Source organism: Rothia sp. HMSC061E04 (assembly GCF_001813685.1).
In the GTDB taxonomy this organism is placed as follows: Bacteria; Actinomycetota; Actinomycetes; order Actinomycetales; family Micrococcaceae; genus Rothia; species Rothia mucilaginosa.
The window spans coordinates 1-57,671 of the sequence record NZ_KV813683.1; the positions used below are offsets into that span (position 1 = coordinate 1).

43 protein-coding genes and 1 tRNA gene (1 of these 44 running past the window's edge) are annotated in these 57,671 nt (G+C 58.5%); 14 read left to right on the top strand and 30 right to left on the bottom strand.

The genetic code is table 11. From position 1 onward, the window contains the following. Positions 1–206: 206 nt before the first annotated feature. From HMPREF2927_RS00030 to HMPREF2927_RS09155, 3 genes are all read left to right on the top strand, one after another. Positions 207–755 carry a GTPase gene (locus HMPREF2927_RS00030; RefSeq protein ID WP_070684527.1) on the top strand — a complete coding sequence of 183 codons (549 nt, stop codon included), beginning with the start codon at positions 207–209 and terminating at the stop codon, positions 753–755. A gap of 178 nt (positions 756–933) precedes the next feature. Continuing rightward, positions 934–1,959 (top strand): D-mannonate dehydratase, encoded by a 1,026-nt coding sequence (locus HMPREF2927_RS00035; protein ID WP_233992147.1) that lies wholly within the window; start codon positions 934–936, stop codon positions 1,957–1,959. Beyond that, positions 1,960–2,250 (top strand): hypothetical protein, encoded by a 291-nt coding sequence (locus HMPREF2927_RS09155; RefSeq protein WP_246827307.1) that lies wholly within the window; start codon positions 1,960–1,962, stop codon positions 2,248–2,250. A gap of 23 nt (positions 2,251–2,273) precedes the next feature. On the opposite strand, the gene HMPREF2927_RS00040 is transcribed toward HMPREF2927_RS09155, so the two are convergent. Beyond that, entirely contained in the window at positions 2,274–2,906 is a 633-nt protein-coding gene (locus HMPREF2927_RS00040) for a LysE/ArgO family amino acid transporter (RefSeq protein ID WP_070684529.1), read from the bottom strand. Between the two features lie 208 nt (positions 2,907–3,114). Here HMPREF2927_RS00040 and HMPREF2927_RS00045 point away from each other — a divergent pair, with 208 nt between their 5' ends. Both HMPREF2927_RS00045 and HMPREF2927_RS08960 read left to right on the top strand, forming a co-directional pair. Then, the gene (locus tag HMPREF2927_RS00045; RefSeq protein WP_070684531.1) at positions 3,115–4,032 is read left to right on the top strand and encodes a LysR family transcriptional regulator ArgP; all 918 of its coding nucleotides are present in this window, start codon (positions 3,115–3,117) and stop codon (positions 4,030–4,032) included. Positions 4,033–4,654: 622 nt separating this feature from the next. Next, positions 4,655–5,062, top strand: coding sequence for a hypothetical protein (locus tag HMPREF2927_RS08960; RefSeq protein ID WP_141754857.1), 408 nt, complete (start codon positions 4,655–4,657; stop codon positions 5,060–5,062). A 77-nt stretch (positions 5,063–5,139) separates the two neighbouring features. Here HMPREF2927_RS08960 and HMPREF2927_RS00055 read toward each other — a convergent pair whose 3' ends face one another. Then, positions 5,140–5,454, bottom strand: a complete 315-nt coding sequence (locus tag HMPREF2927_RS00055) for a cell division protein CrgA (protein WP_070684535.1) — start codon at positions 5,452–5,454, stop codon at positions 5,140–5,142. A gap of 159 nt (positions 5,455–5,613) precedes the next feature. Between HMPREF2927_RS00055 and HMPREF2927_RS00060 the strand changes: the two genes are divergently transcribed. The 3 genes from HMPREF2927_RS00060 to HMPREF2927_RS00065 are packed head-to-tail and all read left to right on the top strand — an operon-like array spanning position 5,614 to position 7,193. Further along, positions 5,614–6,363, top strand: a complete 750-nt coding sequence (locus HMPREF2927_RS00060; RefSeq protein ID WP_005507387.1) for a class E sortase — start codon at positions 5,614–5,616, stop codon at positions 6,361–6,363. 20 nt (positions 6,364–6,383) lie between these two features. After that, a complete protein-coding gene (locus HMPREF2927_RS09080) occupies positions 6,384–6,545 on the top strand; it encodes a hypothetical protein (RefSeq protein WP_005508086.1) in 162 nt (53 codons plus the stop codon). 15 nt (positions 6,546–6,560) lie between these two features. Next, complete coding sequence (locus HMPREF2927_RS00065) at positions 6,561–7,193, top strand: aminodeoxychorismate/anthranilate synthase component II (protein ID WP_070684537.1); 633 nt, start codon at positions 6,561–6,563, stop codon at positions 7,191–7,193. 196 nt (positions 7,194–7,389) lie between these two features. Here HMPREF2927_RS00065 and pknB read toward each other — a convergent pair whose 3' ends face one another. From pknB to HMPREF2927_RS00135, 14 genes are all read right to left on the bottom strand, one after another. Then, positions 7,390–9,519: a Stk1 family PASTA domain-containing Ser/Thr kinase gene (gene pknB, locus HMPREF2927_RS00070; protein ID WP_070684539.1), complete on the bottom strand. Its 2,130-nt coding sequence runs from the start codon at positions 9,517–9,519 to the stop codon at positions 7,390–7,392. A 41-nt stretch (positions 9,520–9,560) separates the two neighbouring features. Continuing rightward, a complete protein-coding gene (locus tag HMPREF2927_RS00075) occupies positions 9,561–11,318 on the bottom strand; it encodes a protein kinase domain-containing protein (protein WP_070684542.1) in 1,758 nt (585 codons plus the stop codon). After that, positions 11,315–12,754 (bottom strand): peptidoglycan D,D-transpeptidase FtsI family protein, encoded by a 1,440-nt coding sequence (locus HMPREF2927_RS00080; RefSeq protein WP_070684545.1) that lies wholly within the window; start codon positions 12,752–12,754, stop codon positions 11,315–11,317. The genes HMPREF2927_RS00075 and HMPREF2927_RS00080 overlap by 4 nt, the downstream gene beginning before the upstream one ends. Then, positions 12,747–14,210 (bottom strand): FtsW/RodA/SpoVE family cell cycle protein, encoded by a 1,464-nt coding sequence (locus tag HMPREF2927_RS00085; protein ID WP_070684547.1) that lies wholly within the window; start codon positions 14,208–14,210, stop codon positions 12,747–12,749. The genes HMPREF2927_RS00080 and HMPREF2927_RS00085 overlap by 8 nt, the downstream gene beginning before the upstream one ends. Next, positions 14,203–15,975: a PP2C family protein-serine/threonine phosphatase gene (locus HMPREF2927_RS00090; protein WP_070684549.1), complete on the bottom strand. Its 1,773-nt coding sequence runs from the start codon at positions 15,973–15,975 to the stop codon at positions 14,203–14,205. Before HMPREF2927_RS00090 ends, HMPREF2927_RS00085 begins: the two co-directional genes overlap by 8 nt. A gap of 3 nt (positions 15,976–15,978) precedes the next feature. After that, positions 15,979–16,443 (bottom strand): FHA domain-containing protein FhaB/FipA, encoded by a 465-nt coding sequence (locus HMPREF2927_RS00095; RefSeq protein WP_005507379.1) that lies wholly within the window; start codon positions 16,441–16,443, stop codon positions 15,979–15,981. Continuing rightward, positions 16,443–17,309 carry an FhaA domain-containing protein gene (locus HMPREF2927_RS00100; RefSeq protein ID WP_070684551.1) on the bottom strand — a complete coding sequence of 289 codons (867 nt, stop codon included), beginning with the start codon at positions 17,307–17,309 and terminating at the stop codon, positions 16,443–16,445. Before HMPREF2927_RS00100 ends, HMPREF2927_RS00095 begins: the two co-directional genes overlap by 1 nt. 229 nt (positions 17,310–17,538) lie before the next feature. Continuing rightward, positions 17,539–17,625, bottom strand: a tRNA-Leu gene (locus HMPREF2927_RS00105). A gap of 88 nt (positions 17,626–17,713) precedes the next feature. Beyond that, positions 17,714–18,067 carry a PLDc N-terminal domain-containing protein gene (locus HMPREF2927_RS00110; RefSeq protein WP_070684554.1) on the bottom strand — a complete coding sequence of 118 codons (354 nt, stop codon included), beginning with the start codon at positions 18,065–18,067 and terminating at the stop codon, positions 17,714–17,716. A 217-nt stretch (positions 18,068–18,284) separates the two neighbouring features. Then, positions 18,285–19,838 carry an alanine/glycine:cation symporter family protein gene (locus tag HMPREF2927_RS00115; RefSeq protein ID WP_070684556.1) on the bottom strand — a complete coding sequence of 518 codons (1,554 nt, stop codon included), beginning with the start codon at positions 19,836–19,838 and terminating at the stop codon, positions 18,285–18,287. A 337-nt stretch (positions 19,839–20,175) separates the two neighbouring features. Continuing rightward, positions 20,176–23,457: a bifunctional lysylphosphatidylglycerol synthetase/lysine--tRNA ligase LysX gene (gene lysX, locus HMPREF2927_RS00120; RefSeq protein ID WP_083311130.1), complete on the bottom strand. Its 3,282-nt coding sequence runs from the start codon at positions 23,455–23,457 to the stop codon at positions 20,176–20,178. A 120-nt stretch (positions 23,458–23,577) separates the two neighbouring features. After that, the gene (gene nhaA / locus HMPREF2927_RS00125) at positions 23,578–24,930 is read right to left on the bottom strand and encodes a Na+/H+ antiporter NhaA (protein WP_070684560.1); all 1,353 of its coding nucleotides are present in this window, start codon (positions 24,928–24,930) and stop codon (positions 23,578–23,580) included. A 243-nt stretch (positions 24,931–25,173) separates the two neighbouring features. Then, a complete protein-coding gene (locus HMPREF2927_RS00130; RefSeq protein WP_070684562.1) occupies positions 25,174–25,698 on the bottom strand; it encodes a ferritin in 525 nt (174 codons plus the stop codon). Positions 25,699–26,230: 532 nt separating this feature from the next. After that, positions 26,231–26,782 (bottom strand): MarR family winged helix-turn-helix transcriptional regulator, encoded by a 552-nt coding sequence (locus tag HMPREF2927_RS00135; protein ID WP_105360507.1) that lies wholly within the window; start codon positions 26,780–26,782, stop codon positions 26,231–26,233. Between the two features lie 1,467 nt (positions 26,783–28,249). On the opposite strand from HMPREF2927_RS00135, the gene HMPREF2927_RS00140 reads away from it, so the two are divergent. After that, positions 28,250–28,873 carry a superoxide dismutase gene (locus HMPREF2927_RS00140; protein WP_070684564.1) on the top strand — a complete coding sequence of 208 codons (624 nt, stop codon included), beginning with the start codon at positions 28,250–28,252 and terminating at the stop codon, positions 28,871–28,873. 147 nt (positions 28,874–29,020) lie between these two features. Here the strand turns inward: HMPREF2927_RS00140 and HMPREF2927_RS00145 are convergent, their stop codons facing one another. From HMPREF2927_RS00145 to HMPREF2927_RS00160, 4 genes are all read right to left on the bottom strand, one after another. Beyond that, the gene (locus tag HMPREF2927_RS00145) at positions 29,021–30,763 is read right to left on the bottom strand and encodes an ATP-binding cassette domain-containing protein (RefSeq protein ID WP_070684566.1); all 1,743 of its coding nucleotides are present in this window, start codon (positions 30,761–30,763) and stop codon (positions 29,021–29,023) included. 493 nt (positions 30,764–31,256) lie between these two features. Next, complete coding sequence (locus HMPREF2927_RS00150; protein ID WP_070629352.1) at positions 31,257–32,069, bottom strand: NUDIX hydrolase; 813 nt, start codon at positions 32,067–32,069, stop codon at positions 31,257–31,259. Positions 32,070–32,330: 261 nt separating this feature from the next. Continuing rightward, positions 32,331–32,651, bottom strand: coding sequence for a putative quinol monooxygenase (locus tag HMPREF2927_RS00155; RefSeq protein ID WP_049360721.1), 321 nt, complete (start codon positions 32,649–32,651; stop codon positions 32,331–32,333). 136 nt (positions 32,652–32,787) lie between these two features. Next, entirely contained in the window at positions 32,788–33,366 is a 579-nt protein-coding gene (locus HMPREF2927_RS00160) for a TetR/AcrR family transcriptional regulator (protein ID WP_070684567.1), read from the bottom strand. A 197-nt stretch (positions 33,367–33,563) separates the two neighbouring features. Between HMPREF2927_RS00160 and HMPREF2927_RS00165 the strand changes: the two genes are divergently transcribed. Together HMPREF2927_RS00165 and HMPREF2927_RS00170 are read left to right on the top strand one after the other, a co-directional pair. Continuing rightward, on the top strand, positions 33,564–35,129 hold the full coding sequence (locus tag HMPREF2927_RS00165) for an MFS transporter (RefSeq protein WP_070684570.1): 1,566 nt from the start codon (positions 33,564–33,566) through the stop codon (positions 35,127–35,129). Positions 35,130–35,364: 235 nt separating this feature from the next. After that, the gene (locus tag HMPREF2927_RS00170) at positions 35,365–36,705 is read left to right on the top strand and encodes an NADH dehydrogenase (RefSeq protein ID WP_070684572.1); all 1,341 of its coding nucleotides are present in this window, start codon (positions 35,365–35,367) and stop codon (positions 36,703–36,705) included. Positions 36,706–37,263: 558 nt separating this feature from the next. On the opposite strand, the gene HMPREF2927_RS00175 is transcribed toward HMPREF2927_RS00170, so the two are convergent. The 6 genes from HMPREF2927_RS00175 to HMPREF2927_RS00200 all read right to left on the bottom strand — a co-directional run bounded on the left by HMPREF2927_RS00175 (position 37,264) and on the right by HMPREF2927_RS00200 (position 45,635). Then, positions 37,264–38,334 carry an alcohol dehydrogenase catalytic domain-containing protein gene (locus HMPREF2927_RS00175; protein WP_070684574.1) on the bottom strand — a complete coding sequence of 357 codons (1,071 nt, stop codon included), beginning with the start codon at positions 38,332–38,334 and terminating at the stop codon, positions 37,264–37,266. Positions 38,335–38,618: 284 nt separating this feature from the next. Then, entirely contained in the window at positions 38,619–39,473 is an 855-nt protein-coding gene (locus HMPREF2927_RS00180) for an anchored repeat-type ABC transporter permease subunit (RefSeq protein ID WP_012904337.1), read from the bottom strand. Further along, the gene (locus HMPREF2927_RS00185; protein ID WP_070684576.1) at positions 39,470–40,348 is read right to left on the bottom strand and encodes a metal ABC transporter ATP-binding protein; all 879 of its coding nucleotides are present in this window, start codon (positions 40,346–40,348) and stop codon (positions 39,470–39,472) included. Before HMPREF2927_RS00185 ends, HMPREF2927_RS00180 begins: the two co-directional genes overlap by 4 nt. After that, positions 40,345–41,433, bottom strand: coding sequence for a choice-of-anchor M domain-containing protein (locus HMPREF2927_RS00190; RefSeq protein ID WP_070684577.1), 1,089 nt, complete (start codon positions 41,431–41,433; stop codon positions 40,345–40,347). Before HMPREF2927_RS00190 ends, HMPREF2927_RS00185 begins: the two co-directional genes overlap by 4 nt. A gap of 94 nt (positions 41,434–41,527) precedes the next feature. Next, positions 41,528–43,297, bottom strand: coding sequence for an anchored repeat ABC transporter, substrate-binding protein (locus HMPREF2927_RS00195; RefSeq protein ID WP_070684581.1), 1,770 nt, complete (start codon positions 43,295–43,297; stop codon positions 41,528–41,530). Then, a complete protein-coding gene (locus tag HMPREF2927_RS00200) occupies positions 43,284–45,635 on the bottom strand; it encodes a TIGR03773 family transporter-associated surface protein (protein WP_070684583.1) in 2,352 nt (783 codons plus the stop codon). The genes HMPREF2927_RS00195 and HMPREF2927_RS00200 overlap by 14 nt, the downstream gene beginning before the upstream one ends. A gap of 274 nt (positions 45,636–45,909) precedes the next feature. On the opposite strand from HMPREF2927_RS00200, the gene HMPREF2927_RS00205 reads away from it, so the two are divergent. From HMPREF2927_RS00205 to HMPREF2927_RS00215, 3 genes are all read left to right on the top strand, one after another. Then, positions 45,910–48,927 (top strand): choice-of-anchor M domain-containing protein, encoded by a 3,018-nt coding sequence (locus tag HMPREF2927_RS00205; RefSeq protein WP_070684585.1) that lies wholly within the window; start codon positions 45,910–45,912, stop codon positions 48,925–48,927. Positions 48,928–49,279: 352 nt separating this feature from the next. Then, a complete protein-coding gene (locus HMPREF2927_RS00210; protein WP_070684587.1) occupies positions 49,280–49,510 on the top strand; it encodes a transcriptional initiation protein Tat in 231 nt (76 codons plus the stop codon). Between the two features lie 130 nt (positions 49,511–49,640). Then, positions 49,641–50,354 carry a DUF6318 family protein gene (locus HMPREF2927_RS00215; protein ID WP_070684588.1) on the top strand — a complete coding sequence of 238 codons (714 nt, stop codon included), beginning with the start codon at positions 49,641–49,643 and terminating at the stop codon, positions 50,352–50,354. A gap of 120 nt (positions 50,355–50,474) precedes the next feature. Here HMPREF2927_RS00215 and HMPREF2927_RS00220 read toward each other — a convergent pair whose 3' ends face one another. The 4 genes from HMPREF2927_RS00220 to HMPREF2927_RS00235 all read right to left on the bottom strand — a co-directional run. Then, positions 50,475–52,457, bottom strand: coding sequence for a M13 family metallopeptidase (locus HMPREF2927_RS00220; RefSeq protein WP_070684590.1), 1,983 nt, complete (start codon positions 52,455–52,457; stop codon positions 50,475–50,477). Between the two features lie 107 nt (positions 52,458–52,564). Then, positions 52,565–54,004, bottom strand: coding sequence for an MFS transporter (locus tag HMPREF2927_RS00225; protein ID WP_005507318.1), 1,440 nt, complete (start codon positions 54,002–54,004; stop codon positions 52,565–52,567). A 517-nt stretch (positions 54,005–54,521) separates the two neighbouring features. Further along, on the bottom strand, positions 54,522–56,849 hold the full coding sequence (gene metE / locus HMPREF2927_RS00230) for a 5-methyltetrahydropteroyltriglutamate--homocysteine S-methyltransferase (protein WP_070684592.1): 2,328 nt from the start codon (positions 56,847–56,849) through the stop codon (positions 54,522–54,524). A 153-nt stretch (positions 56,850–57,002) separates the two neighbouring features. Beyond that, positions 57,003–57,671 carry the 3' portion of a methylenetetrahydrofolate reductase gene (locus HMPREF2927_RS00235; protein WP_049340837.1) on the bottom strand. The gene runs 237 nt beyond the window's last position, so only the last 669 of its 906 coding nucleotides appear in the window; the start codon falls outside the window, past its right edge — the gene reads right to left on this strand; it ends in the stop codon at positions 57,003–57,005.

Sequence of the window (57,671 nt, forward strand, 5' to 3'; positions counted from 1 at the left end):
TTGCGTTCACTGTATGGTTTTTGGATAACAATCCAATAGGCAATAAAAAGAGCCCGCTTGCGCGGGCTCTTTTGTTTTAACAGCTAAAGCTGGAAAGGGGCAGACCCATGCGGGTCTGCCCCTTTTTTGTGCCCTCAGACCCTTGTCTATGGCTCTGTCTACAAGGAAGAATGCTCTTCACAGACACACTGGGATAGAGTAGAACCATGCACTACCCCATGTTTTCCCACGCCCCAGAGCCAGTCGATCAGCATCACCAACACAACGGTGAAGAACGAACGGTAGCACTCTACGTAGAGAGCATACTGGAGCCTCACGAAACCTGGGCGGCACTGACCGAATACATTCACCTCTGGTGGCCCAGGCAGCTCCTACAGAGCGAGGAAAGCCATATCGACCTCTCCACCGAGCTACTGCTCGAAGAGACCGCAGACGGGGATATTATTCCTGTCGCACGCATTATCCAGTGCGAGAACGAAGACGTCCTCACCATCGCACCCTACCCGGGTACACGTCTGGGGCGGCTCATGGGCGTAGCTGAAGAATCAGAAGAAAGCCTGAGCTTCATCCTGGATGCTCTAGCCCCGGAGACTGCAGAAGGACCGTTATCCCTGCTCGAAATCAGTAGCGGTACCTACACGGGTCGTGAGGACGAGGAGCTAGGCATCTACGAGGAACAGGAAGAAGCAGCTGCCCTCCTCATGGGCGCCTACAGCCGCTTTATCGGAGCTGAACTCCAGCGAGAAGAACTATAGGGGCCTTCGGATAAAAGAGGTTCTCAACCCCTGTAGAGTGGTATGTCATGAGCGCACAGGACCAGAACACCCCGCAGCAGAAGGACGCACGCCCATCTGGGCGCGGCTGCGTGCTAAAGCCACTGCAGAAGCGGTGCAACCTCAGCATTACACCACTCAGCACTACAGCAAGGCTGACATGCTAAAGCAGAGCAATATCTGGTTCCGTAAACAGGGCGTGCCCCTCATCATTCCTGCACGTCAACGTGCTCTCGATGCGTTCCCACGCTCTGTACCGTGGATCCTGTGGGCTGGCATCATGCATATCTGCTATATCTTCCTGCGCGACCTTCTCCTCTTCGTCGTAGAGGACGTGAAAGGCTCCCTACCGGACTACATCAAAACTCTCACACGCGATAGTACCCTCAGCAACGAAGTGCTCCCAGTGCTCGTACTCGGTGGGATTTTCCTCATTATGCCGATCATCTCCGGTGTGTTCATTGCTCTTGCCCACGTGCTGATGGTCCGCTCCCCGCGGTGGGTTCAAATCACCACGGGTATTCTTACCGTACTTTCTGCTGGAATGCTCTTTACCGCCGGTGTCTTTGCATCCAACACCCTCGACGGCCTCGACTTCGTCTACGACGGCGGCCAAGTATTCCCGCTCATCGTTATCGGAATCTACCTCGCCATCTTCCTGGGCGTAGATACCGTACTCGGCTGGTCCCTTAAGCACGCCATCCACCAGCTTGCATCCCTGCCGCCCATGATCGCGAAAGTACTACCCGTACTCATGGTGTCCGTACTCTTTATCTTCGTGAACGCAGACCTCTGGAAGCTTGCCAACGGACTCAGCTTCCCGCGCACCTGGGCGGTTCTGGGCCTCATGGGGCTACTCGCCGTGTTCGTGGTCGTCACAACCTCCCTGGAACGCACAGCGCGCCTGCTGGGGCGCTCGAGAGGCGACGACATCGCACGCTTTAGCGACAACGACTACGAGCATGCCGCAGCCCTCGAAGGCGGAATCTGGAACACCGCCCAAGACTGGGTCGAAGAGAAGAAAATCCTCGAACACCGACCCCTCAAAATCGCTCCCTGGAGTAACCTCATCATCATCCCCATGATCGGGCAGATTATTCAGGCGACCTTCTTCATGCTGCTCGTCTTCGGATTCTTCATGGGTTTCTCGTCCATCGCCATTAGCGACACCACCATCGAATCCTGAATGAGCATCAAACCCGAACACCTCAAAATCCTCGGCGTAGACACCAACATCAACGCCGTCGTCATCAAGGTGTCCATGATCGTTGCCGTGTTCTCCGGGCTCAGCTTCGTTGCAACCACCAGTAGCGACGAAAAATACGCCCGAAGCTTCCTCAAGCCCATGATTGAGCGGATCAAGCACATCCTGATCATTCGCGATATCTACTTGGGTCTACTTACCTTGCCCAAAAATGAAGTGCTCATACCCCTCGAAGAGGAGAAGAGCACTGAAAAAGAGACTGACAAAGTATAAAGAGCTAAGTCAGGGGGTAAAAGTTAATGGGTCGACAGGTTCATCGTCAGCAGGTTGAACACCAGGTACGCCATCAGAAGAGCCGTCGCACCATCCAAAACGCGCCACGCTGAAGGGCGCGCAAAGAGCGGACGCAACAGGCGCGAACCATAGCCCAGCATCAAAAACCAGATCAGGCTACCGCAGCAGCAACCCAGGTAGTACCACCAACGGCCAGGATCACCCTGGGCGTTTGCCAGCGAACCTAAAAGAATAGTCGTATCTAACCATGCCAGCGGATTCAAATACGTCACCGCCGCCGTGGTCAGCAGAGCCGCCTTCAACGACTGAGAATCGCCCTCCGCATCATCAACCACGATGGAGTGCGTAGTAAACACGCGGCGGCCAGCCTCAAAACCAAACCACGCCAAAAACGCCGCACCCACATAACGGAACACCTCAATAAACCACGGCGCCGCATCCAACAGGGCACCCAGACCCACAACGCCCAAGCCAATCATCAGAGCATCCGACAGAATGCAGAAAATAATAATCGGGGTAATGTGCCGACCCAAAATACCCTGACGCAGCACAAAAGTTCCCTGGGCGCCAATAGCCGCCACCAAAGAAATCGTGGTGGTAGCGCCCAGAAACAGCAGGGAGAGGGATGCGGACATCGTGAAACTTTCTATGTTGATCAAACGGGGTATGAACCCGCGTACGTAGTGGCGGGTAGCGGCTCTCTTACTACCAGCTTGCCAGGCAAAAGCTCGTGATGCAGGGATAAAGCCTGCGTTAGCGGAAGTGTGAAGTGCCAGAGACGAGAATACGGGAAAAAGGACCCTAAATCTATCTAAATATTTTCACACTGCGTAAGATATTCTTATGACACGTTTCAGTACCGACCAGCTCACCACTTTCGCCACCGTCATTGAATACGGCACCTTCGACGCGGCAGCAGATATCCTGCGAGTGAGCCCCTCCGCCATCTCCCAGCGCATCAAAGCCATGGAACAGATCGCCGGAAAGGTCCTGGTACGCCGAAGCAACCCCGTCACCCCCACCGACGCCGGACAAAGCGTACTGCGCATCGCCCGACAAAGCGAATTCCTGCAGCAAGAAATGGAACGCGAACTCATGGGTGCCGGCGGCTTCCAGAGCGTCTCCGTTGCCGTCAATGCCGACTCACTCGCCACCTGGTTCATCGACGCCGTAGGAACCCTCAGCCGCGAAGACAGCATCTTCTGCGACCTGCGACGAGAAGGTGAATTCCACTCCTCCGCCATGCTCCGATCCGGAGAAGTCATGGCAGTCATCACCTCCAAACCCGAAAAAATCCCCGGCTGCTCCGTCGAAACCCTCGGCGTGGCACGCTACTGGTGCGTTGCCACCCCTGACTACGTACAGCGGTACCTACCCGGCTGGCCCAAGACCACGAGCCACGAAGAGCTCAATCATGCCCCCGTTGTCGAATACGACCGTAAAGATTTTGTGCAGGATATAGCACGAGCCCTCATTGAAAAAGAGGTAGGTCTAGAGGCTGAAGAAACCTTTATCCAAAGCCCCACCATCTACATTCCCTCATCTCCGGACTATGCGCGAGCCGTCAGCTCCGGTATTGCCTGGGGCCTCATTCCTGAGGCACAATGCGCCGAAGAACTCGAAAGCGGGCACCTCGTGAAGCTCGCCGCAACCCCCGTAGAATTCCCCCTCTACTGGCAGCGGTGGAACATCAACTCGCCCGTCATGGAGACCGTAACCCGCCGCGTCCACGAAGCGGCGCGAGGCGACCTGATCTACTAGAAGAGGATGACTTTGGTGAGCTTTATGGAACGTCACCAGGTGGCCCTCTACCTTGGCTCCATGATCGTGGGAGCTGCCTGCGCGGGTTTGAACGGGTGGAGTCACGCTTCTGAACAGCTCGTGCCTTATGCGCTTGGCGCTACTGTGGAGTAACTTCGCTCTCATGCCCCTGGCCGGCATGAATGTTGGTCAGCATAAGATGCTTGTGTGCACGGTCGTGCTGGCGGCTACCCTTGGAACCCCGATTCTAGTTGCGCCTCTGGTCTCCCTCTTTATCCCTGAGGGAGGCCCCGTTGCTCTAGCTACAGTGATTGTTTTGCTGGCTCCATGCGTGGATTACGTGGTGGTTTTTACGTGTATTGCCGGAGGGGAATACCGAGGTTTGCTAGCGGCAACACCCTACCTGCTCGGCGCCCAGCTTATATTTATTCCTATCTGGACTAGTATATATTCTTATATAGGAATAATAGATATGAGGGTGGCGGGAGAAATTTTCCCCCTCCCCGCTGAAAGCTACCTCAGCCTCACACCGCTCATCGCACCTCTAGTAGCCGCCTACCTCGCGCAACGCTGGTTAACCCGCTCACCGCAGCGCCAACAAACCTACGAACGCCTACGTAGTATGAGCGATACCGCGATGATTCCCCTCATGTGCCTACTTCTTGCCCTCATGTGCTCCGCCTACACCCCGGCGGTACTGAACGAAACGCAGCTCATTCCCCGACTCGCCGGACTCTACCTTACCTACGCTATCCTCGCAGGAGTCGCTGCATGGCTCCTTAGCAGAATGATGAGCCGACCGGAACGTATCGCCGTAACCTTCAGCGCCGTCACCCGCAACGCCCTCATCATCTACCCCGTCGTAGCGCTCTGTGCACAACGCCTGGCGCACAGCGGGAACCCCGAAGCAAAGCTCATGAGCGCTACCGTACTCACCCAAACCCTCACCGAACTGCTCAGCATGGTCGCCATGACCGCGATCTTCCGGACAGCGCTTCAGAACAGAAAAAGCGCCGCAGAGGCTCCCTAACCCCCTAGCTCCAAACATAGAGAGGCGGCCGCCCCACACGGGACGGCCGCCTCTCTATAAGCTCTAACGTCTAAACTCTAGCGCCAACGAGTCATCATCAGCATGCTCACCATCATGGCGCCCACACCAACACTCACATTCCACATACCCAAATCAGGAATCGGGAACAGGCCCTGCGTAATGTAGAAAATAATAATCCACAGAATGCCCACCGCCAACAGCGAGAACATAATCACGCGGTACCACAACGGAGTCTGCTCCTTCAGCTGCGTGCCGCTCTCCATCTCACGAGCAATCTCACGCAGACGCAGCTCGCTCGCATCCTCCACCTCAGACTTAGCAGACTTCTGAGACTTCTTCTTGGACGATGCCTTAGCCGAGTTGGTCGACATACTTCCTCCGCTTATTGTTGTATGGGTAACCTAAAAATATATGTTCACACCTATCTTTGCAGACTTACGGGATGATTTCACCTTCTCCGTGCGTTGAAAGATAAGGAACGCCACCCGGCGCCCAAGAACATACACAACCCAAAGGACAAAGGAGAACGCATGAGCCAAGGAACGGCACCCACCGCAGAGCGCCGCCCCCGTACCGTGCTGCACTGGATTATCCAGATTACAGGCGAACTCCTTATTACCGTCGGCCTGCTGCTACTGCTCTTCGTCGCATGGCAGCTCTGGTGGACCAACATCGACGCCGACCGCACCCAATCCCAAGCCGTCAGCACCCTCGTCCAGGAATTCGACTCCAACCCCGCCGAACCCCTCCCCAACTGGGATCCCAACACCCCTCCCGCAGGTCTGAGCGAACCCGGCCACGGCGAAGTCTTCGGCGTCGTCTACATCCCCAAGTTCGGATCCGACTACCAGCGCCCCGCCACCCAGGGCACCAGCTCCGACGTGCTCGACTCCCTCGGACTCGGCCACTACGAAGGAAGCGCCATGCCCGGACAGGTGGGCAACTTCTCCCTTGCCGGCCACCGCCAAACCCGCGGTAAAGTCCTCAACGACATCGACCTGCTCACCGAAGGCGACCACATCTACGTGCGCACCAAAGACGGCTACTACACCTACACTGTCTACAGCCACGAAATCGTGCAGCCCGACCAAGTAGAAGTCATCGAACCCGTCCCCGGACAGCCCGGCGTAGCACCCACCGAGCGCCTCCTGACGCTCACCACCTGCCACCCGCGCTACGGCGACACCGAACGATACATTGTCCACGCCCGCCTCGAATCCTGGCGGCCCGCCGCAGCCGGAGCGCCCGCAGAGATTGCCGCCTCCGTAGCAGGATCCTAAACTCAGAGAGGAAAAGCAAGATGTACGCATGGATTTTCCGCCACCTTCCCGGCCCCCTGTGGGTTCGCATCATCATCGCCATCGCGCTGATACTCGCCGTAGTCTACCTGCTCATGGAATTCGTCTTCCCCCACTTCGCAGAGTACGGCCCCTTTAACCTGAACGTCACCATCAACCATTAGCGCTAAGGACGTGCCATGACCCGCATCCTTGTCATCGACAACTACGACAGCTTCGTCTTCACCCTCGTCGGCTACATCCAGCAGCTCGGCGCTGAAACCACCGTCATCCGTAACGACGAATACGAACTCGACGCCGTTATCAAGCTCGCCGAAGAACACGACGGCGTGCTCGTCTCCCCGGGCCCCGGCGCCCCCGCAGAAGCAGGCGTCATTATTGACACCATCCGCTGGGCAGCCGAAGCGAAGAAGCCTCTGCTGGGCGTATGCCTCGGCCACCAGGCCATCGCGGAGGCATTCGGCGGCACCGTCACCCACGCCCCCGAACTCATGCACGGCAAGACCTCCCGCCTCGTGCACGAGAACGTCTCCGTATTCAAGGACGTGCCCAACCCCTTCACCGCGACCCGCTACCACTCCCTGGCAGTCGTACCCGAAACCATGCCCGAGGTCCTGGAAACCACCTCCACCACCGACAACGGCATCATCATGGGTCTGCGCCACCGTGAAGCCCCCATGCACGGCGTGCAGTTCCACCCCGAGTCGGTCCTGACCGAAAGTGGATACCTCATGCTCGGTAACTGGCTCGAAGAAACCGGTCTGCAGGGAGCCACAGAGCGCTCTAAGAGCCTCTCACCCCTCATGGCTTAGTAACTTTAGCTTGGATCGCCATCAATGGCTTATATCGCCTCCAGAAGCCCCGTAGCAGGCATGCTACAGGGAAACTGGAGGCGATAACTCTACCCCCTCGCACACTTCCTACCCCGAACCCAGGTACACAAAAAGGGGCGGCACCCCACACCCAACGGTGTGGAGCGCCGCCCCTTTTGCTAACCGCTAGAACCCCTTAGCGGGCGTTAGCGTTTGTGTTGTTCGCATTGGTATTCGCGTTAGTACCCTGAATCGTACGGGTACCCGCAGCAGTGGACGCAGCCGGTGCCGGAGTAGCCGTAGCGGTAGAACGCTGCTGGTTCTGGTTACCGGTCGCCGCCGCAGGCTGAGTAGCCTGCTGGTTAGCCGCGGTAGAACGCTGCTGGTTCTGGTTACCAGTAGTAGCGTTCTGGTTACCGGTCGCCGCCGCAGGCTGAGTAGCCGCAGTAGTCGGAGCGGTCGTCTGAGTCGGAGTAGCAGCTACACGGATCGTCACAGTGCTGTTCTGAGCCACCAGAGTACCCGCCGCAGAGCTCTGCGAAAGCACAGTGCCCGCAGGACGCTCGTTAGTCTGAACAGTCTCAATGTTGGTGTTCAGCAGAACATCCTGAGCGGTCAGAGCAGCAATCGCCTGATCCTTGGTCAGACCCACCAGCGAGGGGACCTTCACCTTACCGGAAGACAGGACAATGTTCACGGTGCTACCAGCCTCAACGGTCTGAGCCCCCTTATCATCGGTCGAGTCCTTCTCAGGGGACAGCTCCACAACCATACCCGCAGGAACGGAAGCGCTCTCCACAGTGGAGACGCGGCCATCCACCAGACCCAGGTCCTTCAGAGCGTTACGGACATACGCCTCACTCTGACCCTGCAGGTTATCCGGCAACTTGACCTTCTCCGGACCGCTCGAAACAGTCACAACCACGGTCGAGCCCTTATTAACCGTAGAACCGACACCCGGCTCAACGTTGATAACGTCGCCCTTCTTGATGTTGTCCGAGTAGCCCTGACGGTACTCCACCACGAAGCCTCGGTTACGCAGCTGGTTATCGGCATCATCGCGGGAAACATTCACCACAGCCGGAACCTGAACCTGCGGAACCTCATTGAGCTTGTTCTGGTAGTACAGAACCGAGCCGACACTGAAAACCAGCAGAGCCACAATCAGAGTACCCACAAGGAAACGAACCCACGCACGCTTACGCGGCGAAGACTCATCGTACTCTGCGTACTCCTCCTCGTCATACAGTTCCTCATCGTCTTCATACTCGAAGAAGCCGTTGAGGCCGCCGTCTTCCACCGAAGCCTCAGTAATCGAGGTGGTGTACGGGGCGTAATCCTCACCCAGGGAAGCAGTAGTCGCCGAAGGAACAAAAGCAGTAGTCATCGCTGCATCCTGAACCACGGTCTCTTCACCCGGGCGAACAACCGACGCCAGAGCCTGAGCGAACTCAGCAGCACTCTGATAACGCTCATCCGGGTTCTTCGCCAGACCCTTCAGAATCACAGTATCCAGACCAGCAGGAACCTCAAGCGGGGTGAACTTGCTCGGAGGCTCAGGGGCATCCGAAAGATGCTTAGCCGCCAGATCAACATTCGACTCAGCGTCAAACGGAGAACGACCAGCAATCATCTCGTAAATCACGCAAGCAGCAGAGTACAGATCGCTACGGGCGTCAACATCCTTGCCGCTCACCTGCTCAGGGGACATGTAGCGTGCGCTACCCATCACCACGTTAGCCTTGGTCAGCGCCTCGCCAGCTTCCTCAATGGCACGGGAAATACCGAAATCCATGACCTTAATCTGGCCCGGCTGACCCTTAGCGATATCCTCGCTGGTACGCTCCAGCACCATAATATTCGCCGGCTTAATATCGCGGTGAATGATGCCCATCGAGTGGCTGTATTGCAAAGCACCCAGCAGCTGCTCGGAATAACCCAAAGCATCACGGACCGGCAGATGACCGCCACGGGATAGGATGGAACGCAGAGTATGACCCTCCACGTACTCCATCACGATATAAGGAATAGCGGTGCCCTCTTCCGAAGAAGCAGACTCCCCACCATCCTGCGAAGGGTTATACGAACCGGTGTCATAGACAGCAACAATCGCAGGATTGTTCAGAGACGCCACAGCCTCCGCCTCACGCTTAAAGCGTGCGCGGAACGTATCGTCCTGGGCCTGCTCCGGGCGCAGAATCTTAAGCGCAACCTTGCGGCCGAGGCGAGTATCCTCGGCAGCATAAACGGTTGCCATCGCACCGGTACCGATTACCTCGAGTACCTTGTAACGGTTATCAACCGTGTCGGGAACCGACAGGTCCATAAGTTCTCCTGGATCACTAAAACTAAATCAAAATGTAGGGGCTAACGCGCCGACGCGGAAGCGGAAGCAGAAGCCGACGCAGACGGTGCAGCAGAAGCGCTCGCACTCGAACCCCTACCCGAACTGGAAGAGGCCACATACATGTCTACATTACTACCAACCGTGACCTTGGTGCCAGATGAGGGGGTAGTACGAAGCACCGTACCGGGGGCCGCCGTGTCCGAATTCTCATAATGCAGAGAAACATTCACACCCAGAGCGGCAACAGCCTTCGACGCCTCATCAACGTTCTTACCCTCAAGGTTCGACGGCAGAGTCACCGACTTCGGACCGGTTGAATAGCGAACAGTCACGCTATTACCCTGCTCCAAAGTACCCGTCGGAGAAACCGAAATCACCGTGTTCTCCGGCTGAGTAGACTCAACACCCTCAGTCTTGGGGGACAGACCAAGGTTCTTCAGCTCGTTCACTGCATCCTGCAGCTCGCGACCCTCATAGTTAATCGCGTTGATGGTCACCTTCAGCTTTGCGGCACGGGCAGAAGCAGACTCAGTCGGCTCCACCGTCGAAACGGTACCCGTGTTCGTCGGAACAACAGACGAAGAAGCGCTCGGAACCGAATCAGTCGAACCGCCACCATTATTGGAGGAGAGGACCGTCCAAATACCACCAGCAATCAGCACAATCGCCAACAGCAGCGCAACCCACATCCACACGTTCGGTCCACGCTTAGCCGGAGGGGCAACAGCAGCCTTCACACGACCCGAAGCCGGACGCATGGTCTGCTCACTCGTACGAGGAATAGGTGCCGTCGTCGGCTCCGGCGAAAAACGACCACCAGAACCAAAACGCGGAGTAGCAGAAGCGCTAATCGGCTCCGCCGCCACATCCATCGCAGTCATAGCGACAGTAGAGTCGTCAGCATTCTCCTCAGCCAAGAACTGCGCCAGCGGAGGAACAGCCTTCACCGCTGCCTTCAGATCGCGGCGACGAATCGCATCCACCGCAGACGCCAGAGCGGTCGCATCCTTAGGACGCTGAGCCGGGTCCTTCGCCAACAAGCACATGATGAGCGCACGAGCAGCAGCCGGAATAGTTTCCGGAAGCGGCGGCGGCGGATCATTCACCTGAGCCAAAGCAATCGCAATCTGCGACTCACCCGTAAACGGACGACGACCCACCAGGCACTCATAACCAATAATGCCCAAAGAGTACATATCCGAAGATGCGGTAGCAGCCTGACCGGTTGCCTGCTCCGGCGCCAAATACTGGGCGGTGCCCATCACCTGGCCGGTAGCCGTCAACGGCACCTGATTAGCCAGACGAGCAATACCGAAATCAGTCACCTTCACGCGATCATCCGGGGTGATGATAAGGTTACCCGGCTTCACGTCACGGTGCACCAGACCCTGCGAATGAGCCGCAGCCAACGCGCGAGCAGTCTGAGCAATGAAGTTCAGAACACGGTCCGGCGGCAGGGTAGTCTCGTGCTCAATGATGCTAGAGAGCGGATTACCCGGGACCAGCTCCATGACCAGATACGCGGAGTTGTCCTCCTCGCCGTAGTCGAAAACATTCGCCACGCCGGGGTGGTTCAACAGCGCCGTATTGCGGGCCTCAGCGCGGAAACGCTCCAAGAAACCCGGGTCACCGGTGTACTCCTCCTTGAGGATCTTGACCGCAACGATGCGTCCAAGCACCTTATCGCGAGCTTTCCACACCTCGCCCATACCGCCAATCGCGATACGTTCGGTTAGGGTGTAGCGCCCGCCCAAAGTGATATCAGCCGCAGGCCTCACTTGTTCAACACCGCCTCAAAGAGTTGCTTACTAGTACTGGTTGCCAACTGGGCACCGGTTGCCACGTCAATATCCTCATAAACCACAGCAATCGCAATCTGAGGATCATCAGCCGGAGCAAAACCGGTAAACCAAGAATTATTCAAACCTGCCGTCGTCTCCGCGGTACCGGTCTTACCCGCCACCTTCACACCGGGGACACCAGCGTTGCGTGCAATACCATTATCAACCGAATTGACCATCCACTGCTTGACCTGGTTAGCAATTTCAGGACTAGTGGACGTACGCAGCTTCTCAGGAGAGAACTCCTGCAAAGTGCTCAGGTTGCTGGTCTTCACCGAACGAATCAGATTCGGCTTCATCTGCACACCGCCATTCGCAATCGCCGCAGACATCATAGCCACCTGCAGCGGAGTGGTCTTCACGTCATACTGACCAATCGCCGACTGGGCCAACTGGCTCTGCGTCAGATTTGACGGGAAAGAAGACTTAGAAACCCTCAACGGAATCTTCAAATCCTGGCCGTAACCAAAATTCTCTGCAGTTTTCGCGATACGCTCCTGACCCAAATCCATCGCAATCTGCGCAAAAGGCGTATTACAGGACTGAGCCAAAGCCCACTCAATCGTCGCCTGAGTGCGGGTTCCACACTGACCGCCCGTATAGTTCGGCAGGCTAATGTTCGTGCCCGGCAGCGGCAACTGTGCGGGGTTCGCAATGACCGAAGATGCGTTGTACTTGCCGGACTCCAGCGCCGCCACCGCATCAATAATCTTGAACGTCGAACCCGGCGAATAGGTGTTACCCGCAATCGCACGGTTGAACAGGGGGCTGTCCTCATCAGAAGTCAGCGCCTGATAATTCGCCAAAACCGAAGAGCTCGTATGAGCCGACAGAAGATTCGGATCATAGGACGGCGAAGAAGCCATCGCCAGAATCTCACCGGTCTTCGGGTTCATCGCCACCACAGCGCCCTTACGGCCCTGCAGAGCGCTATACGCAATATCCTGAAGCTTCGAATTAATCGTTAGATCCACGCTAGCGCCCTGCGCAGAAGAACCACTGAACAGCTGCGCCACACGGTCGTAGAACTGGCTATCACTCGTGCCGGCAAGCTCCTTATCCATAGCAGCTTCCAAACCGGTCGCACCATAAATCGTGGAGAAGTAACCCGTCAGAGCCGCGTACTTGAGCGGGTGGTTATACACACGCTGGTAGTTGTACTCATCATCAGACTTCACCGACGAAGCGATCTCCGTACCGTCAACCACGATTGAGCCACGTGCCGAACCGTAATTATCGTAGAGAGCTCGGGAATTCCACTGATTATTCATCAGAGTCTTCGAATCGAAGAACTGAATATAGCTGAGGGTGCCTATCAGCAGGACAAACACGCACGCGGCAGACATCCACATGCGGCGAATAGCCCTATCCATTCTTCTCACCTCCAGAATCCTTAGCCGTAATACGCGCCAGAACGCTAGTAGCACCCTCCGGCTCGTAGCTAGTGTCCGCATGGTCAATACCCTGAGGAGCATCATAACCAGCCACCAGGTGAGGTGCGCGGGCACTATGAGAAATAGACAACCACAGCGCCACAATAATCCAGTTAGCCACCAACGAGGAGCCACCGGCAGACATGAAAGGAGTCGTCAGACCAGTCAGCGGAATCAGGCGAGTCACACCGCCAATCACCACGAACAGCTGCAGAACCATGACCGTAGACAGACCGGCAGCCAACAGCTTGCCGAAACCATCACGAGTACCCAACGCCGCACGGTAACCGCGCGAAACCAGGAGCATGAACATCATCAGGATGGCACCCAGACCCACCAGGCCCAGCTCCTCACCCAGGGAGGAAATGATCATATCCGAGTTAGCGTACGGGACGAGGTTTGCGCGGCCCTGACCCCAACCGCGGCCAAAAAGACCGCCGTAAGCCAGACCAAAAACGCCCTGCAGAATCTGACCCGAACCACCAGGAGACGCCTGGTAAACCTCAGGTTCAAATGCATGCACCCACGCATAAATACGGGCGTGCACGTGCGAGACATAGTGGTACGCAAAATAGCCACCCACAGCTATTCCGACACCCGCAACTACCAGCCAAGAAACCCTGCCTGTCGAAAGGTACAGCATCGCCATGAACAGGCCAAAGAACATAATTGCTGAACCAAGGTCCTTCTGGAACACCAGAACACCCAGGCTCACAATCCACGCCAAGAACACCGGCGCCAAATCACGCAGACGCGGCAGGTTGATAGGACCGATGCGGCGGCCAGCCACCAGAATCAGGTCACGGTGCGTCGCCAAATAGCCGGCGAAGAAGATCGCCAAAGTAATCTTCGCGACCTCACCCGGCTGGAATGTGCGGTTACCGATATGAATCCAAATACGAGCACCATTGAGCTCCATACCCAGACCCGGAACCAGCGGCATGATGAGCAGAATCATCGACAGCACCAGGGAGGTGTACGTGACCTTACGCAGCAGACGGTAATCCCTGAGCACAAACACGATAATCGCGCACAGCACCATAGACACGCCGGTCCACATCAGTTGACCATCACCCACCGGAGCCGCAATTTGCGGATCCAGACGATAAATCATGGTCAAACCAATACCGTTCAGAGCCACCACCAGCGGCAGAATAAACGGATCAGCGTAACGGGCGCGGAACTGCATGACCAGGTGAATCAGAAGAGCACCGGCACCCAGCACCACCGTGCACGGTAGCCACTGGCTCTTCGACGTATCAAAAGCGTGCTCCGGATTAATCAAGTACATGCCGAAGGAACTGATACCCACCGCCAAAACCAGCAGGAAAAGCTCCGTAAAACGGCGTGCACGAGGCGCATCCGACTCACGGCGGAACGAGAAGAACTTAGCCATTGTTCTCACCGCTCTCTGCAATAGGCGCGGAGGAAACCGTAGCCAGCTCAGGAGCCGGGGACGCCGAATCAGAGCCCGGTGCCCCAGAGTTCGGAGCCTCACTGGGCGTCTCAGAGCTCGGGGAAGCAGAAGCCGAGGCAGACGCGGAAGCAGACGCAGCGGCCTGCTCCGCCTTCTCACGAGACTGATCCGCCTGAGTCTTCAAACGAGACACAATCTGATGCGCGTCCTCTAGGTCCTTCGCCGTAATCGCATTACGCAACAAAGAACGAGTATGATCGCTCAGCTCACTCGTCTGAATATCGGTATTCTCCACCACGTAAGAAAGGCGAATCGGACCCAACGCATGCGGAATACCGTTGTACACTGCAACCGTGCCGTCACTCTCACCCACATAGTAGCTACGCTCCACATAGCGCAGACCAGTCCACGCAACCAGCGTCAAAATAGCCGCAACCAGCAGAGTAATGAACAGGCGAATCGACCACGACCGCGGGCGCGAACGCTCAACAGTATCCTCAGCGATCAGCTCCTCCAGCTCAGCCGGCAGGGTCGCCTCATCAGACTCCACCTTCAAAGGCACACGCTGAGCCACCGTCGCACGATGCTCTAGGGTACGAGAAGTAACCGCCGGAATCATGCCGGTCTCAGTAGCCACCGAAGCGGCACCAACCAGCTGATGCGGGCGGGAACCCAATTCGCTACGCAAAATCGCAGCATTCGTAAGAGCCGCATCCACGGCGTTATCGTACGTACCGATATGGTGACGCACCGCCCCAGAACCACTGTGCAACAGGGTTCCAGAGAAGTCACGAGCACGACGGAAACGGCGCAACGACCGACGATAACGCTCCTCAGAATCCTCATCATGGTGCGCGCCCAAAATAGCCTCAGCAGCCTCAGCGGTGGCAGCAACCTCGGGAAGCTTCTGAGTGTTCGTGCTGACCTCCTGCTCCGCCACAATCGAATCAGGTAGGGCAGACTCAGGCAGGCTCGAAGGACCCACCGGCTCATCCACCGGCAGAACCTCACGGTCAATCACCTGCAAGGACACAGCCGTCACGTTATCCGGCGCGCCGCGCTCCAAGGTCATCGCAATCAGAGTGTCAGCGATCTCAGACAGGTCATCGGTAGAACGCATCACCTGCTCAATCTCCGACAGGGACACCACAGCATCCAAACCGTCCGAAGAGAGCACCCAGCGCTCGCCGGGAACAGCGTCCAGAGTCTTCAACTCCAGCTCGGGGGAGGCATCAACATCACCCAGAACGCGCATAATCACGTTCTTATGCGGGTGGTTCTCTGCCTCCTGCGGGGTAATACGACCCTCATTGAGCAAGCGCTGCACAAACGTATGGTCAGTAGAAATCTGCTCAAACTCACCATCAGCGCCCGGACGCAGACGATATGCCCGCGAATCACCAATATGGGCGAACTCAATGCAATCACCATCAATCAGCAAGGCAGTACAGGTCGTACCCATACCCGCCAGCTGAGGGTCATTAGCGGCCAGCTCATTAATGATCAGGTTCGCGCTCTGAATCTCATCAGCCAGATAAACGCTACCGGTACCATCCTCAAAGTCAGGGTGGTCAAGCGGGGTCAAATTCAAAACCGTCGTAGCCGACGCAACATCGCCGCCCACGTGACCGCCCATGCCATCAGCAACGACAGCAAGGAAACGACCACCGTAGCCGGAGTCATCATTCTTCGAGCGTTTCAGACCCGTATCAGAGCGGGCCTCAAAACGAAAAGCGATCTTCATACACTAGCCCCTCAACTGCATGGTGGTACCGCCAACGCGGAAATCATCACCGGGCTCAATCGGGGTCGCACGAGTCAGACGCTCGCCATTGACGAACGTGCCATTAGTAGAATTCAAATCCTCCAGGAACCAGCGGGAACCCTGAGGGAACAGACGCGCATGGCGGCCCGAGGCGTAATCATCCTGCAGGGACACCTCAATGTCATTAGCGCGGCCAATAGTAATCGGGTGGTCCCCCAACTGCATCATCGCGCCAGCCTGCGCCCCCGCAGTAATCACAAGCTGTGAAGGACGAGTCGGCGGAGGCGCAATATGGGTAGCCTCCGGAACCGCATCAACCGGTGCCGCACGATAGTTCTTACCCAAACCAAGGTCACGGCGAGCCGCCGAAACCACCAGGAAAACAAAGAACCAAATCAGAGCCAGAAAAGCGTAACGAAGGATAGTAACGGTCAATTCAGACGCCATTAACGGACACCTCCGGTCGAACTATGGAAGATGATGCGGGTATTACCCATGCGAAGCAGAGAACCGTTCGCCAGCACCACCGGCGCACGCAGAGGCGCACCATTAATCAACGTGCCGTTGGTAGAACCCATATCGGAGGCGACCACCGCACCACCCTGCATCGAAAGCTGCAGGTGACGGCGAGAAACACCCTTATCGTCCAGACGAAAATCAGCATCAGAACCGCGGCCCAGCACAAACGGCAGGTGGTTCACCGGGTGCATGCGACCCTCAATCTCCAAGAAGAAACGGGGAGCACCCGCCGCAGGAGGCGGTACTGGCATGCCCGGGCGACCCACAGGAGCCTGCTGAGGCGCAGGGCTGGGTGCAGGCTGAGCCGGCTGGGCAGGCGGCTTCGTAATGCGGGTCGGCAAAGAAGACTCACGCGGCGGACGCACCGGCGCGTAGTTAGCAGCGCCGCGCAGAGACGAGGACGCGGGAGCCTCCGGCACAGAGAACGGCTCGAAGGTTGCAACAACCTCAAACTCGCCCTCAGAGAGAGAATCAAGAACGTTGAACGTCACGCGAACCGCACCAATCAGGGTGTAACCCTGCGCGCGGGCGTGCGAAATCGCCAAATCGCACAGCTCAACAGCGAACGGGTTGCCCCACTCGCGCACGCGAGGGAAATCAACCGGTGCGAAACGGAGAGTATAGACATTAGGAGCCATAGTGCGGCCACTGCCGTCCACATAGGACTCGTCATCCATCATGATGCGGACGCGGTTAGCGACATCCGCCTTCGCAAAGGTGCCGAAGCCCTTGGAAAGGCCGACAGTGCGACCGATGCCTTGCTCCAGCTTGCCCAGCTTGTCGAAAAACTTCATGCCGCCTCCTTCTCAACGACCATTCCGAGCAACAGACCGCACAAACGGTCTTTATCCGAAAGGCTCAGTTTAACGAGCGTGTCTGTGCGTTAGCTGTGTGCCCTGTGAATGAGCACACCCGATTCTATTTTAGGTGATGCACTTGCCCATCGCTCTGGAACCCCGTCATTTAGCGGGGAATTGGTTATGGATATGAAAAAATCCCCGGTTCTTTCGAACCGGGGATCGTTGGTGCGCGAGGGGGGAGTTGAACCCCCACGCCCTCACGGGCACACGGACCTGAACCGTGCGCGTCTGCCTATTCCGCCACTCGCGCATGTGTCTTACGGTGTGTCACCGCAGGCAACACATAAAACTATACGGACTGCGCGCGGTGCTGTCCAATTGGGAGAGTGTGACCTTCGCTACTTAGTGGTGGTAGGGGTGTTAGAAAGAGACTCCGAAGCACTATCGGAGGTGCTATCGGGGGCACTATCAGACGCTCCACCGGAAGCAGCCGCATCGGAAGCAGCCGCGGAACCCCGCGCCATACGCTCCTGTTCAGCACGCTCCCGGTCAATACGCTCCAAACGCGCACGCAACAACCATGTCACCGGACCCACATACGGCAGGCACAACACCAGCAGAAGCCACTTCAGCTTCTGCACCTCCGAAAAATGCGGGTTCCGATGAATCGTCACCAAGCACAATAGCGCCAACGCAATACCAGCCAGAAACACGACCGTGACCACCAGCTCCAGTACGGCACGCCAATCCATAAACCCTCCTAATATCCTTCCTAAGCATACAGACCCATTAGGAGCCCGCATTAGGAGCTTACAGACCCTCAGAATAGTCCGAGGAGGCGTTCAGAGCCTACCGTAGCAAGGACACCCTCCACCATTCACCTCAGGTACGCAAAAAGGGCCCGCCCCGCGCACAGCAGGACGGACCCTCCACAAAGCCTTACGCAGAAACCTGCGTGTAGCTCACAAACTAGCGGTTAGCCTTCTTCGCAGCACGACGCTCAGCAGCCTTTGCATCATACTCAGCCCAGAACTCACGGGTAGTCACCTCATCAGTGCCATCCCATGCCGCAAGATTCTTCAACTCAGGCATATCCGAAGCCTTGAAAATCGGCTCCAAACCAGCCTTACGCTGAGCCTCATAGTTCTTCAACACCGCAACAACCTGCGGAGTCATCAATAGAACCGCCGTCAAGTTCACAATCACCATGCCGGCATTCAACATATCCGCAGTAGTCCACACCAGATCCAGCGAGGAAATCGCACCGAAGAACACGAATACCAGAACCAATGCACGGAAAATATTCATCGGCAGCTTACGCTCAGTCACGAAACGCATATTCGACTCGCCGTAGTAGTAGTTACCAATCACAGTCGAGAACGCAAACATGAAAATCGCTATAGTCAGGAAGTGAACCGCCCAATCGCCCAGCTGCATAGCCAACGCCGACTGAGTCAGCGACGCACCACGAGAACGATCACCATAAGTCGGGTTCGACAGCAGAACAATAAACGCAGTCACAGTACACGCCATCATGGTGTCAAAGTAAACACCCAAAGTCTGCACGTAACCCTGCTTAGCCGGGTGAGAAATAGTAGCGGTCGCACCAGCGTTCGGAGCAGTACCCATACCCGCCTCATTAGTCAGCAGGCCACGCTTCATACCCCAAATCACGGCACCCATGGTACCGCCGGTCACAAACTCCTTGATGCCAAAAGCACCCTGGAAAATCATCAGCAGCATATTCGGAACCTCGGTAATGTTCAGCAGAACAACCAGCAGGCCCAACAGTAGATACAGCACCGCCATAATCGGAACCAGCCACTCAGTCACCGAAGAAATCGCGCGAATACCACCGAAAATAATAGCCGCAGTCAGCGCCACCATAATCAGACCAATAGTGATGCGGAAGCCCATCGAGTTAGTACCCGAAACATCAATGCTGAACGAGTTCGCCGCAGCATCCACCACAGCATTCGTCTGAACCGCCACAAACACAAACGCATAAGTGACCACAATGAACGCCACGAAGATGTAACCCATCCACGGAGCATTCAGACCGCGCTTCATGTAGTACGCCGGACCACCAATATAGGAATCCTTACCGCGCTCCTTATACAGCTGACCCAGAAGGGACTCCGCAAAAGCAGAAGCCGCACCAACAGCAGCAATAACCCACATCCAGAACACAGCCCCCGGGCCGCCCATAGCAATAGCCAAAGCAACACCCGCAACAGTACCGGTACCCACACGAGAAGCCGCCGAAACAGTAAACGCACGGAACGAAGAAATACTCTTCTTACCGTCAGCCTCACGAGCAACCGGGTCACCCAGGACACGGACCATTTCCTTAATGGAACGCCACTGCACACCGCGAGTACGGATCGTAATGTACAAACCAGCCGCAATCAGAGCGTAGTAGAGGAAATTACTCCACATCCAGTTCTGCACGGCATCCACGGAGGAAGTCAGTTCCGCAGTCTGCGTATTAATGTCCCCGATGATATTCAGAAGAAAATCCACTCGACACTCCAATCTTGAAAGCAAAAAGCCCGCACGCTCAAATCCGAAAGACGGACAACGTGTGGGCTACATTGCTGGGTGGCGCGGACTCAAAGCCGCGTAACGGAGGCACATACGCTCCGCATGATTAGTCACCTCATTGTGTCGGCTACGCCACCCGCTCGGCAACTTAAAAAAGGGGCCCAAGCCAAAATGTAACGAATACTTAATATATGGGCAGAGTAAATATAGACTCCGTGGAGGTGTTGACGGCACCGGCAGGGCGGGCACAAAAAGCCCGGCACAAGGCACAAAACCTCGCACCGGGCATAACGAAGAAGCGGGGGTATCAGTCGGGCTACGAACGCTCAGGCTTCACAAACGGGAACGACAACACCCCACGAATCTGAGTCTGAGCCAACAGCATCACCAGACGATCCACACCCAGGCCCAAACCACCCGTCGGCGGCATACCCGTCTCCAAGGCGTAGAGGAAATCCTCATCCACCTCCATCGCCTCCAGATCACCCGAAGCCGCCTTCAACGACTGCTCCGTCAGACGCTCACGCTGCACCAGCGGGTCCGCCAGCTCAGAATAAGCACAGCCAATCTCCATGCCGTTAATCACCAAATCCCAACGCTCCGCCAAACCCGGAACACTACGATGCGGCGCCGCAAGCGGACTCGTCTCGGCAGGGAAATCCGTATAGAACGTCGGCTCCACCGTATGCGCCTCAACCAGCTCACCATACAGCTCCTCAACGACGGCACCCGGACCCATACCCTCATGAACACGCACACCGTGCTGCTGCGCCAAAGCCAGCAACTCCTCAAAATCCGTCTGCACATCCACGCGGCGACCCAGCGCCTCCGACAGGGCATCACACACCGACACCACACGCCACGGATCCGACACATCAGATACCGTGCGCTCGCTCGAAGCCTTATGACCCAACGGCAAAGACACTGAACCAAACACCGACTGTGCGGCATCCTTAATCAGACGCTCCGTCAACTCACGCATCTGCACATAATCCGCATACGGACGATACGCCTCAAGCACCGTAAACTCCGGATTATGGGTCGCATCAGCACCCTCATTACGGAAATCACGACCCAGCTCATACACCGGACCGCTACCGCCCACCACCAGACGCTTCAGGTACAGCTCCGGCGCAATACGCAGAGTCAAATCCTCACCGTACGCATTGATATACGTGCGGAACGGGCGCGCGCTCGCACCACCGTGCACCGTATGCAGAATCGGGGTCTCCACCTCAAGGAAACCCTCCGCATCCAGCCGGGCACGCAGCGCCTTAATGACCGCGGTACGCAGACGCAGATTCTGCATCTGATCCGGATGCACCAACAGGTCCGTGGAACGGCGACGCAGACGCGCCTCCGGATCAGTAAAGGAGTCGAAGGGGATGGGGTGCAGGCTCTTCGACGCCATGTGCCAGGAGGCGGCAATCAGCGATTGGGTGCCGTTACGGCTCACCCCGTAGGTGCCCTGCACGGTGATGATGTCACCGGTGTCCAGGTTGCGGGAGGCAAGGCTCAGTGGGCGCTCGCCCACCAGGCTGCGTTCCATGACAACCTGCAGGGTCTTACCCTCTTCAATGAGGGTCACAAAGAGGACTCCACCGTGCTTGCGAAGCGCGCGAATACGCCCCGAAACCATGAATTCCGAATCTGGAATATTTTCAGAAGAGAATATACGCAGGGCATCCTTCACGCCCAGTACAAGAGCACTGGTACTGCCCAAAGAACCACCCAGCGGATACGGCTCCATGCCCGCCACACGCAGCGCCTCCAAATGGCGCAGACGGTGCTGAGTCTGATCGCTACGCGACACCTCAGGAAGCTCTTCCACAGTAGCGAGCTGCATCTGGTGAAGAGCCTCCAGCTCATCTGCAGAAAGAACCTGCTCCTGATCCTGCAAACGGCGCGCCGACAGATTCGGCAAAAACCCCTCCGCCATACCCGCCGCAACCAAAACATTCGCCATCGCCAACGTCGGCTCCGTCGCCAAAAAACGAGGAACCCACAGCGGGGCAAACTTCAGATTGAAACGATACAGGCGGCGCAACTGCAGAAAACGATCCAGCACACCCAAAGAGCGGGAAGCAAAACGGTTCCACGCCGACGCACCCACCTGATCAGCAGCCTCAAAAATATGGCCAAACATCGCAAAATTCAGCGACACCCGCCGCACACCCAAAGACGCCGCCTGCTCCATCAGCGACGCCACCATAAACTCCACCACACCATTAGGCGCCTCAGGGGAGCGGCGCATAACATCCAGCGATAGCCCCGTAGGACCCCACGGGACGAAAGACAGCAGAGCCACCATCTGACCAGCCTCATCATGAGCCGACACCAGAACAGACGAAGAATCCGCCGAATCATTCACACGATTCAGCGCCATCGAGAAGCCGCGCTCCACACGCCCATGACGCCACGCCGAAATATTCTCCGCAACCTGCTGACACTGCTGCTCATCCAGCTCCGCAAAGCGACGCATCTGCGCCGTGTACCCGCCGCGACGCACACGCTGAACCGCCTGACGCACCGGTAGCATCGACGTGTCATTGAGCGTGAAACGGTCCGCCTCAAGGACTGCCTCCTCACCCATCTGAATAATCGACAGGCCCGCACGGTTATAGGCGCGCGCACCCGCCTCACTCACGCTCAGCGCCGCAGGAACCCAACCATAGCTACGCGCCTGCAGCATCCACTGCTCAATCGCGGCATCCCACGAATCAGGGTCACCCACCGGGTCGCTCGACGCCAAACACACCGAACCCACCGAACGGTACGTAATCGCCGCCCTCTGATCCGGAGAGAAAATCACCTGCTTATCGCGGCGCGTCGCAAAATAGGATAGCGAGTCATTGGCACCGTACTGCTGCAGCAGGGCGCGGATCTTTAGCTCCTTCTCGCCGGTCCATGCATCCGGGGCACGGTAACCGCGCGCCAATAGGTACAGTGCCGCAACCAGCGAGGCACCGTAACCAAAAGACGCCAAGAAAGCCATCACATCAGCAGACCAAACACCAGGATGGGTACGTTCAATACCCATGCCGTGCATCAGCAACTCCCACGGGGTCACCGAACGCAACGGCTCCCACACACCAATACGGCAGAGATACCAGAGCACCAAAGTGGTCAGCAGAATACCGCCAGCTGCCGTAGCAGCCGCACCCGCCCACGAGAGGCGACCAATGCGTGCTGGGAACGCCGAACGAATCGAGAAAAGGAAAGGCACTAGCGCGCACGCAAACACAATGGAGAGCGTATCGACCGTCGAGGAGAAAATACGGTCTTTCGGCATAATCCCCGCGGGGAACACCAGCGTGAAGGCGCTATGGGTCGCAATCAGCGCGCCAAGCACCTGAAAAACGATGGCTGCAATGAGGGCGGCACGCTTGCGCACAATCAGCCCGGACACAAGCACAATCATCGTAATGGCGCTGGGTAGCGTGTGCGTGGAGGGAATATTCAGCAGGTCAGCGGTGACTTTCCACCAAGTGAAGCCGCGACCGTGCCGCAGAGGAGAGATAATCCACGCGAACGTGGTCAGTAGCGCGGCAAAAGAATACACCCCAATCACCACGCGTGCTGATATCTCTGCATACATTGAGGGAGGCGCGGGCGCCTGCCCTGCTCGTGCTGTATGGCGACGTGAGGTAGTGCGGTGAGACATCATTATCAGCGGGGATTGGGGTGTAGGGAAGGTGCTAGACCTTAGAAGTTCTTACTAGGCTTCGGTCTTCGGGTCACGGTAGGTGCCCTCGAAGATGTCGGGGATGCCGTTGTCGTCAGCGTCCACGCTTTCCTTCTCAGCCAGGGCACGGTAGTGCTTGTTACGGCGAGACAGGATAGCCGCGCCCACAATGGCAGCCAGAACAGAGCCGACGAGAATCGCAATCTTTGCGTCCTCAGTGTGCGGAGAGCCGTGCGGGAAGGACAACTCAGCCACCAGCAGGGACACGGTGAAACCGATACCACCGGTTGCAGCCAGACCGACCACGTCAATCCATGCAACGTCCGGATCGAGGTTAGCGTTCTTGAAGCGAGTCACAAGCCAGGTGGTGCCGAAAATACCAAAGGTCTTACCGGCAACCAGTGCGACCATAATGCCGACCGCCACCGAGTCGGTGAGGGCGCGTCCGAGGCCTTCAAAGCCGCCCACAGCCACACCCGCGCTGAAGAACGCGAAGATTGGCACGCAGATGCCGGTAGAGAGGGGACGGAAGCGGTGCTCCAGCGCCTCCGCAAGACCGTGTTCAGCCTGCGCCGCCTCAGAGCGAGCGGACATCTTCACGGGCACCAGGAAGCCCAGAACCACACCAGAAATGGTTGCGTGAATACCGGACTCAAGGAAGAGCGCCCAGGTGATAATACCCAGAGGCAGCAGCAGAATCCATGCGGCGAGAGGCTTCAGATGCAGCATGGTCTCACCGCGGTAGGCAATGAACGCGAAAAGAGCGAGGGGAATGAGCGCGAAGAGCAGGTACTCGCCGTGGAAGTTATTGGTGTAGAAAATCGCGATAATGCAGATCGCAATCAGGTCATCGACCACTGCCAGGGTCAGCAGGAAGACACGCATCGCCGAGGGGAGGAAAGTACCCACGGCGGCGAGAACAGACACCGCGAACGCAATATCGGTTGCGGTAGGGATTGCCCAGCCGTGCAGAGCGGTGGGGCTGGTGAAGTTCAGCGCCGTGTAGATAATCGCGGGCACCGCCACGCCACCGAAAGCGGCCGCAATCGGCACAATCGCGGTGGAGGGCGACTTGAGGTCACCAATCACGAATTCCTTCTTCAGCTCCAGGCCGGTGAGGAAGAAGAAAACGACGAGCAGACCGTCTGCTGCCCAGGTTCCGATGCTCATCTGCAGGTGGTTGAAGCCGGGGATGACCGGGCCGACCACGGTGTCTCGCAGACCAAAGTAGAAGGTGGAGGCGGGGGTGTTGGCGAGTACTACTGCCAGTACCGTCGCAATCAGAAGTACGGTACCGCCGACTGATTCTGCACGCAGAATGTCGGCTACGCGGCGTGAGTTGCTATATGAGCCGCGGCTGAGGGTATCTGGGTTGGTGTGAGTCATTCTCTCCTCTTTCTGCCGTGATATTATGCGGCATCTAAGGCTTTTAAGTTTACTCTGCACTGTATGAGTATTCGAGTACCCGCTGGCGGCTTTTAGCTCCTGGACGGTGCACCGCGGTGTGCTTTCATGGCGTATATACATAAACGTTCCGCCCTCCCCACTGCACGTGGGGAGGGCGGAACGTTTAATATTTTGCAGATATTCTGCGTGTTCGACTAGTGCTCTAGTCGTGCGAACGCAAGATTAGGAACCAGCGATTGCGGGTGCGCCGGACTCCTGGCCGTGGTCGTGTGCCAGCTCGCGTGCAACGTAGTTCTCCAGGTCGAAGAGGTTGCCGTTTGCGCGCTTCACGATGGTCACCAGGGTCTCCATGGTGGCAACTTCCTCAACCTGTTCCTTCAGGAACCAGAGGATGAACTGCTCGCCCAGTGCGTAGTTCTCAGCGCGTGCTGCGGAGAACAGGGCCTCGATCTGACCGGTGACAGCCTTCTCCTGTGCCAGGGACATGTCAACGATTTCCTGAACGTTCTCGAAGTCGTTCTTGACAGCGGGAACAGAGGGGATCTCGACCTTGTGGCCGCGGTCCAGCTTGTACTGAACCATCATGAGTGCGTGCTCGCGCTCTTCGAGGGACTGCTGGTAGAAGAACTTAGCCAGCTGGGGCAGGTCCTCACCGTCGAGCCAGATAGCCATGGACAGGTACTGGTGGGATGCGGCGAACTCGTGGCCGATCTGCTCGTTCAGAAGGTCGTAGAAAGACTTAGACATATGGTTTCTCCTTATATGGTGGTTGCTTTTGGGCGCCGGGATGGCGCGGTGCAACCTGTTGATATTTATCGTAAGGGGTGGGGTGCGTCATGTACAGAGAGAAAAGGCTAATCGGTGAATCAGATAAGGTACCCCTGACATATTGTCACCACAACCCTTAGTGTGGATGTCCTGAATACTTTCTTTGGGTTGTGTGGTATTGGGTGTGTTTCCTTGAGATTTCGCGGTTTAATAGGGACAGACAGCGGGTTTAAAAACCACAAACCTACGGCTCAAAGTAAACATAGAGATGCCATGTTGGGTGCCTGCGCACGGGGCTAGAGGGCGCAAAAAAATCTTAAAAATCTCTCGAAAATGCGGCGAAACTGATGTGGCCAGAACCCCGATACGCCCCCAACCGCCTCCGTAAAGGTTGTTCTGCGCGCGCCCTAAAATCTGCGCGTGCCCTTAAAGAGATAAGGCACGTTCCCGGTGGGGAATGTGCCTTATCTCTGGTTCTCTCAACTCTCATCCCTCTGTGGGATGGAGGAGGTTAGTGTGCGGGGTATTCCCCACGCTGCAGTGCATCAATCGAGATGACGTTTGAAGGAGTATCACCCAGAACAGCCTTACCGATCTCGGCAAGCTGCTCAACCTGTTCGGGGGTGAGGTGATCGAAAATCTGGCGGCGTACTTCGCCAACGTGGCTGGGGGCGACTTCATGGATCTTCTGCTCGCCTGCCGGGAGCAGGTGGCAGATGCTCACACGTCGGTCTTCAGCACTGAGGGAGCGGCGGACGTATCCATCCTTCTCCAGGCGCGCTACAACTCGTGAGAGGCGTGCAGGAAGAGTGTTCGTAGTGATTGCCAGCTCGGTCATGGTGAGGGAATGATCCTTGGACTCGGAAAGCATTGCGAGCACCATGTATTCAACGAAGCTGATGCCAGCCTCGGTCTGTAGCTGGTTTTCCATCTTGCGGGTGAGGCTGAAGATGATGGAGCTAATAAAGAGCCACCCTTCTCGCTCTTGCTGGGAGAGCCACTGGATGGATTCGTTGTGTGCGGTATTGTCAGACCGCTGCGCAGACGTGGTTGGTATGGGCACGGGATTGGTTCCTCTTTTATCGGATATGGAGCTCCCTTATTAAGGGGAGGTGTGGTGTGTTGGCACCCATTGTAGCGAAAGGTCTTGCCCGGTAACCCTAAATTGGTACGGTCAAGTAATGCTTGACACTTTGGTGCTAATTTTTTGAGGGGTGCCAGGGGTATCTTTTTGTACGCAGTGACTGCAAATACCCGGGGTAAGCAAGTGAAAAGCGACATATTCAAAAAGATTTCCAGTACAAGTATAGACAAGACCGTACCAAGAAGCACTTCCGTGCATAATGCTAACTTCCGCGGAATATCAAGGTTTTTTGGGTGATGGAAGAAAATTCTTGGGTTGGCAAAGAGTGTTCCAAGGTCGAAAAATAACGAAACGATAACAAAAATTTTAAAAAAATCTCGGTTTTGGCTTTGCAACCGTAATGAAACCGTGTACACTAATTATATAACGGGGTCGAAGGAAGCCTCCGAGGCGAGACCGGAAGCTCGCTTCGATAGGTTCGACTCTCTATTTATCGGTGATTGTCGTCGGTGTACGAGTAACTCGTATTTCTACCGACGGATGTGCGGTGCGGGTGCAGTTCGTGGTTGGGCTGCATTCCGTACCGTATCTTTTTAACTCAAATTTCTATCAACTCACTCTAAGAGCATCCAATGGTCGGGTGCTCTTTTTTCTTTGCCTTCATAGGGATTAGTAAGAGCACCCCTATGGACTAGGGGAGAAGCATGAGTTGAGGGGTCTGCGTACCTGCACTGCGCACCTTGCAGCTGTGGTGTTACTGTGCCGTATCGCGCCAGGGATGTTACCCACAGGGGTTATCCACAATGGTTATCCACAGTGTGGAGAACTTACACGCATGTGATTTGGCGAAGCTGGCGATGGTGGCAATGCGAGACAAAAAGAGGGGTTCAGTCAAAAAAATCTTGTAATTACAGGCTTTCACAGTCATTAAAACCGAGGGTAAGTTCTTAAACAGAAGACCTTTTCACCTTTAAACCCGCGGAACCCGAAAATTTCCACACCTGTGGATAACCCTGTGCACTTAATCCACCGCCTCCGGCATAAAGAGGTATGGAAGACCGATCAACGCACCTTTCAGTGTTCAATATTTTGGCTAGTAGAAGGAAAAACGCCCCGAATGAGGGTGAAAATTCTGCAGTTTATCCCCCGCGCATCCCCAAAAAGAGCTGTTATCCACAGTAGTTATCCACAGTGTGGAGAACTTACAGCACTGTTATTCACATGAGTGCATACCCCGGTATTTCAAGGCAGAATAGGGTGCCGGCTCTGAAAATCCTGTTGATATATAGGGTTATCCACAGGTGTGGGGAAAAGTTTCAGCCTAAAATCCACAGGCTCGAGCGAGGTCTTACATACATGTGACGCTCCCCAACTCGTGAAAAGTAAAGTAAACGCTACGCTGGTAATCTTTAATACAAGCCAAGTTTTCTAATGAAAGGCATCATCATGGCTGAAAAGTACACCCTCCCCGAGCTCCCCTACGACTACGCGGCGCTCGAGCCCCACATCTCCGCAAAGATCGTGGAGCTGCACCACGACAAGCACCACGCAGCATACGTTGCAGGCGCTAACGCAGCTCTTGAGCAGCTCGAAGAGGCACGCGAGAACGGTGCATACGGCAATGTCTCCAAGCTCTCCAAGGACCTGGCGTTCAACCTGGGTGGCCACACCAACCACTCCATCTTCTGGAACAACCTGTCCCCCGAGGGTGGCGACAAGCCCACCGGCGAGCTGGCAGCAGCAATCGACGAGTTCTTCGGCTCCTTCGACAAGTTCCGTGAGCACTTCACCAACGTTGCACTGACCATTCAGGGCTCCGGCTGGGCAATCCTCGCATGGGACACCGTTGGCAAGCGCCTCATCATCGAGCAGCTTTACGACCAGCAGGGCAACATCTCCGTTGCACTGATCCCCGTTCTGCAGCTGGATATGTGGGAGCACGCATTCTACCTGGACTACCAGAACGTCAAGGGTGACTACGTCAAGGCATTCTGGAACATTGTAAACTGGGCTGACGTTCAGGCTCGCTTCGAGCGCGCAGTGTCCCAGACCAAGGGCCTGGTCCTCTAATCTAGGTTTTTGTCGGCGCGGTGAAGTAGCCGCGGTGAGATAACTGAAACGGGTGCCCGGCGCCTCCATATTCGGAGGTGCCGGGCACCCGTTCGTTAAGCCCCGGGTAGCACCCGCGGGGTTGGGTTCGGAACCTTAGGCGGAACCCTAGAGAGCCAGCGTGCGGTCAATGCGGATGCGGCGGCAGAAATCCTCATCATGGCTCACCACGATGAGTGCACCGGTATAGGCTTCGACTGCCTGCACCAGCCAATCCACAGAAGAAATATCGAGGTTATTCGTCGGCTCATCCATCATGAGTAGCTGCGGCACCGGATCTGCCAGAAGCACCTGCGCCACCGCGGCACGGAAACGCTCACCACCGGAGAGCTCACCGGTCTTATGGTGCACGCTCTCGCGGCGGAAAAGTAGGCGCGCCAGCTGGTCACGCAGATGCTGTTCGCTCGCACCGGGATTCGCCCTCTGTACGGTTTCAAGAAGGGTGAGCTCCGGGTCGAGGATGATGCGCTGCGGCAGGTATGCGGTGTTATCCAGACGGTAGAGCACTTGGTATGCAGGCGGCACTGGGGAACGGTAATCAGGGTCATTTGCGTGCGCTATCGCATTGAGAAGCACAGTCTTGCCACTGCCGTTTGCTCCCGTGATGTGCAGGTGTTCGGGTCCGGTCAGGATAAGAACCTCGGGAAAATCTTGGATTTGAAACAGATAATCAACTTTATATGGTTGTGTTTCACGTGAAACGGTGTTTTGGGTGTATGCCTTCTTAAGGTCGGCGCTCTGCGGTGTAGATGCGCAAGAGTCGTTCTTCACCCGATGTAATTCCAGTACCTTCCGCCCCAATGGGAGCGCATCCTGAGCAAGTTCCAGATAGATACGCTCCTGCACGCGCAGGTTCTTTTGGGCTTCTCCAACTGCTGCACGTGCATCCGCCACCATGCTTTCGTGGGCTGTGTGAAGTTTCCCGGCAGAGCGCTCTGAACTGTTTTTATCCAGGCCCATAGCCATGCCAGGTTTCCGCTTTGACCGTTCAAATTCGCGGCCTCGGCGGGCGTTGCGATCGAGCTTAATCTGGTTCTCGGTGCGCTCACGCACAGCCTTACGCGCCTCATTCTTCGCCTCGGTCACGCGACGCTGAGCCGCCTGCTGCTCGGTCTCCAGCGCCTGCCGGTAGGTGCTGTAGTTACCCTCGAAAAGGCGCAGATGCGCCACCCCCTGCCGGTCGGCGTGAAGCTCGGCAATCACGTTTACGCGCTCCAGTAGGTCGCGGTCGTGGCTAATAATGAGCGCCGGGCAGGTGAGGGTTTCAAGAGCCGTATAAAGCCGATTCTTCGCCGAAGAATCCAGATTATTTGTGGGCTCATCCAGCAGAATGAACTCTGGGTCTGAATACAGAAGCGCGGTGAGTGCGGCTGTGACCGTCTGACCACCTGAAAAGGTGCTAAGGGGACGCATCAGAAGGTTGCGACGGGCCTGTGTATCGGTCGTAGTGAGGGCAGGACCAAAACCATGTTCGGCAAGGGCTGCGAGGGTGCGTTCTTCAATATCCCAGGCGTCGCCTATGGTGTCGTAAAGGCTGGGGGAATAGTCGCCCGATTCCAGCACATCAAGCGCCTGCAGTATTTTTGTAATTCCAAAAATATCGGCAAGATGCTGATGCCCACTCAACCCTAAATCTTGCGGTAGGTACGCTATGCGCTGTGGGGTGCTGATTATGCCTTGACTAGGGTTTATGTCGCCAAGAATAAGTCTGAAGAGGGTGGTTTTTCCGGCGCCGTTATCGCCGATAAGTCCGGTGAGTGGCGCAGAAAATACCGCGGAAAGGTCGGTGAAAAGTGGGGGCTCACCCGGATGCGCATACGAAATATGGTTGAGTGTAATGTGGTGTGGCATGGGCCGAGTTCCTTCGAATGGGTGCTCGGATTCCTGCCAACGCACATGAAGGCGTGAAGGCATGAAAAAACCCGAGCGTAACGGTGGATGTACCTGTGCCCGGGTGCGTGCGCGCTGATTGGAACACGTAGAAACGTGTCCGTAGAGCTGCTGCGTGAGCGCGCGAAAAATTCTTCTGAGTCCGGGCTTATGCTCGGTGGGTCATTTCTTTGATGCCTCCTAGATTCCGAAGGGCACCCCGGTCGCGCCTTGGGTGGCTTCGGTCAAATGATACGTTCAGCTCCGTCGGCTACTTCTGCAACGAGGTGGCGGTAAAAGCGAGCTGAGGACTCCAGTATAGGGAGCGTGCGGGTGCTGAGTCAAACACCCTCCCACAAAACCTCCTGACAAGTGCCGATATCCCCTAGACAACGCAAAAAGAAGGGCGACACCATTCGGTGCCACCCCTCCTTTTAGGCATTAAATCTGCGCGCGTACAACGCGCGAAAGGCTATTACGCCTCGTGGCGCTCACGGTACATGCCCAGCGGGCCCGCATCCGCATATGCCTGAGCGTCGTTGTAACGGTACAGGCGCGGCGGGCGGTGACGGGTGCCCTCCACGCGGCGGCCGGTGTCAATAATCGACTTCGATGCTGCAATCTGGCGGCGGAAGTTCGCCGGATCCAGGGTGCGACCCAGAATCGCCTCGTACACCTCACGCAGCTGCGCCAGGGTGAACTCTTCACCCAAGAAAGAGTGCGCAATACGCGAGTACTCGACCTTGTTCTGCAGGCGGTAGAGCGCGTACTCAATGATTTCGTTGTGGTCGAAGGCGAGCTCGGGCAGCTCATCCACCGGGAACCAGCGGATGTTCTCGTGCACGCGAGTGTTCGCGACCTCGGTGGCGGGAATCGACGCCCAGTACACCACGGAAACCACGCGCTCGTGATCAGTACCGGGTGCCGGTTCGGGCTCGCCCACAACGCGGGCGGCACGCGCCTCGGGGGTGCGCAGAACGTCACCGAATGCGTAGAGCTGCTCCAGGTAGCCGGGCTGCAGATTGGTTGCACGCTTCAGGGTCGAAGCCGCTGCCTCTTCGAGGGAAAGATTCGGGTTAAGCGGACCGCCAGGAAGTGCCCACTGGCCCTTATAGGGCTCGCGGAGGCGGCGAACCAGCGGCAGCCACAGGGTCGGGTGGGTTTCGTTGTCCTTGGGGCGCAGTGCCAGAATAACGGTCGAGACGGCGAGGGATACAGAGGTGTGGTCCACGTCGTTGTGCTCTTCAACGGCGACTGCGCCGGGAAGAGGCTGGGATGCGATGCTCATTCAGACCTCCTGTGCGAATGGGTATCGATAGGTGTGCATACTCTACCCATTTTAAGGGGTTAATAGGGTAAAAATGCACGCAAGGCACCCGCTGACCCGAAAACCGGTACCATCCGCGTCGTGTCAAGGGGAAAAGTTCAGGTACCGGACACGCCAAAGCACCCCTCCTGCCTGTCCAATAGAACAGGCAGGAGAGGCGCTTTAGCGTCTACTTATGCAACATCTAACTATGCAGTTTTAGGTGCATATCAGGGGTGCAGACTAGTCGATCTGCAGCTCGCCCATAGCGTCCCAGCCGTCGCCGTCAACCAGGCGAGAAATAATCTTCGGGGTTGCAGTCAGCAGCGGACGCATGTCCTTCATAGCCTGCTGGAAGTGGTCAGAGTTCACGTGCGGGCCAGCTGCATCGTCGTTGAAAGCCTCGAGCAGAACGAACTCGTTCGGGTCCTCAACACTGCGGGACCACTCGAAGAACTTGTTGCCTTCCTCGGCGCGGGTTGCCTCGGTGAAAGCGCGGGTCTTCTCGATCCACTGGTCAGCGTATTCGGGCTTGACGGGGAACTTGACAGCAATGAAAATCATTGGAACTCCTTGGTTGAAGAGCGGTTACGTACTCTTCCAGTTTAAGTCCTGGGTGCTCGCCGGCGCTGAAGAATACGGTCTGAGGCGGCGGTTTTAGCTTGTGGCTTTAAGCGCTGTATCGGGTGGTTTTTGTGGTTTAACGAGTCGCCGCCTTGAGTACCTGCAGGGCGCGTTCGAGTGCCGCTCGGTCTGCCGCGATGGCTGCGGCCCTCTGCGGGCTGGCGGAGTCGCCTCCGAACGCCGCGTTGTAGTACATGCCGTCACCCAAAAGCAGCACGGTGCGGGCAATCTGTTCATCGCCCAGCTCAGCGAGGACGAGCGCATGCCAGCCATCCTGTACGCGGCTCATGGTCTGCTGGGCAAGCTCGTTATTGCTCTGTGCCAGGCGGCTGAGAGCAATGAGGGCGCGGTCGAAGGGGGAGTTATCTGGCGTGGAGGAATTGATGTAGTAGGCGCTTGCCCCCTCAGGTGCCTGCTCCATCGCCGCGAAGTCCTCTTTAGCCAGGGTGAGGGTGCGTTCTGCGAGCGCCTCAAGTAGCGCCTTCTTGGAGGCGAAGTGGTAGAGTAGCCCGCCCTTGGAGACCTTGGCGGCGGTGGCGACGGCGTCGAGGGTTGCGGCGCGTTCTCCCGAGCGAATCAGCAGGTCGACGTAGGTGTCGAGGATGTGTTCGCGGGAGTTGTTGGCGTGCTGTTTGCGGTGGTTGGGTGTGGTCATGGGTACCAGTCTAACCGCTTGAAACTATACCGTCCAGTTGGTATAGTTAATCTTCGTTTGTGGACCCGCCCGGCACCCTAAAACCTCCGGGTAAGCCCCGAAACCTCACTAAAAGCCCTAGTCCAAAAGATAGGCCGGGCCGATGCCGCCGCGTCCGCCGCATCAGCCGAAATCCCATAGACGCAGGAAAACAACCCATGACGAATCACAATCCGCACACCACGGCTCTGCCCATTCACGCCCCCGACCAGAAGACCAAGCGCTGGGCGGCACTCGGCGTGCTCATGCTCCCGGTGCTCCTGGTCTCCATCGACAACACGGTGCTCGCCTTCGCGGTGCCCGCAATCGCTAAGGCGCTGAGCCCCTCCTCCGCGGAGCAGCTGTGGATCGTTGATGCCTACTCGCTGGTGCTCTCCGCCCTGCTCGTGCCCATGGGCGCTATCGGTGACCGCATCGGCCGCCGTAAGCTGCTGCTCATCGGTTCGACCGGCTTCGCTGCGATTTCTGCGCTCGCGGCGTTCGCACCCTCCGCACTGATGCTCGTGATTGCCCGTGCCCTGCTCGGTATTTTCGGTGCGATGCTCATGCCGGCGACCCTGTCGATTATCCGCAATATCTTTGTGGATGCGACCGAGCGCCGCATCGCTATTGCCGTGTGGGCTTCGGGCTTCTCCGCCGGTGCGGCGCTGGGCCCGATCGTGGGTGGCTTCCTGCTGGAGCACTTCGACTGGGGTTCGGTGTTCCTGCTTGCTGTGCCGATTCTGATTCCTCTGCTGATTCTTGCCCCGATCATGGTGCCCGAGTCTAAGGATCCGAATCCCAGCCCGGTGGATCCGCTGAGCATCCTGCTGATTATGACCGGCATGACCGGCATTACCTTCGGCCTGACTCACACCTCCGAAACCGGTTTCGATGCAGTGGCTATTAGCACCATCCTGGCTGGCCTGTGCTTCATCGTTCTGTTTGTGCTGCGTCAGCTCAACCGCGAGAAGAACGATATTCAGCCCATGCTGGATGTGCGCCTCTTCCGCAACACCGTGTTCACCGGTGCGATTACCGCAAACCTCATCTCGATGATGGTGTACGTTGGCTCCATCTACTTCGCCTCCCAGCACCTGCAGCTGGTCTCCGGCCTGCCGCCCATGTACGCCGGTATGCTGCTGATCCCCGGCACCCTGGCGGCCATTATCGCCGGTCTGGTGATTGCGCGCGTGGCAGTGTACTTCCACCCGGCGCAGGTGGTGTCCTTTGGCCTGGCGCTCAACGCTGCCGCGTTCGCGGTGCTCGCCTTCCTGGGTGCGCACAACGACTTGGTGATTATCCTGATCTTCATTGTGCTCGGTACCGGCATCGGTATTGCGCAGACCATTTCGAACGACCTGATGCTCTCCAGCGTGCCGCCGCGTAAGGCTGGTGCGGCATCCGCGATCTCGGAGACCTCCTACGAGACAGGTGCGGTGCTCGGCACCGTCATCATTGGTGGCATGCTCACCGCCGTCTACCGCGCAAATGTGGTTGTACCCGACGGCCTGGATGAGACTCTCGCCGACCACGCCCACGAAACCCTCGGCGGTGCCGTGACGGTCGCAAGCCAGGTGGGTGGCGAGCAGGCGAACCAGCTGCTCTCCTCCGCATTCGCTGCCTTCGACTCCGGCGTGGTGCTGAGCTCCGCATTCAGCGCCGTACTGATGGTTCTTATGGCAGTCATCAGCTACCTGATGATTCGCAAGGCACCGCGCGAAATGAAGCCCGCTGACCACTAATTCCGCGCACTAAACCTCATAGATAAGCTCCGTCTCCCGTTGCTCTTGAGCGCCGGGAGGCGGGGCTATTTTTACGCACCCACCTGCGCATTTAAAGGTTCAGCACAGGTGCCGGTGGTACGGTAAACACAGTGGGCTCGCGCCCGCAAAGGACGCCCCAAAAAGACATCCTGAAAAGACGCGCTGAAAAGACCGAGGAACCAGCGGCTCCACACAATCAAGGAGGAACGCCACCATGGGACTCAAAGACTGGATAGCACCCTTCATCACACTGCTGATTGGTGCCAGTACTATCTTCATCTCCTACAAGAACTACCAGGCGCAGGCGGCGGCAAAACCCTCCGAACTGGCGCGACTGGAACTGTGGAGCAAGCTCCTCACCGAAGCCGGCTTGGACCTCAACGCCCTACCCGACCCCGAGAAGCTCACCTCCGACCAGCGTGTCGTCCTCGAAAACTACCGGGTCTTCCTCAAACGTGCGTCCCTCGAATCGAAGCTGCGTAAAGTTGGCATCGACAGCAACCGCATCTTCAGCCTGCTCATGAAGCGTGCGCACTCCTCCGTGAAACCCACGCCCATCCCCATTGGCGACTCGGTGTTCTACTACCGCCTGATTCTGCGCGGCCTGCTGTACATTTGGGTGCCGCTCGCCGTGGTGTTCATTGGCGTGCCGATTATTGTTGCAACCATTGCCTACCTGGTGCGTATCTTCACCGGCCAGCCGGTGGACTGGAGCAGCTACAGCCTGCCGCCCATCGCAGTGGTTCTACTGCTGGTGGGTGCCGGTGCGGTGGGTTCCCTTGTATATCTGCAGAACCGCATTATATCCGCGATTATCGCGAACAACGTGTACTTCTACTTCTGGGATATTTACGGCTCCAAGAAGGGTGCCCGCGATTCAAAGCACGCCTACAGTGAGCGCCTGGCGGCTAAAACCTACGCCGACCAGCTGTTCTTGGGTCAGCAGGAGTTCGCGCACCAGTTCCGCGAAAATATGTACATGGCGGGTATTCAGGAGATTGACGAGTACCCGCGCGTGCTCAGCGATAGCGTGATGCTGCCACACAACTACCGCGTGGTGAAGACTCGCGAGGCGGAGGACCCGGAGGACCGAATCGACCGCTTCGTGAACTGGGTGCGCTCCAAGATCGGTTTTGAGCGCCTGGAACCGCGCATCATCTACACGCTTGAACATAGGGACGCGCACAAGGATAAGCAGAAGGATTCCGCGCACGGTGAGCCGGTAGCTACTGAGCAGGGTGTTTCTGGGCAGCCCGTAGAGACTCCGGCTCAGGATCAGCAGGAGGATGCGCAGAAGGTCCCGGAGGAACCTGTTTCGGAGGAGCCCATCGTTGCGGAGGTTGCTGTTGACACACCTGCCAATCATCCTGCTGACGTGCCTGCCGGGGATCTAGCTGATGCACCCACCGAGCCCGTCACCGGAAGCGCCACCGAATCTTCTGCCGCATCTGGGGCAGACGACCCCACGGAGGCGTTCAACCCCATCACGCAGAACGCCGCTAGTAATGAGAAGAGCGGCGATGATAAAGCCGCCAGCGAGAAACCCAAAAACTAAATAGCCCACCCGGAACACGGAAAATCCCCGGAGCATAGAAAATCCCTGGGGCACAGAAAATCCGGGCATGAGAAAGGGTCGCAGCCTACGAATCGCCATTGAATCGTAAGCGTGCGACCCTTTTCCTTTCCCTTCAAGGAGGAGCAGAATCGGAGGTACCGCCCGACCAAGAAGAGCCAAATGATGCGCCCCTCCACCAGTAGAGGTTGCCTGGCAGAAGAACCCGCTACAGCGGGTCGGCAGAGCGCCCGGTGGAGGGTGCATCATGCTTGAGGAACCGCCCCTAAACCCACCAAAGAACGGGTTGCCCAAAGAACGGGTTGAGGGAACAGAAAACCCCGAGCTGACGCATCTCTTGAATTTTCAGACAATCTAGTCTCTTCAGAAAATAACTGCATCTCGGGGTAGGGGAGGACGATTCGCGCTCCGGGTGGGACCTACCCACTCCCACCCGGAGGCGAATCCTAGGGATGTTCGCAGTGTCATGAATACATCCCACCGAAATCCCTCACAAACGTTCGGGGTTTCAGTATGAGCGGTATATGAGCCTACCGCAGTCTATGCCGCAACCTCGGGGTTACGGGAGATAACAACCTTCACCACGTTGTGCTCAGCAGCGTGGGTGAACAGGTCGTAGGCTTCCTCGAACTGGTCGAACGTGAAGCGGTGGGTTGCCATCGCCTTAGCGTTCAGGCGGCCGGAGCGGACCATGTTCAGCAGGTTACCGACGGTGTTGCAGTTGACCAGACCCATGTTGATGCGAACGTTCGAAATCCACATGGTGTTCAGGGGCAGCTCAACGGGCTTGCCGTGCACGCCGGCGTTCGCGATGTTGCCATAGGGGCGAACAATCTTGGTGCAGGTCTCGAAGGTCTGCGGAACGCCCACAGCCTCAATTGCCACATCCACGCCCAGGCCGTCGGGGGAGAGAGCCTTAATCTTCTCGATAAAGTCCGGGTCTCCCGCGTTGACCTTGTCGGTGGCGCCCAGCTCCAGTGCCTTGTTCATGCGGTTGTCGTCGAAGTCGACGGTGATGACGCGGCCGGCACCGCAGAGGTTAGCGGTCATGATAGCGCCCAGACCCACGGGGCCTGCACCCACGACAGCGACGGTGTCGCCGGGCTTGGTGTGACCGTTCAGAATACCGATCTCGAAACCGGTGGGCAGAGCGTCGGTGAGGAAGAGGACGTCCTCATCGGTCAGACCCTCCGGAACCAGGTGAACCGAAGTCTCAGCGTAGGGAACACGCACGTACTCAGCCTGGGTGCCGTCAATCATGTAACCGAAAATCCAGCCGACACCACCAACGGTCTGGCAGTGCGAAGGCTGGTTTGCCTTACAGTAGGAGCACTTACCGCAGCTGGTCACGGCGGGGATGATGATGCGGTCGCCGACCTTCAGGTCAGTCACCGCGGAGCCAATCTCGGTAATGGTACCGACAGCCTCGTGGCCGAGGATACGTCCGTGGTCCACCTCGGGGCAGTCGCCCTTCAGGATGTGCAGGTCAGTACCGCAAATGGTGGTGGTGTCGACACGGGCGATAACGTCCGTGGGCTCAAGAATGGTGGGGTTCGGGACTTCCTCCCAGGCGCCCTTCTGGTCGGGGCCGTGGTATACATATGCCTTCATGATAACTCCTTCTTTGAAGCTCTAATGAGGGTGCAGTGACTGTTTTATCACTACATGTATCAACCCATAAGAAATATTTGATAGGTTGTATTTTCATTAAACCCGACATGTTGAATTATGTGCTTTTATTACGCGGAGTGTATCTTTTGGTTCTTTAAACATGAACATGATTCACTTTGGGTATTTAAGACCTGTAAAAAACGCACGAGGCGCACCCCTCAAACAGGGATGCGCCTCGTGCGTTTAATCGAGGAAAGTTGGATTGAGTCGAGGTTGAGCTGGGTTTAATTCTTCAGCTGGGCACGCGCTCGCGAACGAACCGCCGTCACCGCCCACACCAGCACAAAAGCCGCCACCATCGACAGCACAATCGTGCCACCCGTCGGCAGGTTAAATGCCCAGGACAGGTACAGGCCAACAATCGAGCAGATACCGCCAAACACCGGCGAGAACACCATCATCGACCCCAGTCGGCGGCACGCCAGGCGGGCTGCCGACGCCGGAATCACCAGAAGCGCCAGCACCAGCACATTACCGAGCGTCTGCAGACCCAGCACCACAGAAATGGTCACCAGAACGTACAGCACAATATCCAAGGCAAGCACCGGCAGGCCCATCGCGCGGGCACTCTCACGGTCCAGGCTGACCGTCACAATCTGGCGGTGGAACAGCCACAACACCAGCAGAATAACGGCACCCATAATCGCAGCCTGGGTAATGTCCTCATTCGAAACACCCACAATCGAGCCGAACAAGAAATCCTGCACCGACCCCGAATAGCCCGGTGCCAATGAAATAATCACAATACCCAACGCAAAAGACGCCGCGAAGAAAATACCGATCACGGAATCCTCGCGTAGCCGCTGATTCTGGCTAAAAATAGCGACCAGAATAGCCGTCACCACGCCCGCGGTCAGACCGCCCATCACCAGGTTGCCACCCAGCACGAACGCCACCGCAAGACCCGGGAACACCGAGTGCGCTACCGCATCGCCAATGAAGACCATGCCGCGCATCAGCACGTGGCAGCCCACCACACCGGTAACCACCGATGCGAGCAGCACCGCCGCCAGGGCGCGCGGAAGGAACGCCAGAGACGGGTTGAACAGGTCGGCAAGAAAATCGATAGGAGTAATCAACGGGCACCCCCGGTAGAAGCAGTATGGGCGGGGGAAGCAGAAACAGTCGAAGCGCAGGAGTCCGGCAGCTCGTGGCCGTACTCATCCAACGCACCACCGGCACAGGTGAAGCCCGTGCGGGCGTGACCCTGCGCCTCCTCAATATCGTGACCGTGCAACCACGTGTGCAGCTGCTCCAGGCTAAAGGAGTCCGCCGGACCATCCAGGTGAATATTGCCGCGCACACCGCACAGACGCGAGCAGGACTCACGCGCCGCCAGCATGTCATGCGTAGACATCAGAATCGTGATGCCCTCGCCCGCCAACTCACGGTACAGGCGGGTCAGAGTGGTCTGAGTCGGCGCGTCCACGCCCGTAAACGGCTCATCCAGCAGCAACAGGGAGGGGTTCGCCGCCAAAGCGCGCGCCAAAAGAACCCTCTGACGCTGACCACCGGAAAGCTCCGCAATGGAAGCGTCCTGCAGGTGCAGAACATCGGTGCGTTCCATCGCCGAAAAAACCTGCACCCAATCCTTCTTCGCCGGGCGGCGGAAGAACCCAATCTCACGCACGCGACCGGTCATCACCGTGTCCTTAACGGTCAGCGGAAAATCCCACTGGAACTGGTGCTTCTGCGGCACATAACCAATATGCGCACGCGCCACACGCGGCGACTCACCCAGCACCCGAACCTGACCGGACGCCGGGCGAATCAGACCCAAAATGGTGCGCAGTAGCGTGGTCTTACCGGCACCATTAGCGCCAATCAGACCCGCAAACTCGCCGCGCTCCAGGGTCAGGGACAGATCCTTGAGGATGGAACGGCGCGCGTAGCCGGCGTACAGGTTTGAAATCTCAAGAACGGGCTCAGTACCCGCTGTTACCGACGCGCTCACGAACGGTCACCGCGCACTTCATCCAGCGCCTCACGCTGCGCGGAGGAGCGGCGACGGAACGAAAGGAACGCGCCTACGGCGATCACAGCTGCCACGCCTGCGGCAATAGCACCCCAGGGGATAGTGAACTCTGCCTTGTAACCGCTCTGGTCGCTCGCCGCGGCGGCAGACGAAGAACCGGACGCCTGAGTACCGGCAGACTGGGAAGCAGAGTTAGACGAAGTGCCGGAGGATGCAGAAGAAGCCGAGCCCGAACCGCGCGCCTGCGCCTCCATCGCGTACAGGGCATCAGCGCTCGCAGAGTCACCCACCGCAAACTTCAGGTAGCGGGTATCGGACACGGTCGAACCGTCAGACAGCTCAGCGCTCGCGGTAACCTTCAGCAGGTACTCGCCGGGGGCGGTGAACACCCAGTTTGCGTGGGTGTGAGTGTTCTTCTCCACCCACAGCTTCTGCGGCTCACTCTTGGTCGAGGACCACAGCACCTGCGGTGCCGAGAAGTTACCGTTCTCCAGGTACAGGCTGAACGTGCCGGGGCCGCTCACCTGCTCCAGGGTCAGGTTCACGCCGCGGTTCAGCTTGGACACCAGCTGCGGATCCTGAGTGTTCCAACCCGGCCAGATAACGCCCTTAGTTTCGGTCTGCGGAATCACGTACACCTTCGAGCCGGCGGGCGCACCCACGAAGGAGTAGCGCGGGTCGTTCGGCACCTCAAGGATCGCCTGGTCGCTACCGCGGTAGATGACCTCGTCCAGGCTGCGCCAGACCGGGGTTTCACCGTGGTCGTCGTGGAGCATGAGCTCAAACTTACCGTTGTTGAAACGAGGACCCATATCCACGTGACCGGCAGAAATTTCGGTGCGGCCGGATGCGACCGGCTGCTCCGCCGACAGGGTCTGGGTGAGGGCGCGCTCGCCGCGGCTGAGGTTGCTGTCGCTCGGCTGAGCCGAGGCGCTCTCGGTGGTTGCCTCAGCGGTTGCCGGGGTGGTCTCCGCGTGTGCGACACCCAGGGGTGCGAGCATGAGACTGGCGCCCAGAGCCAGGGTGGGCAGGCTACGGGAGAGGCGGGTGGTTGAGTTCATCATGAGGACTTCCTTGAATCATGACCGAAACGGTGTGTGAAAGATTATCTATATGCTGATACTGGTATATGAGCTTGTGGGGAGCTTAAAAACCGGGTTACGAGGTGCTCGTCTCCGAGCAGCTAGCGCCCGAAGAACTATCGCCAGAATCGCCGTTAGAGCTGTGCCCAGAGCCATTCCCTGAGCACAGCGCAATCGTGTGAGCATTCGCCAACATCATCTGCGCGTAGTGAGGAGCCTGCGCATCCAGAGTGTCCGAATAGAGCACCCCGGTACGAACCTCAGCCTCCCGAGCCAGCTCCGTGAGAACCGGTGAACGCATCGCCGTGGACTTATCCAGATAAATCGCTGGAACCTTCAAATCCTCGACCGTGCGACGCAGGCGCTGACGCTGCTGAATACTCGGCTCGCCGCTGGCGCTGGCACTCACGAAACCGGCAATGTGCAACCCGTAGGTGCTCGCCAGGTAGCGGTAGCCGTCGTGCGTGGTGACCAGGTTGCGTGCCGACTCCGGCAGGGATCCGTACACCTGACGCAGCTGAGCGTCCAGGGCATCAAGATCCTTCATCACCTGCTCGGTGCGGGCCGCATACTCGCTCGAACCCGCCGGATCGGCGGAGATGAGCGCGTCACGAATGACCTGCACGCTTGCTTTCGTGTTCGGCACCGAATGCCAAATGTGCGGGTCGATTTCGCCGTGCACGTGCTTGCCCAGAACGGCCTGCGCCAGCAGATACACCTGACCGCGATGCTCCGAAGCACCCGAACGCAGGAAACGGTAGCTACCGCCGGCGGGCACCTCCTGCAGAGTGCGGGAGGGGACCGCCACCACGGTGCGTTTCAGCTCGTACTCTACGGCACCCTGGGAGGAATCCGCGCGAAGCACGAGCCTACCGTCGCCGGTGCGTGCCGTAATATCGGCGTGACCTGCCGAAAGAACCTTGATGTCCGAGGCGGAAACGTTCTGTTCCTTCGCCAGACGGTCCACCAGCTCCTGCGGGTCACGACCGACCGCGCAGTATAGGGTGCCGCGCGAAGAACGCACCGACTCCGGCGCATTGACCGCGGTGGCACTCAGCTCAATCGCGTACTCGCCGGCATCACTAAACGCCCACGACAGGTGCGTATGCGCCTGCAACGGAAGCTCCAGCGAACCCATATCGCCGGTACGGATCGCGGTGTCCCCCTCACGGGTGAGGTTCACACCGCGCGCATGCGAATCGCACAGCATCTCCACCGCACCGAAGGTCTGCGTAATGAACGCCGCCAACTGCGCATTCGACGAATCGGTAGAGGTGCGCGCCCGCACGCTGTGCACCTCAAAGCGCATGCCCGCATCCGAAGAATCGGCGGGGGCAGATTCGTTCTGCCCGCCCTCTTCAACGCGCAAGCCCAGCCAGATGGAGTCCAGGGAGGCATCCTCAACAATGGCTTCCAGCTTGCCGCCGTACTGCTCAATCTTCTCCGCAACTGCCACGGACACAACGCCTGCGGGCAGGTTCGCCTCAACCATTTTGCTGAGCTTACGCTGCTCCAGCAGCAGACCGTTCGTCAGGGCGCAGCGGGCGTAGGCGACATCGCGGATATCGCGCAGGCTCGGCTCATACGAGTGCGGGTCAGCACCGGCGGGCACCAGGGAGTGCACGCTGGCGCGCTCGCCTGCAATCTGCTGCGCCAAATCCGCCAGGATCGGGGTCGTGGCGACCACGCGCATCCGGTCGGAGGAAGCGTTCACGGTGCTGGCGCATCCGCTCAATGCGAAGGCACCAGCCCCCACCCCCGCACCCACCGCAATACGGGAGGCGAGGGTGAGGGCGGTACGCCGACTATAGGTGTGCGCGCCGGTATGCCCGCTATGCGGTGTCACCGCTGCGGCCCTTTCGGCGTGCCGAACGCAGAATCATGGCACCGAGTGCCAGCGCCAGAATGGAGGTGCTGACCATGAACGGGTCGATGACCACACCGGTGTTCGGCAGCTTGCCTGCCGCGGCTGCCTTCTGGGCGTTGGCGAGTTCCTGGCTGGTCAGGGCGCAATCCTCACCGGAGGCGGTCTTACCGACGATGCGCACCTTGGATCCGTCGGGCTTGGTGACGATGCCGGTGGCTTCGTCGACGGTGCCGTTGACGGGGTTCTTTGCGGTGTTCTTCTCGCCGCCGTTGTTGGTGCCGTTAGCGCTGTTGGCGTTGCCGCCGTCCTGCTTGGTTTCTGCCGCACCCTGTGCGTTGTTGCTTGCCGGGGCGTTATCGGGGTTGCCGACGGTGAAGTGCAGAACCGATTCGCTGCTGACCTGCTGACCGTTCTTCAGGCGTGCCGTCCAGCCGATGGTCACGGTGTAGCGTCCCTCGGCGGTGAACACCCAGTTGCTGTGCTGGTGGGTGTTTGCGGGCACCTGGAAGGAGCCACCGCTCCGCGAATCGAAGACCTTCTGACCGGCGGAACCGAAGTTACCGGAGAGGAAGGTGGACATGGTGCCGGGGCCCTCAAAACCGTTGAGGCTCATGGTGACGGGGCCGTCGAGCTGCTTGAGCAGTTCGGGGTCCTGAGTGCTCCAGCCGAGCCAGGGCACGCCCTGCTGCTGGGTTGCACCGATCATGTGCACGGGGGTGCCCGCCGGGGCGATGTTCTCCATGCCTGCGGGCAGGTTGATCTTCGCGGCGTCATTGAGTACGAACTCGAGGGCGCCGGGGGAGACGTGGCGGGCGGGGCTGGTGCGGTCGTCCTTCACGCTGCTGGTGAGGTTGCCGCCGTTGAGGATCGGGCCTACGTCGAAGTGGCCGTGGGTGACTTCTTCACGGCCGCTGTGCTCGGCGGTGTTGACCACGGCGAGGGTGGGGATGCTGGTCGGTGCCTGGGCTGCCTGGTTGCTCTGCTTGTTGTCCTTCTGAGTGTCCTTGGAGTCCTTAGAGTCCTTGGCGTCTTCGGCGGGAACCTCGGTGGCGATGCACTGCTGGTTCAGGCTGCCGGGCAGACCGGAGGACAGCACACCGTTGCCGGTAATGCCGCCGCCGTTGCTGGGGGCGCTGATGTTCTGGGCGTTGGAGCCCTTCACACTGGATCCCTTCGCGCTGGTGGCGTTGCCGTCCTTGTTTTCACCTTTGTCAGAGCCGTTATTGGTGTTGTCGGTGCCGCTGATAGCGGTTACACCGGATCCACCCTGGGATGCCTGCTCACCATTCGCCGCCGCCTTCGCGCTGTTCGGGTCGGTCACCTGCGCGGCGTTCTGACCGTTCACGGATCCATCCACGCGGCGAATACCGGTGGATGCGCTCGCCTCAGCAGAAGCGCTCGCCTCAGCACTTGCGGAGGTAGATGCGCTGGGGCTGCTGGTGGCGCTCTCGGTGGCGGTGGAGGTCGCCTCGGGGGTAGTGGTCGCCTCGCTCGTGGCTTCCTTGGTCGCTTCCTTTGCGGCGTTCTGCGCGTTCAGGAGCTTGAAGCCGTCCTCAGCGTTAGTGCCCACGGCGATGGTGTAGGTCGCCTCGGAGCTGACCGGGGTGCCGTCGGCAAGGGTTGCGGTGGCGCGGAACGTCAGCTGGTAGATGCCTGCGCGGGTGAATGCCCAGCTGAGGTGCTCGTGACCGCCAGAGGTGATGGTGTGCGGTGCGAGCTTGTCGTTGGTGCTGAAGACGCGCGGGTTGTCGCGGCCGGATTCGGTGAAGACTTCGGCGCGGCCGCCTTCGGGTACGCTGCTGCGCACGAGTTCAAGGTTGATGGTGTTGTCCTTGAGCGCGCCGGGGCGGATTCCTTCCGCACCGAGGCCGGGGTAGAGCAGGCCGCGGGTGCGGGTGGAGGGGATGTAGAAGATGTCGGTGCCTTCGGGAGCAATGTAGTCGTAGCCTGCTACGACCTTGGTGTATGCGTCCTCGACGTCGGGCAGGTGGAAGACGGTGCGGGCGGGGTTGAATCGTCCCTGCTGGCCGGGGCCGGTGTCTGCGAGGGTGGCGAGGGTGAACTGGTTGCCGTCGAGGAATGCGTTGAGCATTTCGGTGTGTACGCCCGCGATGACGTAGTCGCCTTCGTAGTTGACGTAACCGCGCGACTCGGTGCCTGCCTGGGTGCCGGTCTGGTTTTCCTGCGCCTGGTTTTCCTGCGCCTGTGCGGCGGTGAAGGTGCCGACCTGGGGGAGGGCGAGGGGCGCCCCGAGTGCGAGGGTGCATCCGAGGGTGGTTGCGCTAAGTAGGCTCAGGGGTTTGGTGCGTCCTTGCATGGTGGCTCCTTGGATGACTGCTCGTTGGCTGGCGCGTTGCCCGGTGCTTTCGGGGCTTGCCCGGTGCTGGGTCCGGCGGCCTGTTGCCGGTTTCTCCCCTGCGTCCGGGGTGCGCTCTGCCGTGTTTTTCTCTTTGTGGATGTACGTGGTGTGCGTTTTTGGGCGCGCCTCGGCGCACACGTATTTCTGAGAATCACTATACTCACTTAGGTTCTAAATGACAATTATTTGCAAAAGAGCTACCCTAGGAAATAGAAAAATGAGAAAGGTTGTCATGAAGTCTCAGAAGCAGACCCAACGACGGGTCACTACACACACCCCCGCACTCTTCATCCCCGGAGGCAAGCCCGCCCTCCGCCGCGCAGCCGCATTCCTCTCCGCTGCAGCACTGCTCGCGCTCGCCGGCGCTGCCCCCTCCCTGCCCGCCGCAGCAGGCCCCGACGATGGCAAAATCGTCACCACCAAGGGCCACGTTGACGCCCCCAAGGCATACTGGGACGAGCAGAACGGCACCTTCGTCCTCATGAACGAGGCGAACCCCTACAAGACCGGCGCAGACACCTACGAACTGGACAAGACCGTCAACTGGGTCGGCAAGGGCTACAGCACCAGGGACGGCAAGTCGCAGTACACCATGACCCTGGGCGAATCGCCCTCCCTGGCGTTCCTCGGCGAACCCGGCCAGACCCTCTACATGGCACCGCACCTGACCTACGGCAACCAGGACCCCATCTGGGCCGGCCTGGGCGCATCCACGAAGGTGCCCACCGAGCGTTTCCGTGACGGCGTGTTCGCTACCGACATTCTCTCCGTTGAGGGCCCCGGCCGTATGGAGCTCTTCCGCTACAACCCGGACGACGCCCCTGCCGACGTGTACCGCATGCTCTCCAGCAGCTCCACCGGCTGGCACTCCTGGCTGCTCGACAAGGGTAGCCACACCCACAACACCACGACCTTCACCCGCCCCGGCCGCTACGTGGTCACCTACCGCACCGTGGCGCGCTCCACCGACGGCCGCATCATTAGCTCCAAGCCGTCGAAGCTGGTCTGGCAGGTTGGCGGCATGCAGCCCGTGCTCGGTGACGGCACCCCCACCGCCGTGCCCACGGTCGACCGCTACAACGCGGCACCCGTTGGTGACCTGGACGCCGCAAAGTACGTGCTGTCCGTGGCACCGCACCGCCTGGATGCCGACCCGGCAAAGAACAAGGATGCCGACGACAAGCTCAGCGACATCACCTTCACCGCCGCGAACAAGAACCTCAAGGGCACCCTGACCCTGTACAACAACGGCTACTTCCTGACCGACCTGCCGGTCGTGAACGGTACCGCCACCTGGTCTGAAATGCTCGGTAGCGAGGGTTCTCAGCTGCAGGCGGTCTTCACCCCGGATACCTCCGACGAGAATAGCGCGGAGGCGTCCCGCTGGATCTCGCACAAGCTCACCTACGAGCCCGGCAAGGCTGAGAGCGTGTACAGCGATGACGGTAACGGCTCCTGGCCCGAAGAAACCCCGGATCAGGCGAACACCGTACTCAGCACCCAGCAGTACACGCCGACCAGCATGGACTACGACGTGACCGTCACCCCGAACGGCAACGGCTTCAGCACCGTTGAGGTCCGCTTCAAGGACCCGAAGGTGCGCGGCTTCATGCGCGGCGGCTTCTACGCCCAGGATGACCCGGTCTACCCGTATCTCGACCTGGAGGGCTCCGTCGAGGATGGTGTGGCGCGCTTTACCTTCCGTGACGAGTCGTTCTACAAGGGCACGGCTCTGCGCGTGAAGATGCTGACCCACCCGGATATGAACGCTTCCGCCTCCACCACTGAGGTTGCGGCGAACTACGAGCCGGGCACCAAGTACACCGCGCACGGTGCTTTGGCTCCCGATAGCGCACCCATTAGCGATGCGCCGAAGCCTGCTCCGGTGGATCCGTCGCCGAGCGCTGAGCCTACCGTCGCGCCCTCTGCCGAGCCTTCTGCTGAGCCGAGCGAGGCTCCCTCCGAGGCACCCAGCGAGGCTCCGACCGCTGAGCCCAGCACCGTTCCGTCGGTGTCCCCCAGCGAGGTACCGACCGTGCCTGCGGTGCCGACCGCCTCCGCAGAACCGAGCGTACCTGCTCCGGCGCCCTCCACTCCGGCTCCGACGACTCCGGCGCCCGCGAACCCGACCCCGAGCGCACCTGCTCCGACTAGCCCGGCACCGTCTGCGCAGCCGTCCACCCCCGGAACCCCCGGTAACCAGTGCGTGCCCGGCCAGATTGACGGCCGCACCAAGATTTCGCACGGTCACCTGGACATTCAGGCGACCCTGAAGGACCGCCAGCTGTCCGTGGGTCTGCGTGACGACAGCGGCATCATTGACGCTGATTCGACCGTGCGCCCGCTCGATTCGGTCGTGTGGACGGTCAGCGAGAACGCCCGCCGTGTGCGTACCGAACGCATGGCTGATGAGAAGCTGAACTTCATGGGCCCGGTCGGTACCGCCTTCTACGGCCTGCCGCAGACCCAGCAGAGCGGCCTGCCTTGGCCTGGCTACAACACGCAGGACATTGACTATTCGCAGCTGCGCGGCCCGGTGCGCCTGCACGTGGTTCCGAAGGTTATGCCTGAGGGTGCGCGCTTTGGCATGTTCACTGAGTCGCTGAACGGCGCGGATGTGCTGCTGGATTCGACGACCGGCAAGACCACGATCGACATTGATTACGCGACGCACGCGCACGCGAACTGGGTGTTCTCTGAGCCCGGCCAGTACATGTTTGACGTGCACTATTCCGCGACCCTGGCTGATGGTACTGAGGTGAACAGCCCGGTGCAGCAGCTTGCGGTTGCTGTGGGTAAGAAGGCGTCGGATGCGTGCTCGTTTGAGACTGCCGTGCCGAAGGACCCGAACGCTGCGTCGGATGACTTTAGTGGTGTGCGCCGTGTGGATTCGGCAACCCCGGGCGGTACCGCTGGTGCTAACCAGCCTGGCTCCGCACAGCCTGGTGTTGCGCAGTCCGGTCAGGCTGGTGCTTCTGGTGCCGCCGGTGATGTGAACGCGAAGGGCTCCTCTGAGGGTTCGACTGATGGTTCCGCTGGCGGCGTGTACCCGGGCGGTATTTCCGGTGGTGGTACCGGTGGCGGCTCCCTGGGTCAGTCTGGTGTGTCTGCCGCGTCGGGTGGCGTGAGCTCCCAGCAGGGCGGCCTGGCGCGTACTGGTTTTGGTGCGGTGTCTGTGGCTGTGGGTGGCGCACTGGTGCTTGGCGCCGGCACTGTGATGGTGTTGCGTTCTCGCCGCCGCGCTTCTTAGCGCTTGCCGTGTGAGGACACGCTGATACGGTGAAGCCCCCGCGGCTGAGAGAATGACTCTCGGCTGCGGGGGCTTTCTCTATGCGGGTGCTACAAGTCGAACTTTTGTGCTTATTTAGTTTGATGTATCCCGCCGGCAGGGTGCTGAGAGCCCAATATTTCAACAAAAATTGTGTCGAAAAAACACTGGAAAAACGTGGACTAGCCCGCATGGTTTAAGCCTCAACTAGAAGGTGTACTCTGCACGTAAAAACAATAACGTTGAGGCTTACAATAAGAAATGGTCAATGCACAGCCGCATGCCGTGCACGCACCTGTCACTTCACAGAAACACCGACCCCGAAAGGCACATCATGGCCACCAAGAAGACCGTACGCCTCACCCGCCGCGCAGCACTCGCCGCCGCAGGCGCAGGTGCAGCAACCGCCCTCGGCGCACTGCTCACCCCCGCACAGGCAACCACCTACCGCCCCACCGTGCGCCGCAACCCCTACTACTCCAACCGCTACGGCCGCCGCACCCGCATCGTCATTAGCGACTACTACGGCAGCTCCTACAGCCACTACTACTATTACGGCGGCTAAAGGAATCCCAAGCCAAAAAACATATACTGGAAGACGGCACCACACCCCGTGTAGTGCCGTCTTCCCGTTAGATGCCCTAGGCATCACCCGCACCACGGTGCGGAAATCACACCACAGATAGAGAGAACCCATGAAGAACGTAACCCGCCGATCCGCCCTCGGCCTGCTCGCAGCAACCGGCGGCGCGACCCTCCTGGTAGCATGCGGCGCACAGTCCCAGGCAACCAGCGGCTCTGTATCTGCATCCGGTAGCGCATCTGCTTCCGCATTTAAGACTGCACGTAGCGACTACTCCGGCGCGGCAACCCTTGACGGTTACACCTCCAAGCCTTCCGACTACCAGCCCGCAACCCGCACTGAGCCGTCCAAGAACGCCCCCGTGCCGACCAAGCCCGCCGTCGCTAACGAGAACAGCGTGGAGGGCCTGTACCAGTCCATCGCGTTCTTCGGTGCAGCCCTGGAATACTACATGCGCACCGGCAAGACCGAACCCCTGCGCGAATGCGCGGTTGATAACTCCGAGCTGAAGAGCATGCTTGAGCCCGAGGATGGCACTATCGGTTCAGGTATGCAGCAGGGCAAGGTGTGGATGCACGACCCGTCTGTTGTCATCACCATGCTCTCCGCACAGCCCGAGCGTGACGGTGGCGCCTACAACTGGGATATTCGCCTGACCATGGATCCCGGCGAGTTCATTGCAAGCAAGGACCGCGTGGAGGAAGCTCCCTCTGAAGTGGAACGTAAGGACGAGGTGGAGCGCACCCTGCACGGTGTCTACGAGAACGGTGCGTGGAAGCTGACCGGTATGCGTACTTCTTCCTCTTCTTCGGCTTCTGCTTCCTAAAAGCTTCAGCGAAGAAGCGCGTAGCTTCTACAACAGAAAGGCGCCCGCCCCGTGGTTTTCAAGCCACGAGGCGGGCGCCTTTCTTATATGCACAATAAAACATATACACTTATCGGGATGCTACCAGATGCGCACGCGCTCCTCCGAAGCCAGGTACAGTGCATCGCCCTCAGAGACACCAAACGCCTCGTAGAACTCATCAATATTGCGCACCACACCGTTCACACGGAACTCATCCGGCGAATGCGGATCCACCGAAATCATCACCTCAGCATGTTGCGGGCGGGACTTCGTGCACCAGCCACGAGCATTCGAGAAGAAGAAACGCTGAATACCGGTCATACCGTCAATCACCGGTGCGTCATCCAGCGACTCAATGCCCTGCTTCTTCAACGCCAGACGGTACGCCTTCAACGCAATCGACATGCCAGCCAGATCGCCAATGTTCTCGCCCAGAGTCAGCTCACCGTTCACATGGAACTTCGGGTCCAGACCCACCGGAACGTACGCGTTGTACTGCTCCACCAGCGCGGAGGTGCGCTCCTTGAACTTCGCGTAATCCTCCTCAGTCCACCAGCTCTCCAGCTTGCCGTCACCGTCATAGCGGGAACCCTGATCGTCAAAACCGTGACCAATCTCGTGGCCAATAATCATGCCGATATTGCCGTAGTTCGCCGCATCGTCAGCTTCCGGGTTGAAGTACGGCGGCTGCAGAATCGCTGCCGGGAACACAATCTCATTCGCCGGCGGCATGTAGTACGCGTTCACGGTCTGCGGAGTCATCAGCCACTCCGACTTATCCACCGGCTGACCCTTGCGGGCAATCAGCCAGTCAGCATCAAACGCACCGGTACGGCGCAGGTTCTCGAACAGGTCACCGGGAACGAGCTCCAGCGCGGAGAAGTCACGCCACTTATCGGGGTAACCAATCTTGGTGACGAACTTCGACAGCTTCTCCAGCGCCTTCTGACGGGTTGCCTCAGTCATCCAGTCCAGCGACTCAATAGACTCGCGGTACGCCTCCAGGAGGTTGCCGACCAGAACCAGCATCTTCTCCTTGTGCGAAGGCGGGAAGTGCACAGCCACGTACTCCTGGCCAATCTCCTCACCCAGAGCCTTCTCGACAGCGCCCACGCCACGCTTCCAGCGTTCACGAATCTGCTGAGTACCGGAAAGGGTCTTGCCGTAGAAGTTGAAGCTCTCCTGAACCAGCTCGTCGTACATGAACGGCGCACGCGAACGCAGAACAGTCCACACAGCCCACAGCTTCCAGCTCATCAGCGGGATGGAGGTGAACAGCTTAGCCGCACCCTCAAAGAAGGACGGCTGAGCCACAATAACCTGACCCAGGGTCTCCGGGTCAGCGCCAAGAGCCAGCAGCCACTGGGAGAACGGGAAGCCGGGGAACTTCTCGTCCAGCTCGGTCGCCTGGTACGGGTTGTAGGTCGCCTCGGCGTCGCGGTTCTCCACGACGTTCCAGTGCAGGCGAGCCAGCTCAGACTCGTGAGTGAACACCAGCTGAGCCGCCTGCTCGGGGGTCAGGCCGAAGCCCTCAGCCAGACCGGTCAGCTCAAACATGCGGGCAATATGCTCAACATACGCCGCGCACGCCTGCTCGTGCTTCTCTTCACGGTAGTAGGATTCATCCGGCAGGCCCAGACCCGACTGGTACAGGAAGAACGTGTAATTCTTCGGGTCCTTCGGGTCGTTGCTGGTGTACCAGGCGAACAGCTGCGGCAGACCCGCACGAGACAGCAGTGCCAGGGTCACAGCAAGGTGGGAGGGGGTTGCCGAGTTCAGAATCGGGGCGATTTCCTTCAGCAGCGGCTCCAGGCCGTCCGCCTCAATCTTCTCAACATCCATGAAGGAGTTGTACAGCGCGCCAATACGGGACTCCGGCTGCTCCTTCGCGATCTTCTCCACCAGCTCACGCACGTGCTTCTCTGCGTTATCGCGGAGGGTGTACAGGCCGCCGTCCTTGGGGCGGTCCGCCGGGATTTCGTGGGTAGCCAGCCACTTACCGTTGACGTGGCGGAAGAAATCGTCGCCCGGCTTGACGGTTTCATCCACCCATTCTTTAGTGATTCCAGAGTTAGTAGTCATGGTTCCATTCTAGGTTCTTAACCTAAGAAGCCACACGATTACCGACAAGCCACCATATGGTGACTCACCAGCAAACGTGTGGCTTCCCTACACGAAAGACCGGGCAATTATGCCTGAGCCGCCAGCTTCTCTGCACGCTCAGCCATCAGACGCTTCTCAGCACCATTAACCAGCCAGAGGAACAGAACCGCCAGACCCGAGCACACAATCATGAAGACGAACGCGGTGCTCCAACCCCAGTGGTCAACAATAATGCCGATACCGGCAGAAGCCAGGGTCGCACCCAGCGCGTAACCGAACAGGCCGGTGAAGCCCGCAGCGGTACCCGCAACATGCGAGGGGGACAGGTCAATAGCCTGCAGACCAATCAGCATAACCGGGCCGTAAATCAGGCCACCAATCAGAGCCAACGCAACGTACGCAATCCACAGCGGCGCATCCGAAGAAGGCAGCCAGTACAGCAGAATTGCGCCAACGGTTGCAATCAGGAACAGGATACCCGCGGGGGAGCGGCGACCCTTGAACATGCGGTCAGAAACGTAACCGCACAGGACGGTGCCACCAATGCCGGCAAGCTCCAGAATCGAGAAGCCCGCAATACCACCCTCGAGGGAAGCGTGGCGCACATCGTGCAGGTACTTCGGCGCCCACACCAGCACGCCGTAACGCAGAGTGTACACGAACACGTTTGCCAGAGCCAGGTACACCATGGTCGAGTTGGTCAGCACGTGCTTACGGATGGTGGTCCAAGTGGACTCTGCACGATCCTCAGCGGTGGACTCAACCTTGTGCGGGTCGTTGCGGTACACGTCAACGGTGGGCAGACCCTCAGCCTCGGGGTTGTCACGAATCAGCAGCCACGCCACGAACGCCAGAACGAAGCTGATAACAGCCGGGAACCAGAAGGCAACTTCCCAGGTCTTGCCGAACATGGAGAAGCCCCACGCAACCAGCAGACCGGACAGCGCACCACCAACGTTGTGAGCGGTGTTCCACCAGGAAACCTTCGTGCCGCGCTCGCTGGTGGAGAACCAGTTCACGAGCACACGACCCGAGGGAGGCCAACCCATACCCTGGAAGATGCCGTTGAAGACCATGATGGTCGCCATGATGGAGGCGATAGCGGCACCGTAGCCTGCCGCACCTGCGCCTTCACCCATGTAACCGGTCATTGCCAGCAGGATGTTTGCAACACCCGAGAGCACCAGACCGATGGGCAGGAACAAACGCGCGTTCGAGCGGTCAGAAATCATTGCGGTGAAGAACTTGCTGAAGCCGTAAGCGAGCAGCAGTGCCGTGGACAGTGCACCAATTGCTGCGTTGCTGAAGCCAAGTTCCTTGGTCAGAATCGGGGTGACCAGCGGGACGTTGTTACGAATCAGGTAGAAGGTCGCGTAACCGATGAAGATACCCATGAAGACCTGCAGACGCATGCGCGGGTACTTTGCATTAACTTCAGCCTCACTCAGTTGAGGCTTGGGTGCCGGAATGGCGAGCCAGCGGGGTGCAGAACCCTTCTTCTTCTTTGATGAAGTGGTAGTAGTCATGCTGGAATTCTAAAAACGGCGGCTTATAAAAATGCTAATCCGCTGGAAATGTTTTCAGTAGAATGTTCACTAGGATGAACGGATATTCAGAGTGATTATTCTGTTAATGCTGTTTTTACCCTGGAATTACGGGGAAGTGCTAAATCTGTGTGACGCAGGTCTGTCTATTGGGCAACAGTGCCACAAGTACTGCAATGAATATAAATACTTTCCTTGTTGAGTAAGTATGTGTTTTGGTCAGACCACATTTAAATTTAGAGTAATTTATACCCTAAGTTCAAAAAGAAAACCACTTGAACACCACAAAATCGGTGCCCTAAAACAGCACAGAAAAGCCCGCCCGCACGGTGCAGAAGAAAAACCGTACGGGCGGGCCTGTTATCTATCCCCAAAAGCTCGGCATACAGTCGGTACGCATACCGGCACAAAGCCGAACAGCCGCCACCTGCCGCAGGTTACCGCGAGCAAACCATCATCCGGTTAACCCGCAACAGGCAGCGGAACCAATAGGCGCCTCCTAGAGGGATGCGCGAATCGCCTTGGTGGCGTCCACCAGGTGACGCAGAGACTGCTTGGTCTCCTCGTAATCACGAGTCTTCAGACCACAGTCAGGGTTCACCCACAGGTCAGCAATTGTGCCGTAACCAATCGCAGCCTTCAGCAGGGACTCAATCTCATCCTGCGAAGGAACACGCGGAGAGTGGATGTCCCACACGCCCGGGCCCAGACCGGAAACGAAGCTCTCCGGAATATCAGCCAGCAGCTCCATGTGCGAACGAGCCGCCTCAATGCTGGTCACGTCAGCGTTCAGAGCGTTAATCGAGTCGATAATCTCGTTGAACTCCGAGTAGCACAGGTGGGTGTGAATCTGGGTAGAATCCTTTACCGCGCTGGTTGCCAGGCGGAAGGAGTTCACCGACCAGTCCAGGTACTGCGGCTGCTCATCGCGGCGCAGGGGCAGCAGCTCACGCAGAGCCGGCTCGTCCACCTGAATGATGCGGATGCCTGCCTGCTCCAAGTCGGCAATCTCGTCGGCAAGAGCCAGAGCCACCTGGTTAGCGGTCTCGCGGCGCGGCTGGTCGTCACGCACGAAGGACCACGCCAGAATCGTTACGGGGCCGGTGAGCATGCCCTTGACCGGCTTGTCGCTCAGCGACTGTGCGTGGGAGCTCCACGGAACGGTGAACGCCTCACCGCGCAGGCCCTCACCGTGACGCTTCACGTCACCGAACAGGATCGAGGGGCGGGTGCAACGCGAACCGTAGGACTGAACCCAGCCGTGGCGGGTGGTTGCGAAACCGTCGAAGTTCTCAGCGAAGTACTGAACCATGTCGTTACGCTCAGCCTCACCGTGAACCAGCACGTCCAGGCCCAGCTCCTCCTGCAGCGTGATGACCGAAGCAATCTCGTCACGCAGGAAGCCGTTCAGCTCCTCAGCGGAAATCTTGCCCGCACGAGCCTCCGCACGGCGACGGCGAATCTCAGCGGTCTGCGGGAAAGAACCGATGGTGGTGGTCGGCAGCTTCGGCAGATTCAGGTCAGCCTGAGCCGCGCGGCGAACGTCAATGGTCGGGCGGTCGAAGTCCTCGGGAGTCACAGCTGCGGCGCGGGCACGAATCTCGTCGTTGTGCTTGCGCGGGTCAGCGGCGAAGCGAGCCAGCGCCTCATCAGCAGCCTTCAGCTCCGGCTCAACAGCCGCCTCACCCTCAGCCAGGCCACGAGCCAACAGAGCAATCTCAGCGACCTTCTGGTCAGCGAACGCCAGGCCGTCCACGGGAACCTCGGCGGGGTCTTCCAGAGCCAGGTCGTGCGGCACGTGCTGCAGGGAGGTCGAGGAAGCCACAGACACGGCACCCTCGGATGCACCGGGCAGCGCCTCCAGAGTCTTCAGTGCGGCACGAACATCGGCACGCCACACGTTACGACCGTTCACAACGCCGGCAACAAGGTGCACACCAGCGGCAGAAACAGACTCCAGCTCAGCCTTCGAGTACACGCCGTGCACCAGGTCAAGGTGCAGAGCCTCAACACCGGTACCCAGCAGTGCCGGCAGGTTCTCACGCAGAGAACCGTAAGGGCTGGTCACCAGAATCTGCGGGCGCTTCTCGCCAGCAGCCAGGGCACGGTAGGTGCGCTCGGCCAGCTGCGCAACCTTCGCGTTGTCGGCACGGTCCACGGTCAGGCCCGGCTCATCCAGCTGAACCCACTCAACACCGCGCTCAGCCAGCTGCTCCAGCACCTGAGCGTACGCGGCAACGAACTCATCCAGACGGTCAACGGGGGAGAAGTCCTCAGCGGAACCCTGCTCAGCCTTAGCGCCCAGCAGCAGGGTCAGCGGGCCAACAATCTGCGGGCGAACCTTCACGCCAGCCTGCTTTGCTACCTCGAGCTGCTCGTCAATAGCCTCAAGGTTCAACTTAATCTCGGTACCGGCACCAATCTCGGGCACCAGGTAGTGGTAGTTGGTGTCGAACCACTTGGTCATCTCCAGCGGAGGCAGGGTCTCGGTACCGCGCGCCAGTGCGAAGTAGCCGGGCAGATCCAGCAGACCGCGTGCATCCTTAGCCTCAGCCAGACGCTCGGGAACCAGGGTGAACAGGCGAACCACATCAAGCACCTGGTCGTAGTAGGAGAAGGTCGCCGGAATCGAGTAGTTATCAGCCTTCAGACCCGCAGCGGTCACGCGCTCAAAGTAGGTGCGCTGCACGTCAGCGGCGGTGTCCTGCAGCTCCTGCAGGGTTGCCTTGCCCTTCCAGAAAGCCTCCTGAGCCTTCTTCAGCTCACGGAAGCGGCCCACACGGGGGTAGCCAACAATGGTTGCGGCGGGGAATGCGGTGTTCGACATAATATTTTTTCCTTTACTGGGGATAGATAGGGGAGTCAGTTCCGGCGTTTTACCACCCGACTGTGGGTGGTGAAACGGAGGACTCAACAACTCCCGGAATATTTGTGGGGGAGACAATGGGAACGCATCCGACAAGGAGCGTTACGGGTTGGGTTAGGCGTATTCCAGTTCGCTCAGCGGCTGAGAGAAACGGTTGCTGTATCGGGGTAGGTCCAGCTGATCCAGAACGTCCAGCACCGCGGCATGCTCGTTGAAGGTGAAGAAGTGCAGGCCCGGTGCGCCCGCATCCATCACGGCGCGGCACTGGTTCAGCGCGTAATCCACGCCGATGCGGTGCAACTCTGCGTTGCTGGTCGCCGTCTCTAGGGCGTAGGCGAGGTCCGTCGGGACTTCCATGCCCGCCATCTGGCAAAGATTTTGCAACCGCTTCAGCGAGGTTACCGGCATGATGCCCGGAATAATCGGAATATCCACGCCTGCCAGGTGCGCCGAATCGACCAGGGCACTATAGCGTTCATCCTCAAAGAACACCTGAGTGATCGCGAAATCTGCGCCGGCACGCTGCTTCGACAGCAGAATCTCAATATCCTGCAGCAGGGATGCGGACTCGGGGTGCTTCTGCGGGTATGCCGCCACACCAATCGACACCTTGCCAGCAGCCAGGTGGGCGAAATCTTCACGCTCCACGCGGCGAATGAGCTCCACCAGGTATCGGGCGAAAGGAAGTTCAGAAACCTGACCCTCCTGAATATCACCGCGAAGAGCCAGGAAACCGCGCACACCCAGACCCAGAATCAGGCGGACTGCACGCTCCAGCTCGTG

Excerpts from the sequence above, each read along its gene's own strand:
- HMPREF2927_RS00220 (WP_070684590.1), bottom strand. The coding sequence starts at position 52,457 with ATGACTACTAACTCTGGAATCACTAAAGAATGGGTGGATGAAACCGTC.
- HMPREF2927_RS00150 (WP_070629352.1), bottom strand. The coding sequence starts at position 32,069 with ATGAGCATCGCATCCCAGCCTCTTCCCGGCGCAGTCGCCGTTGAAGAG.
- HMPREF2927_RS08960 (WP_141754857.1), top strand. The coding sequence starts at position 4,655 with ATGAGCGATACCGCGATGATTCCCCTCATGTGCCTACTTCTTGCCCTC.
- HMPREF2927_RS00080 (WP_070684545.1), bottom strand. The coding sequence starts at position 12,754 with ATGGATAGGGCTATTCGCCGCATGTGGATGTCTGCCGCGTGCGTGTTT.
- HMPREF2927_RS00225 (WP_005507318.1), bottom strand. The coding sequence starts at position 54,004 with ATGACTACTACCACTTCATCAAAGAAGAAGAAGGGTTCTGCACCCCGC.
- HMPREF2927_RS00090 (WP_070684549.1), bottom strand. The coding sequence starts at position 15,975 with ATGAAGATCGCTTTTCGTTTTGAGGCCCGCTCTGATACGGGTCTGAAA.
- HMPREF2927_RS00130 (WP_070684562.1), bottom strand. The coding sequence starts at position 25,698 with ATGTCTAAGTCTTTCTACGACCTTCTGAACGAGCAGATCGGCCACGAG.
- HMPREF2927_RS00210 (WP_070684587.1), top strand. The coding sequence starts at position 49,280 with ATGGCCACCAAGAAGACCGTACGCCTCACCCGCCGCGCAGCACTCGCC.
- HMPREF2927_RS00215 (WP_070684588.1), top strand. The coding sequence starts at position 49,641 with ATGAAGAACGTAACCCGCCGATCCGCCCTCGGCCTGCTCGCAGCAACC.
- HMPREF2927_RS00040 (WP_070684529.1), bottom strand. The coding sequence starts at position 2,906 with ATGTCCGCATCCCTCTCCCTGCTGTTTCTGGGCGCTACCACCACGATT.
- HMPREF2927_RS00085 (WP_070684547.1), bottom strand. The coding sequence starts at position 14,210 with ATGGCTAAGTTCTTCTCGTTCCGCCGTGAGTCGGATGCGCCTCGTGCA.
- HMPREF2927_RS00170 (WP_070684572.1), top strand. The coding sequence starts at position 35,365 with ATGGGACTCAAAGACTGGATAGCACCCTTCATCACACTGCTGATTGGT.
- HMPREF2927_RS00205 (WP_070684585.1), top strand. The coding sequence starts at position 45,910 with ATGAAGTCTCAGAAGCAGACCCAACGACGGGTCACTACACACACCCCC.
- HMPREF2927_RS00045 (WP_070684531.1), top strand. The coding sequence starts at position 3,115 with ATGACACGTTTCAGTACCGACCAGCTCACCACTTTCGCCACCGTCATT.
- HMPREF2927_RS00145 (WP_070684566.1), bottom strand. The coding sequence starts at position 30,763 with ATGCCACACCACATTACACTCAACCATATTTCGTATGCGCATCCGGGT.
- HMPREF2927_RS00110 (WP_070684554.1), bottom strand. The coding sequence starts at position 18,067 with ATGGATTGGCGTGCCGTACTGGAGCTGGTGGTCACGGTCGTGTTTCTG.
- HMPREF2927_RS00155 (WP_049360721.1), bottom strand. The coding sequence starts at position 32,651 with ATGATTTTCATTGCTGTCAAGTTCCCCGTCAAGCCCGAATACGCTGAC.
- HMPREF2927_RS09155 (WP_246827307.1), top strand. The coding sequence starts at position 1,960 with ATGAGCATCAAACCCGAACACCTCAAAATCCTCGGCGTAGACACCAAC.
- HMPREF2927_RS00175 (WP_070684574.1), bottom strand. The coding sequence starts at position 38,334 with ATGAAGGCATATGTATACCACGGCCCCGACCAGAAGGGCGCCTGGGAG.
- HMPREF2927_RS00055 (WP_070684535.1), bottom strand. The coding sequence starts at position 5,454 with ATGTCGACCAACTCGGCTAAGGCATCGTCCAAGAAGAAGTCTCAGAAG.
- nhaA (WP_070684560.1), bottom strand. The coding sequence starts at position 24,930 with ATGACTCACACCAACCCAGATACCCTCAGCCGCGGCTCATATAGCAAC.
- HMPREF2927_RS00160 (WP_070684567.1), bottom strand. The coding sequence starts at position 33,366 with ATGACCACACCCAACCACCGCAAACAGCACGCCAACAACTCCCGCGAA.
- HMPREF2927_RS00035 (WP_233992147.1), top strand. The coding sequence starts at position 934 with ATGCTAAAGCAGAGCAATATCTGGTTCCGTAAACAGGGCGTGCCCCTC.
- pknB (WP_070684539.1), bottom strand. The coding sequence starts at position 9,519 with ATGGACCTGTCGGTTCCCGACACGGTTGATAACCGTTACAAGGTACTC.
- HMPREF2927_RS00165 (WP_070684570.1), top strand. The coding sequence starts at position 33,564 with ATGACGAATCACAATCCGCACACCACGGCTCTGCCCATTCACGCCCCC.
- HMPREF2927_RS00065 (WP_070684537.1), top strand. The coding sequence starts at position 6,561 with ATGACCCGCATCCTTGTCATCGACAACTACGACAGCTTCGTCTTCACC.
- HMPREF2927_RS00140 (WP_070684564.1), top strand. The coding sequence starts at position 28,250 with ATGGCTGAAAAGTACACCCTCCCCGAGCTCCCCTACGACTACGCGGCG.
- HMPREF2927_RS00095 (WP_005507379.1), bottom strand. The coding sequence starts at position 16,443 with ATGGCGTCTGAATTGACCGTTACTATCCTTCGTTACGCTTTTCTGGCT.
- HMPREF2927_RS00100 (WP_070684551.1), bottom strand. The coding sequence starts at position 17,309 with ATGAAGTTTTTCGACAAGCTGGGCAAGCTGGAGCAAGGCATCGGTCGC.
- HMPREF2927_RS00030 (WP_070684527.1), top strand. The coding sequence starts at position 207 with ATGCACTACCCCATGTTTTCCCACGCCCCAGAGCCAGTCGATCAGCAT.
- HMPREF2927_RS00190 (WP_070684577.1), bottom strand. The coding sequence starts at position 41,433 with ATGATGAACTCAACCACCCGCCTCTCCCGTAGCCTGCCCACCCTGGCT.
- lysX (WP_083311130.1), bottom strand. The coding sequence starts at position 23,457 with ATGTATGCAGAGATATCAGCACGCGTGGTGATTGGGGTGTATTCTTTT.
- HMPREF2927_RS00200 (WP_070684583.1), bottom strand. The coding sequence starts at position 45,635 with ATGCAAGGACGCACCAAACCCCTGAGCCTACTTAGCGCAACCACCCTC.
- HMPREF2927_RS00060 (WP_005507387.1), top strand. The coding sequence starts at position 5,614 with ATGAGCCAAGGAACGGCACCCACCGCAGAGCGCCGCCCCCGTACCGTG.
- metE (WP_070684592.1), bottom strand. The coding sequence starts at position 56,849 with ATGTCGAACACCGCATTCCCCGCCGCAACCATTGTTGGCTACCCCCGT.
- HMPREF2927_RS09080 (WP_005508086.1), top strand. The coding sequence starts at position 6,384 with ATGTACGCATGGATTTTCCGCCACCTTCCCGGCCCCCTGTGGGTTCGC.